Here is a 56,212-nt window from a genome sequence, read left to right on the forward strand (position 1 = left end):
AAGACTTGTGAGAGAACGCTTATATCTGCCCTTCACAACTTATAAAAGCACTACAGAATCTGCGACACTACGCCAATTAAACTCCGGTTTAATCATCCACTTCTTTGTAGTCTACGTCAAGCGCATCCGCCTCCTGCTTCATAGCCTTTGCAGCTTTTGCGGTTCTTGAAACGATCCACAGATCAGAGATTCCATCATAAATCAATGCGACTCCGATAAATTTCATTGCAAGGCTCACAACCCCAAATGCATTTACGATGCAGATAATGCCGAGTGCAAGGCTGATAATTCCAAGGATCATTGGACTCCACCACTTCTCATAACCGTTTGCCTTTGTCTCAAAAGCCATTTTGATATCGCTGATCCCATGGACTGCCAGCATAACACCGATAACGATCGGAATGATCATAGCGATGTACTCCGGTCTTGCAAACAGCCAGATACCTACTAAAACCAGGATCAGACCAAGCATTCCGTTAAAAGATGTCAGTCTGTGATTTGTAAAATATCCCACAAGATTTACAATACCCATAACAATTAAGCCAAATGCAAGCAGCATACAGATTGCACTAATTGTCTCATCTGACCAGATGATCAAAACTACTCCAAGTGCTACACACAATAACGCTGATAAAATGACATCCGCTTTTATTCTTTTTAATGTCTCTTTCATTTTTCTATCCTCTCTCTTTAACAAAAATTTTTGTCATTGCTGTTTCTTTTATAACGAATATCATACCATTCTTTTGGGTTCCGGTAAATATACAGCTCATAAAAGAAGTATAAAAAACTAAAAAAATTGTTAATTTCTTGACATACGAACATGTCTTGATTAGACTACAGTGGAAAGAAATTTCATAATTTGCAAATCAATTTGAAAGGAAATACATTACCATGGGAAAAGAAGTAAAGACGAATGCCATGCGCATTCTTGACAAAAATAAAATACCTTATGAAATTATTAATTATGAATGTGACGAATTTATCGACGGACTTCACACCGCCGAAGCCACCGGAGCCCCTGTAGAACAGTCTTTTAAAACACTTGTCATGCAGGGAAAAAGTAAACAATATTATGTTTTTGTACTGCCGATCGCAGAGGAAGTTGATCTGAAAGTTGCCGCAAAAACAGTCGGCGAAAAATCCGTAGAAATGATCCACGTAAAAGATATCACCGCCATTACCGGTTATGTACGTGGTGGATGCACTCCCCTTGGCATGAAAAAACAGTTTCCTACCGTTCTCCATGACAGCGCCAGAAATTTTGACAAAATCTATATCAGCGGTGGACGTATCGGAACCTCCATTACCGTCAATCCGGATGCACTGCTCTCCGTAGTACGCGGACAATATGCGGATATCATCATGCATTAACCAGCGTTTCACTTAAAAACTGCCGCTTGCAGGCTGTAAAAATCCGTAACATAACCTGCAAGTGGCAGTTTAAATCCAAACTTCAAATTAACTTGTCAGTTCCCCGGGATTTTTTGCGAGATTCATGATCTCCTGAAGTTCTGCGCCTTCCACCGGTGCATTTCCATAGCTGACGTGTTTTGCATCCTCTGTCACGCCGCCGAGAAGTCTTACATCCTTCTCTTTTGTCATCTCGATCGTATAATAATGCGCCTCATCTTTTAATGGATTGTATGTAATATAGATTCTGTAGCAAAGTGGCGGCACTAATCCTTTATCCGGAAGATCCACGCGGATAAGTGTCAGATCCTCTGAAATATCCAATGCCATAACGGAATAATCATCCTCTGTATATGGATAAAGTTTTGGCTCTTTGAATGCTGCCGCAAAAAGCTCATTGACGAATGCCTCTTTCTCATCGCAGAGTTTTTGCACGAATTCCGCTTTTTCTGTATACAAGCGCTTTGGAATCACAGAAAATTCTGTCTGATTTTTCACAAATGCCTGAAACTGCTGTGGTGTCATTTTGATCTGCTTTGGCTGTTTTGCCATTTTCTCATCTGCCTCATGCAATTTCTGGATCAGTTCAATCTTCAATACCAGATTATCGGTAAATGGATTGATGACCATTCCGCTTAAATTCAATTCCGGTTTTACGGCAACGCTGTTGCATGCCGGAAATGGCATACTTAAGAGTGCCTGGCTTTTTGGTGCATTTGCCATCTGCTCTTTGGAGGTGTACACTACAAAATACTGTTCGCCGGCACCGCTCTTTAAAAAACAGGGAGTTGGCTGATCCGGTGCTTTTAACATTGCCGGAACTAACAGTTTTGTCGGACGAAGCAGATTTAAGACTGCTGTAAGCTTTTCTTTTGTCCTGTCTGCTGCGTAATCTTTGATTGCCTCCTCTAATCTATCGTTTGTGATTTCCATTGTTGTCTTTTCTTCCATAATAAAACTATCCTTTCCTGCTGCCCAATGTCAAAAATATGGTTCGTAATGATTTTCTATTTTGTGATTGCTGACATTCCATATTTTCAATTCGAACCAAGATTTCTCTTATTTTAGCACATTACTGCAATTTATTCCATTTATTTCTGTTGCTGCATTTTGTATTTATGACAATCTACACATTCAGTATACATACCTTATAACTCTTTGCAATTCATGCAGCTTTATGTGCTATTTTAATTTTTTTAATAAATCCGGCAATTCGCTCAATTCAAAAATGCGGTAATCTGGATGGATTGCTCCATGATCTGTTATATTTCTGTCTCTCTGATACCAGATTGTAGTCAGACCTACATTTTTTCCACCAAGAATATCTGAGGATAAGCTGTCGCCCACAATGACACTCTCTTCCAGCTTAAAATCAGGAATATGTGCAAAACAATAGTCGAAAAATTTTTTGTCCGGTTTATGATACCCGATTTTTTTTGAAATAAAAAAGTCCTCAAAATACGGTTTGATCCCGGATTCCTCAATACGTCTGCTCTGCACTTCATAAGTTCCATTGGATGCAGCATACAATCTGTACTTGCCGTGCAATTTCTGTAAAAGTTCGAGCGCGCCATCCACTTTTTCGTGTTCATATGCAAGATTCTGCTCATAACATTTTGCTGTTTCTTCCGGCGATGCTGTTATCCCATATTTTTCAAAAAAATATGGTAACGGCTTATTTTCACTTCCTCCTGCGTCAATTCACCGAGTTCTAACTTTTTCCATTGTGCCAGATTGATCTCACTGTATCCCGCCAGCAATTTTTCTGTTGGCTCCACTCCAACTTTTTGCAGTGCTTTTTTCAACGCTTCCTTTTCTGCCTTGTGGAAATCAAGAATGGTATCATCTAAATCTAATAAAACTGTTGTTATCATGTGGATTCCTCTTTTTTCTATGTATAATCGACAATTCTCTGATTGATCCGTTCCTCTGCCATCACATCAATAAATTTTGCTTAAAACATATTATTATTTTAATCATAACAGACCTTTTACTAAAAAGCAAAATAAAGCAGGGATATTCCAAGATTGCAGGACACACATTGTGTACCCCTGTTTTCTGGAATGATATCCCTGCTTATTAAGATTCCTTTTACAAAACAACCCCATCCTTAAAAATGGAAATGCTTCTGTATCCACGCTTCTCAGTCTGTGTTTCTTTTCCATTGGCAACTTCGATCACCAACTGTAACAGACGTTTTGCTGCGTCGTCAATGGATTCTCCTTCAACGATCGGACCTGCATCAAAATCGATCCATCCTTTTTTATTTTCCGCAAGCCGGCTGTTCGTGGACAGCTTCAAAGTCGGAGCCGGCGCTCCGAATGGTGTACCGCGCCCTGTTGTGAACAGGATCAGGTGCGCTCCTGCTGCTGTCATCGCCGTTGCTGATACAAGATCGTTTCCAGGTCCATAAAGCATATTTAATCCCTTTGTCACAACAGCGTCCCCATATCCGATCACATCCATGATCGGGGCTGTACCGCCTTTCTGTACGCAGCCGCAGGACTTGTCTTCGAGCGTTGTAATACCACCCTGGCGGTTTCCCGGGCTTGGGTTGTCGTATACGACCTCGTTGTGGCTTATAAAATAATTTTTGAATCCGTTGATCATACTGACAGCTTTTTCAAACACCTCTTGATTAATACAGCGGTTCATTAAAAATCCCTCTGCACCAAACATTTCCGGTACTTCTGTCAGAACTGTGGAACCGCCTCTTGCCACAAGCATGTCGCTGAAACGACCTACTGCCGGGTTTGCCGTGATACCGGAAAGTCCGTCAGAACCGCCGCATTTCATCCCGACTACAAGCTCGCTCACCGGGATCGGTTCCCTGTGGAACTGTCCGGCATAGGCTGCACATTCTTCCAATAATTTTCTTCCGGCTTCAAATTCATCCTCCACTTCCTGGCAGGTTAAGAATTTGACTCTGTCCGCATCATAATCGCCCAGTTCCTCCACGAACTGTTCATGTGTCAGATTCTCACATCCAAGTCCCAATACAAGTACTGCTGCTGCATTGGGATGGCGCACAAGCGCCGCCAGAAGCTTTCTGGTCTGTGCATGGTCATGTCCCGTCTGGCTGCATCCAAATGGATGATCAAATGTATACAGACCGTCTATTGTTCCGGTCACGAGATCCTGATTGAGTGCTGTCATTCTCTTAGCAACGTCATTGACACACCCTACGGTCGGAATGATCCAGATCTCATTCCGGATCGCTGCACGTCCGTCTTTCCTGCGGAATCCGTTAAAACACTCCGGTTTTTCTGATGCCGGCTGCTTAAGTTCCGGATGATAGGAATATTCAATTTCTCCGGACAGATTCGTCGCCATGTTATGCGTATGTACCCAGCTTCCTGCCGGAATGTCTGTCGTTGCATGTCCAATCACAAAGCCATATTTGATAATATTCTCTTCTTTTGCAATATTTTTCAAAGCGATCTTGTGTCCCTGCGGGATTGCCTCTGTCACCACGACCTGACTCAGATCGCCGGACTGTACGGTCTCTCCTGCATTGATCGGGCAGAGTGCAACTGCCACATTATCCGCCGGTGCTATCTGTATCGTCTTCATAAGCATTTACAGGCAGCCTGCATAAGCAGCCTTTGCTCCTTCCCTGCGTATTTTCTCAAGATCCTCTATGACCGCTTTCTCTAATCCTTCGATTCCGGTCAGATCCTGATCCCACATTTTTTTATTTGTAAGCACTTCATGCACCAGTTCCGCCGCAGATGCATCCCGGTGTTCATAATAAAATTCCAGCACCCATCTGTCATCACTTACGGTATATTCGTTTCCTGCCGGACGTCTGCAGATGAGTCCCGCATCTGTCAATTCCTGAATGTCATTGCTGTAAAAGGCGATATAGGCAGCCAGAGACATTGTCAGGCACACAGGAAGTTTTCCCTGTTCTTTCACATATTCCAAAAAAGAAGGCATGTTGCGCGCTTTCCATTTTGATGTTGAATTTAAAGAGATACTCATCAATTCATGATTTACAAATGGATTGTTAAATCTGTCTGAAACTGCTGCTGCAAATTTCAGCAGATCGTCTTTATCTAATGGAAGTGTCGGAATCACCTCCTCATAAAGCATTTTGTTCATAAAACCTTTGATGACGTCGTCATGCATGCAGTCACGCACAATATTTTCTCCTGCGAGATATGCGCCAAGCACGAATCCGGTGTGCGCTCCGTTCAAAATGCGCACCTTTCTCTTTTTATATGGACTCATATCCGGCACAACAAATACTTTATCGGAAAGTCCTGCCTTTTTGAAAGGAAGGACATCATTTAACTTTTCATCACCTTCGATGACCCATACGCCAAATACTTCTCCGACATCCAATAACGGATCTGTGTAACCATGTTTTTGTTCTAACTCCGCTACCTCTTTCTCATCACGGATGCGTCCCGGTACGATACGGTCAACAAGAGAGCCGCAGAAGGTACAGTCCTCATTGACATATTTTTTAAATCCGTCCTCAAGCCCCCACTGTTCAATGTACTGGTTGACACATTTTAACAGCTCTTTTCCATTGTTGTCGATCAGCTCGCAGGCTAACATGATGATTCCTTTTTTTCCTGCCTGATAACGATGGTACAGCACCTGTGTCAGTTTTGCCGGGAAACTTGACGGTGGGCAGTCATCTTTTTTGCAGGAAGGGTCATACTGGATTCCCGCTTCTGTTGTATTGGAAACGATGATTTCAAGTTCATCGCTGGCTGCTAATTCCATCATTGCCTCGTAGCCTGCTTTTTCATATGGGTTTAAGCAGCGGCTCACGCTGGAGATCACACGCTTGTCATCCACTTTCTGACCGTTTTCACTTCCACGCAGATATAACGTGTAGAGTCCTTCCTGCTCATTGATCATGTCGCTCAGCCCCTGTGCGATCGGCTGGACGAGGCAGCATTTTCCATTCCAGTCCGCTTTTTCATTTGCAAGGTCGAACCAGTAATCAACAAACGCACGCAGGAAATTTCCCTCTCCGAACTGCATCACTTTTTCCGGTGCTTCTTTCAGAAGATATCCGTCATAGCCGACTTTTTTTATTACATCATAATTTAATTTTTCCATTATTTATTCCCTTTCTTTTTTTATCACTGATATGGAAAATGGACTGCACATGTTTATGTGGCAGCCGCATTTTCTATTTAAACTAATAAACTAAATTTACAAGAAATGTTGTAAATGGCTCAAACCATGTGAGGAGCAACAGGTTTACGATCAGCAGAATGTAGAATGGAACTGCTTCCTTAATAAACGCTGCCGTCTTACATTTTGTGATGGAACAGGTTACGAACATCAATGTTCCCATAGGTGGCGAAAGTGCTCCGATCGCATTGTTAAAGATGTAGATCATTGCAAACTGGATCTCGTTAATGCCATATGCTTTTGCGATCGGTGCAAGCAATGGAACAAGAATGATCATGGAAGCATTTCCCTCGATAAACATTCCGACGATCAGAAGAAAAATATTCACAACGATCAGGAATACAAATTTACTGTGAATGTTTGCAAGCATCCATGCAGTCAGAGCCTGTGGAATCTGCTCTTTTGTCAGGATCCACGAGAATACAGATGCTGCAGAAACGATCAGCATAATGGACGTTGTTGTGCAGGCAGTCTCTTTTAACCCCTGAATCATGTCTTTGATATGCATCTCTTTATAAAGTAATCCAAGAAAAGCTGCGTAAATGATAGCAACTGCTCCTGCCTCTGTTGCAGTGAACACACCAATTCTGATACCTCCAATGATAATGATCGGAAGTAAAAGCGGTAAAATTGCAGGTTTAAATGCCTTCCAGAAGCGTGACCATGTCATTTTTTCTGTGGAAATGTTACCATATCCACGTTTTTTTGAAATAACCCCGACTAATATCATCATGGTAATGCAGAGCAATGCCCCAACCCCAAGACCTGACATAAACAGTTTTCCGATGGATACGTTCGCAATACATCCGTAGAGGATCATTGCGATTCCTGGCGGGATCAATGGTGTGATCATTGAGGATGCTGCTGTCACAACACTGGAAAATTCAAGGGAAAATCCTTTTTTTGTCATTTCCGGAACCATCATTTTGGATTCCATTGCGGCATCCGCAATATTAGAACCTGACAGACCTCCCATGACTGTTGAGAGAAGGACATTGACTTGTGCAAGTCCACCCGGAAGTCTGCCTGTCACAACCTCACAGAAATCCATGATCCTTTTCGTGACTCCGGTGTAATTCATAAAAATTCCGGCGCAGACAAAAAATGGAATTGCCAGCAGTGAAATTTTTTCAGTTCCGATAATCGTCTGCTGTGCAAACACTGCTGCACTCACATGCGGGTTCAGTGCAAAATACACCATAGAGCCGCCCAATACTGCCAAATATACAGGCACCTTCAAAAATAAAAGTACCAACATTACGATTGCTGCCAATAAAAGAATATCACTCATCGCTGCCTGCTGCCTCCTTTGCCTCTGATTTTATGCCATGAAGTATGCTGTAAATAAAACTGATCACCATATCCACATAGGAAAAAAGTGAAATGCCATACACTACAATGTAAGGAATATGTAACATACTGGTGGAACGTCCACTTTCCAGAAATATCTTCAAATACGGAATGGTCTGTACAAATAGGAAACCTAATATCACAACCACAATAACTGCAATCATGATCTCCATTACCTTTTGTACTTTTTCCGGCATGAGATCCACGATCATCTCGATTGCAACATGGTTACCATTCCGGAATGCCGCACCTGCTGCCGCAAATGTGATCCACACCATACAGGATGTCTGAACTTCCTCTAACCATGTAAATGGTGCATGAAACACATAACGCCAGATAACCCCGGCAAATGTTAATATGATCAGGATCGCCAGAATAACAGATGCTACGATAACATCTAAATTCGCTAAAAAACTCCATTTGCTCTTTTTCTTATTTTCCATGCTCATCCTCTCCTATTCCTCTGCTCCCATTGCCTTGCGCACTGTATCGTACAGTCCGTCTGACCATCCGAAACGGTCTCCCATCTCATAAAATGAAGCTGCTTTTTCCCGGAAACCTTCCAGCACTTCCTCAGATGGATCGACAACGGTCACTCCCTCGTCGACCATCAGCTGTAAATACTCCTGCTCCGCCTCCTGCAATACCTGATTGTTGTATTCTCCGGCTTCCTGTGCCGTCTCAACAAGCCAGTTCTGCTGTTCCTCTGTGAGGCTGTTAAACCAGTCAGCTGACACCACCCATGTTGTGAAGTTTTTAACATGTCCGTCCAGGATCAGATATGGAGCCACTTCATGCAGCTTTCTTCCATACAGGGTAGCGATTGGATTCTCCGCACCATCAATTGTCTTTGTCTGCAATGCCTGATAAACATCTCCTAATGCCATACCGGTAGAGGTTGCTCCGAGGACATCAAATCCATATGACTGTATCTCATTGGATGGTACGCGGATTTTTAATCCTTTCAGATCATCTACACTGTTTACCGGAACATTGGTAAGTGTATGGCGTTCTCCATACATCCAGTTGGAAGCAATAATTTTTAATCCTTTTTCTTCCAGCTTTTTGCACTGATCCTCATACCAGTCTGATTCGATCAATGTCCAGCACTGATCCCAGTCATCAAAGAGAAATGGTCCAAATAATATTCCCATGTCCTTGATCCCATAATCTGCATAAAACGCTCCGTCTGCAAGCGTGCATACCGGCTCTCCTAAAAGCATGGAATCAATCAAAGATGATTTATCTCCCAGCTGTGAATCCGGGTACACTTCAATCGCCATTTTTCCACCGGACTTTTCTTTTATGATCTCCTGTGCTCTCTCCCACCCTGCGCCGATCGGTTCACTGCTGTTATTCTCAAATGCCACATCCAATACAATCTCCGGTTCTACGGACGATGCTGCATCCGATCCTGTCTGGCTGGTGCTTCCACAGGCAGTTAAAGGCAATAACATCAGGCCTGACAGTATCACTGCTGTCATCTTTTTTAATCTCATAGTGTAAAACCTCCTTTTTCTCCAACCGTTTCTGACTTTTTATTTGTTAATATCGGAAAAATCAAAAACTACTTTTAACATGTCTCCCGGATTGTTTGCAAAGTCTGCAAAAGCCTTTGCTGCATCCTCAAACGGATAGACATTTGTGATGATCTTTTCCAGTGGAGCTTTGCCCTCATGAACAAGATCGATCAACTCTAAGAAGTCTTTTTTCAATGCATTTCTCGAACCAAATACATTCAGTTCTTTTTTCTGGATCAGTGTGAAGTTGAAATCCAGATTCTTTTTTCCGACTCCGATCAATACCATGCGTCCACCGAAACAGCATGCATCAATACAATTCTGGAAAGTAGATGGAAGTCCTACAGCCTCGATCGTCACATCAAATCCATTTCCCTCTGTAAGCTCTGCCACTCCTTTGTCAAAATGCTCCGGTGAATCATTCAGCAATGTTCCGTCTACGCCGAACTCTTTTGCCATTTCAAGCTTACCTTCGGATACGTCTGAAATATAAACTGTTGCGCCTTTTGCTTTTGCTGCGATGGCTGCAAGTACACCGATCGTTCCGGCTCCGACTACAAGCACTTTATCTCCCTCTTTGACATTTGCACGGCTGACACCATGATAACTGATACAGAACGGTTCGATTGCTGCTAAGGTTTTCGGATCCAGACCTTTTCCGTCATACACTCTTTCTACCGGCATTGTGATGTACTCGCGGAAAGCTCCATCCCGCTGGCATCCCATGGTCTGATTATCCATACATGCATTTACGATCCCATGTGTGCAGGAATAACAATGTCCGCAGTTAAAATATGGATTACAGGTAACGATCATTCCCGGTTTGATCCCATATTCATTGTTCTCATCTGCCTCAATGACTTCGGCTGAAAATTCGTGTCCCGGAATTCTCGGATAATCAAAATATGCAAATGTTCCACGGTATGATCCAAGATCACTTCCACAAATTCCTCCATATAAAAGTTTTAATAATACTTCTCCTTCTTTTCTCACCGGCATATCGATCTCCTTGATTTCCACTTCGCCTGGTGCGTTGATATACATTGCTTTCATGTGTCATCCTCCTCTTATCCTTTGGTATGCTTTTTATGTTTCTGTCTTTGTACTTATCGTTACATACTATGTTGTATACATCAGATTATAATATCATGTTATTTACATGTCAATTGTACATGTTGCAAATAATTCTTTATCACATTTTGTCAATAATGCACAATTCACTTTCGTTACCCCTCATCAGGCAGGCTTCGCATTTATTTTGGCAGCTCATTTGTGAAGCTGTTGTGTTTATTTTGTCCGTATGCTAGAATGAAAAAAATATTTAATATTATTTTCTTGTTATGGGAGTATCTGTTATGTCAAAAATGAATTTAAAAACACAGGCTTACAATACGATCCGCCAAAAAATCGTAACCTGTGAATATGCACCGGGAACTTTTTTAAATGAAGAACTTCTCACTACTGAATTAGGTCTGAGCCGCACACCGGTCCGTGATGCGCTAAGCCGTTTAGAGCAGGAGGGATTAATTGAAATAAAACCCAAAAAAGGCATTATCGTAATGCCTCTTTCCATTAATACGATCAATATGATTTTTGAAGTACGGCAATTATATGAGCCGTATATTCTTTTAAATTATGGTAATGCCCTCTCTGTGGAGCGATTAAAAGATTTTTATAATATTTTCAGTTCCAATAAAACGAATCATAACTGCTATAATAATAATGATTATTTTTACGAATTAGATACGGAATTTCACAACTTCGTTGTCGATGCGTGTCCAAACACTTATATCCATCAAAACTACAATATGATACAAACACAGGCAGAACGTTTCCGCTATATGACCGGGAATATTTCCGAGAAACGATTAGACGACACTTTTCAGGAACATCTTGACATTATCCGGGCATGCCTGCGCAACGACTGGCAAGAAGCTGCCAAACAGATGTCAGCACATCTTGAGGAATCAAAAAAGGCAACCTTCCAGCTTATTTTTAGCAGTACTTCTGCGCAATCACTCACGGTATAGGCAACGTTCTGCATTTTTCATAACAACATTGCCTTTTTTATCTATCCATATCAGGTGTCGCATTCACATGATATTTCGCTTCATGGAGTTTGGACAAAAGGCACACACACTCCACATGTTTCGTAAATGGAAACATGTCGCAAGGCTGGCACTCGACAGCCTGATACCCATGTCTTGTGAGATATTTTAAATCTCTCGCAAGTGTCTCCGGGTTGCATGACACGTAGACCACTTTTTTCGGTGCAAGTTTTACTACTGAGGATAAAAATGCCTCATCGCTTCCCGCTCTCGGTGGATCCATGAATACGACATCCACTTTTTTGTTCTGTTCTGCGAGCTCTACCATAAATTTTCCGGCATCTGCATTGTAAAACTGTTCATTTTTGATATTGTTTCTCTTTGCGTTAATGACCGCATCCTTCACAGCATCACGGTTTAACTCCACGCCGATCACTTCTTTTGCCTTGGACGCAGCGATCAGACCGATCGTTCCGGTTCCACAATATGCATCGATCACTTTCTCTTTTCCGGTCAGTCCCGCATATGTGATCGCTTTGTTATAAAGAATCTCTGTCTGTACCGGATTCACCTGATAAAATGATTTTGGCGAAATACGGAAGGTACAGCCACAGAGCGTATCCTCAATATAACCTTTTCCATAAATAACAGTTTCCTTTTCTCCGAGAACCATGCTGGTCTGTTTATCATTTATGTTAACCACAACTGTAGTTATTTCAGGATGAAGCTTCCGCAATGCTTTCACAAAATTGTTTTTGGATGGAAGAATCGGGGAACCGAGCACCAGCACTACCATCACCTCGCCGCTGTGAAAACCACGGCGCACGAGAACGTGCCGGAGCAGACCGTATCCGGTGTCCTCATCATAAGTTTTTATTTTAAACGAATGTAAAAGTCCTCTGATATCGCGGATGATAGTGCTTGAAAGTTCATCCTCGATCTCACAGGAATCAATGTTGATGACCTCATGGGTTCCGGCCTTGTATACACCGGAGATCACGCCGCCCGGTGCCGCCTTTGCATGTCCGTTTCCTGCGGTACGTCTGCCTCCGTTTGCATGTTTTCCCCTGCGCTCCACATCAAACACTGCGTGTACTTTATTTCTGTAATGATACGGATTTTCCATTCCGATGATCGGCAGGACTTTACAGTAATCCCCAATGTTTTTGCGCACATAGGTCTGTTTTTCCTGCAGCTGTTGTTCGTAAGACATTCCCTGATAATCACAGCCGCCACATTTTTTTGCATACGGACAGACTGCTGCCGGTTTCTTTGTATCCTGCGGCGCTTTCTTTGTATCCTGCGTTTTCTCTGATTTCCATGCGTATTTTTTCTGCAATGCTCCCGCATTATCTATGATTTTTTTCTTTCCTTTTGTCTGCATGACTGCTCCTTTTATTTTGGCTTGTTACTTTTCATCTCTATGTGTTTATGCTATCATAGGAACCCGTAAGAATCAAAATATTTTTAGTGAGGTTATGAATATGAATTTTATTAAGAAAAATTGGAAAGGTGTGCTGTTATGCCTGATGATTGCGATTCCAAGCTGGATTTTAGGAAAAATTTTCCCAATTGTAGGTGGTCCTGTCTTTGCGATCCTCCTGGGAATGGTCATTACATTATTGGTCAGCGATAAATCTGCTCTGCAGAGCGGCATCACATTTGTGTCCAAAAAGATCCTGCAATATGCTGTTATTTTACTTGGTTTTGGAATGAATCTCTCTGTCATCCTGCAGACAGGAAAACAATCGCTTCCAATCATTCTTGCAACGATCACAACATCCCTTGTTGTTGCCTGGGTATTACATAAAATCCTTCATGTTCCCGGAAAAATCTCAACACTCATCGGTGTAGGTTCCTCGATCTGCGGAGGCTCCGCAATTGCAGCTACTGCTCCTGTCATTGACGCTGATGACGAGGAAGTTGCACAATCAATTTCTGTCATTTTCTTTTTCAATATGCTTGCCGCTTTATTTTTTCCTATGCTTGGCACCGTTCTCGGTTTTTCCCAGACAAGCGGAGAAGCTTTCGGTATTTTTGCTGGAACTGCTGTGAATGACACCTCTTCCGTTACCGCTGCTGCCTCCACATGGGATTCCATGTACAACCTTGGTTCGGCGACTTTGGATAAAGCTGTCACCGTAAAACTTACAAGAACACTGGCAATTATCCCAATCACGCTTGTCCTTGCTTTTCTTCGAACCAGAAGGGAACAAACGGATCATAATAAAGTGGATTTTAAAAAGATTTTTCCAATGTTCATTCTCTATTTTATAATTGCATCCATTATTACAACAATAGCAGTGAACTTCGGTGTTCCAGCAGCTGTTTTCAATCCGCTAAAAACTTTGAGCAAGTTTTTCATCGTTCTTGCCATGAGTGCAATTGGTCTGAATACCAATATTGTGAAATTAGTGAAAACAGGAGCCAAACCTTTGCTTCTTGGATTCAGCTGCTGGATCGGTATTACCTGTATGAGTTTGCTGATGCAACACGTATTAGGTCTGTGGTAAAATTACGGATCATTTTGATAAGAGGAAGCGGTTTTCGCTCCTTCTATTTTTGTATTCTGGCAAATAGAAGCGCTATCGCCATCAGAAAGCATCCCACAAACACAAAGCACCACTGGATTCCGATTTTCGTCAAAAATGCTGAGGCTGACAGCGTCAGAATCTCCACCAGATTCACGCCCATATTAAGCACAGACAGCGTTGCCGCACGCTGGCTGCCACACTCCGCTTCGTCCACAAACTGATTTTCCAGATTCATCAGCAGATATTCCGGAAGATTTAAAAGCAACGGTAATATCAGCATTAGAAGCAGTACGGCTGCCCTGAATTTTACCACTCCAAAAAGAAGAAATGCCACCCCTGCTGTGGCAGCTGTAACTGCGGGCAGTTTTTCCCTACTGGACTTTCCGTTTTTTCCGTCAGACAATTTTCCTAAAATGGGTTCTGCCAGCATCTGTACGGCTGAATAGCTCAAAATGATCAATGACATCCATTCTACTGGCAACCCGCAGTTTTCAAGTTTTTCCACGTAAAAAAAGTTGATCAGAAGCCACGCGATACTGAAAATCGCCAGCGAAATCACAAATAAGAATGCTTTTTTGTTTTTAAATATCGCTAAAATCTGTACTTCCTTCCTGTCTGCAATTATGGTTTTACTGCTTTCACTTCTCAGGAAGAACGAGCATACAACCGCTATAATATCCATGACTACAGTTGTAATCAGCAAACCTTCCATACCGCTTATTTTATAAATCCCGGCATACGCAACTGTACTGATGATAAAACCTGCTGTTCCGAAATTTCCTGCGTGTGCCGTTTTTGCAAGATATCCGTTTTCTCCATACAGAGCGTACAAATACGCGCTTCCTGTCCCGGAGGTAAAGCACGCCGCAATCCCCTCCACAACTGCCTCCACGACGAACAGTGCAAGTGACCGGCTCACAAAGGCTGCAAGCAATAAACTTCTCGCGCCAAACAGTAACACCTGCGCCAAAATCAGTGATTTCCGGTATCCAATTTTATCTGTTATAAATCCTGTTGGAATTTCCCCCAGAAAAATCACGCCTGACAATAATGCCTGAAGGATGAAAAATACGTGTTCCGACACACCAGCCTGCGTTCTTACCAGCAACGCAACCGGTGCAAAAAAGACAAGTCCATTCAAAAAACAGACTCCATCATAACTATCAAATTTTAATTTTTTCATGAGATATCTCCTTTTTTTCTAATTCGTAATCAGTTGACCGATCTTCTTTTTTGTAACAAAAAAAGATTACACCTATCTGTAACCTGATCTAAAAACTGTGCCGTCTTTGATCTCAGCCAGTTTTTCCATCATTGAATTAGAAAAAAATCAATGTCTCATGTATCTGATAACCTCCGAAGTCTTACTTTTAAAATATACTGTTATTTAAAAACTGTATCAGTGAGAAATGTTCACTGACGTAATTTATACTAACATAACGTATTTCAAATTACAAGTTTCAGTGCCCCTCCTTTTCATCAAACTATCTTTATTTTTCTTCATAGAACTCTTTTCTATTTTACATTTATCTAATTTTTGCTTTCAAAAAAGACTTCCAAAATTTACTCAGAAGTCTTTTTTGAAACATCTTATCTTCTATAAAATAAGCTTAGTTTATTTGCTTAATGCATCCTGTACTGCAAGTATTAACATTCCTGCACAGTCTGTGCAGCCCTCCGGAATTACATCGAGATTGAAACCTTCTATTTTGGTTGGAATACCATTATCATCTGCAGTTATTTTAATTTCTGCAATTTTATCCGGTCCCATATTCTGAAGTTCCTGAAGAACCATAGTCTGCTTTGTTGGCCACATCATCTGGAATGCATCCGGATCAGTCAGGGAATACTCAGAATCCATGTCATTTACAACGATGGTTGTGATCTTATCACCCTCAAGGTTAATATCTACGTCTGTACCTCTCTTGTATCCATTGGCTTCCGTGTGATAGCTTCCGGATACATTTCGCTTCTCATTGCTCTTACCGCAGCCAGCAAATGCAAGAAGCATTATGCATCCTAGCAAAAGTGTAATAACCGCCTTATGAATTAACTGTTTCCTCATTTTTCTTCTCCCCTTTTTTCCTCTGAATCCAGGAATCACAAGGAATATAATACTTAATGCCATTCCAAGGATTAAGATTGCATTAGCACCACCAACAACAAGTTTCCATGTATTGCCCTCCTGCATCTCAAGACCTACACCTGATGTATTGGCAAATACATATAACTGTCTGTGTGCTGATTCCTGTAACATGCGGATACCGTAATCTGTTCCGTATAAATTTTTTGTCGTTACAGCTGTCTGTGGAGCAAGCCACATGTCAAGACCTGCAAGTACACCTGTATCAGGAACATAGATTGTAAAATCCATAGCCGCATCTGTGATCATACGTCCATGTGATCCCCACTCACCTCTCACAAGATCTGTCATTAATGGTTTGCTTGCACCTGTCCAGCCTGTTCCGATATAGTTATAACTTGTCATATATCCATTGCAGTCTGCTTCTTTTGTAACAATCTCAAATGGTCGGCAATAGATTTCTCTTAATGCCTGCTCATCTACCCAGGTATGTACCCCACCACGGTTTGTCTCCTGCTCATTGGCTACAAAATGTTTTAAGTATACCGCAATCTTTTTATCCTGTAACCCTCTGATCTCCTCTGCTGCTATTTTTCCGGAAAGTGTCGGATCTTCTGAATAGCCCTCGAAGCATCTTCCACCAAATGGAGATCTGTGGATATTAACAGTCATACCATACATACCGGAAATTCCGTTTGCAAGGCATTCATCTCCATAAATAGTTCCCATTCTGTAAGCAAGCTCTTTATTCCATGTTGCTGCACGCACAGTTGAGCCTACATACTGATTAGCTGTTTTATCGGATGTCAGATTGTGGAGTCCTTCTGCACCGTCCATATCAATTGCAGCTGCCTTGTTGATGGAAAGGATTGCCGGGTTGCTCCAGCCACAGGTTCCATATAATCTTCTAAGTTCATCCACTGACATTTCTTCTACTAACTGCTGCCACTTCGGATCATCAAATTCAAGACCTGTCATGTCTGAGATTTCCAGTCCACTGTCTACTCCGGTAACAGCCGGTTCTGCGTCCGGCAGATTATCAAGATCATACTCCCATCCAGAAGTATTATTCGTCATAAGTGCAACTGTTTCATCGGAAGCTGCCACATTCATATTTGTCTCTCTGGATGTCGGCATCGTTCCTGCCCAGTCAGAACGGGATACATATCCGACTGTTCCGTCTGCTCCAAAGTATCCGTCACCAGCTGTGACTGCATCAAACAGGTTCTCTGCTGCCACTTCATCTGTGGAACGTTTGCCCTGGTTTGCGTCATTGTATACAACTTTACTGTCTACTGTGTAGGCAATTGGCTCTACAGCCGTTCCATCACTGTTAACCTTCATGTTATGAGAATCTGTCTGAAGCCTGAATTCATAATCACCGGCACTTAATACATAGCATTTGTTATTCTTATAGTCATAAGATGCCATGTCATCTACATTCATAGTAAGTGTCACCGTCTCAGATTCACCTGGTTTTAGTGTATTTGTTTTTTCAAATGCTCCAAGTACTACAGATGATTTTTCAATCTCCTCTGCCGGGTCATATGGTGCTGCATAGTAGAGCTCTACGACATCTTTTCCTGCAACATCGCCGGTATTGGTAACTTTTACATCGATATTGATTGTTCCACCAATATCTCCTAACTCTGTTTTCTCAACTTCCCAGTCGAAGTTTGTGTAAGACAAACCATAACCAAATGGGAACTGAACAGTTGTGTCATAATCAATATAACCATCAGCTGCTGCTGTCTCATAATAGCGATATCCAACATAAATACCTTCCTGATAGTAAACATATTTGTTGTTTCCATCAAAGTTAGAATATGTGTAATCGCCAAAATTGTAATAAGAAGGAGCTGTTGTAAGGTCATATGCATAAATATCAGCAAGATGTCCGGATGGATTTACTTCACCGGCAAGGATATTTCCGAGAGATCCACATCCTCTGGAACCCGGCATTCCGATCCAGAGTGCTGCATCAATTGCCTCATCATCCAGAAATCCTGTTTCCATTACCATAGCTGTATTCAATACAACGATGACTTTGTCATAATGCTCTTCTACATAGCTTAAAAGTTCCTGTTCTACGCTCTGGAGCTCCAGATAATGCTTGCCGGCATCTCCTCCGACATAGCCGTCCATCTCCATCGTTGCATCCGATCCTTCTCCACCTGCACGTCCGATCACTACCATTGCCACATCCGAATAGTTCTCTGAATATGTCAGAACATTTTCACCTTCGTAATCGTATGCTTCATACTCATCTAAGGACTGCTCTAAGATACTGTGATCTGCTCCTGACATATCTGTCATTCCACCTTCCTGATCACTTCTCTCTTTGTAATTGTCCTCATAGAACTGCCACAGTCCAGGGTTTACTTCGAATCCGGCATCTTCCAGACCTTTTTTCATATTTGTGTTCAGATCCTGCTTGAACCAGCTCGATGCAGAACCGGAACCCTGATATAATGTCTGATAAGATGCAATACCAAACAGATTAATCTTCGTTCCTGCTGCCAGTGGCAGAGAAGCATTGTCCTTGTTCTTTAGCAATACGATACCTTCATTTCCAAGTTCCTCTGTGAGATCCGCGGCCTGCGACAATGCTTCGTCTGCTGACATCTCATAAACAGAATTACTGTCATCCATGAAATAAAGCTTGATCATTGTGATGTATCTTGATGCAAGCAGATCGGCAACTACTGTGATGATCAGCAGGATTGCAGTTAATGCAATACCAATATACCCCTTTTTCCTTCCTTTACTTTTCATGTTGTTCCTCCTTTTCTTTTGTTATCGGAATCGTAGCACAAAAAAAAGAGGCAAAATGCCTCTTTTCACAACTGGTCATTTTCAATTCGTAATTTTAAGTTCTGGATTCTGTGTATGAAAACCAGAACTGACCGGTTATATTTATGCCATTTGTAGTTTTATCTTATGGGATTGGTATTGAAATCCGCTTGATCACAAGCGCATGCTCCTTATGTATCGTCATGCAGCCATCATATTTTTTCACAATCTCTTTCACACTCTTAATGGAATAATCAATTCCCTCTTCTCTCACTTCCTGTGCTTCCTTTGAGTCTTCGAAATAATTCTCAAGCTGTATCATAAGCAGTCCGTTCTTCTCCCAGACCGATAGTGCAATCTGCTTCTTGTCCGGCTCTTCCAGCATTTTGATGGAATAAAAGGTATCCTCGAAAAGTCCTGTAAAAAGTGCGTAGACATCCATTGTCTCCATAAAATCCATCTTCGCACCATCCACAATGCACGCCATTGTGATATGATTCGCCTGACAGTAAAAGTTCTTCTCCGTCAATACAACATCTAATACTTCGTTTCCAGTCTTCACAACCGCATCATAAATCTGAATGGAATCCTTAAGGTCCTCTAGCGAATCCTTAAGCTGTTCTGAAACCTGCATCTCCTGGATTCCTGTAATCTGCTGTTTTAACTCATGACACTTTAAGTTGATCGCGTTCATGTTTTCTTTCGCTACGGCATACTGCTCCTGCCGCTTCAGCCATAAATATTTTACCAGAGACAGTTCATTCTCATCCTGAATCCTACGGAAAATACCATCATCTAAGATCAGGATGAAAAGACAGCAGATCAGGGAATAAAAATGGCACACCAGTTCCAGACCATAGTATTCATTATTCGCATAGCTTTGTACCATTCTGCTCAAAACAAGCACGACAAAGAATACGCCTACTGAAAATCCAATAGTCTGTCTGACACTGATGTCAAACTCTCCTTTTCCTCTTTTTTTTCTCACAAAAAACAAATAACATGTTCCATATACCAGTGCGACTGTCAGAAACATCTTCAAGTTGATATCCGGTTCTGAATCTGTCGGTGCATGTGGAACATGAAACAGGATTCCACGGATACATTTTTCTATCATGCCAACGGTATAAGCCAAATGCTGTACGGCATAAGCACAGACAGCCGTGTAAGTAGCCTTTCTCCATGAGATCACATACACACGGTAGGCAATAAATCCGATCATCGCTGTTTCCAGAATAAATTTGATATTCGAATTTGTGTCCATTGCAGCGATCACACTTCCTGCAAGCACAAGCAGGACTCCCTGCTGCCAGAAATGCTCTCTCTTTTTCATCGGAATCATAAGAATCCACGTTATCACCAACATCTCGATAAAAAAAGATGCCTGTATCCATTCAATACGCAGCCCGTTCATTGCACTCCTCCGTAGTAATCTGTCAGTATCTCCATAAATTCCTGCCTTTTCAGCCGGCTGAGCAGAAGCTCGTCTTTATTGTCCATGATCACATGCTCTTTCTCTATGCGGAGAACATGCATCAGATTCAACAGATAACTGGAGCTGCATCTTGCAAAAGGAAGGCCTTCGAGATCTTTTTCTACTTTTTTCAAACTTCCTGTACACATATAATTTCCCTGCATCGTATGAAATGTCAGTGAATGGTTCTGCACCTCAATATAAATAAGCTCTGTCGTGTGTACCTTATAAATGCACTCTTTGCCCTTGATAATAATACTTCGTTCTTCCCGCATGGAAATTCTGTCATAAGCCTTGTGCATCTTTTCCACAAACATATAATAACTGACCGGCTTAACCAGAAAATCAAGCGCACTGACTTCATAGCCTTTCATCACAAACTGTGCCATATTCGTGATAAAAATCAGAATCACTTCCTCATCCAGATTCCGAATCCATTCAGCCGCTTTCATCCCATCCATATGCTCCATCTCAATATCTAAAAGTATAACATCATATTTCTTTCCTGTATTATACTTTTCTACGATCTCAGTACCATCCGTTAAGGTTTCCACCTGAATGGGAATCCCCGATTCTTTTTCAAACATTTCAAGGTAGGATAAAATTTTTTTCCTGCTCAAAAGTTCATCTTCAACAACTGCTACTCTCACTTGTATACCACCTCTGGAGCTATTATAACAACTCTGCCATATATAATGCAAATAAATCCATACCGACAGAGAACACTTTGGTCTTGGACTCTGCATTGCAAAGGAGCTCACTGAAAAACAAAATGGGAACATCCAGGTTGTGGATGCTCCCATTTCCGGCAGCTGCTTTATGGTACAATTGCCATGTGCACTTTAATTTTTATGTGATCTCTACGCTCTCCTGTCAGGTTATATTTTTCCTGTTATTCCACATTTTTCAGTGCCTGATCCATCGGAATACGCTTGATCCTTCTGAAATCCAATACCATGACAAGCAGATATCCGATCAGTATAAACAGGAACATTTTCACATAGCCCATCGTGCTTATGCGAAAAGCGTACCATCCACTGTAGGAAAAGAGCATGATCCTCCAGACAGCCTTCATGATGACGACACCTAAAATCACGCTGACAACATCGATCACCACAAGAACAATGGTTGTAGACAACAGATATAAGCTTGCAATCTCCCGGTTCTCATAGCCCAGGATTTTTGTCATGGAAATTGCATTTTCGTTCTTCTCGATGATCAGCTTCGTGAGCAGGTAAATCAATACTGCGGATAACAGGATGCACAGATACTGGAAGTAGGTCATATAAGAGCCCATGGAATGATCCAGCTGGTCACACATTTTCGTAATGTCGTGTTCTGTGATGACGGTTGCAATCTCATCATCATCAATATCCGTGATCTCTGAATCCGAGAGATAGCCTGTAAATGCATCACTGTCCATGTTAAAGATTTCACAATATTGTTCATTCGACAGAAATACTGCCAGCGTCTGGCTGTGATCATAGATTCCTGCAACCTCAAACTCATACTGTTTGTTCTCATATTTTTCGTCAAGAACCACTGTTTCGCCCACGCTCAGGCTATATTTATCTGCATAGGAAGCAGAAATATATGCCTCGTTTCCTTTCAGGGCAGACAGGTCACTGATTTTCACATACCGGCTGTCATCCTCGATTCCGTAGACCGAAATCTCCTCATCTAACGTATCACTCTTGTGCTGCAGAGATGTCATATTGAATTTCTCTGCATCTTTATTATCCGTTGTGATAATGTCTCCATCCTCATTCTCATAAGACTTTAACACATACTGGTAGTTCGTAAACATCATATCTGAAACATTGGACTTGTAATAGTCGAGCGTCTCCGGCATACCGACCGCCATTGCAAGCATAATGCCGATAAACCAGATCCCCACAAATAAAATCAGGTAATTCGTCACGTTCTGGAACATGATACGCATGCGGAAACGGCTTAAAAAGCTCCATTTTGGCAGGCGCATCGCTTTTTACGTTTTGTTTTTTTCAGATCATGGCGTAAAAACTGTAATGGTGTATGCCGCATCATTTTTATAATGACGATGAGATTGACCACAAGCATTAAAACAACCGGAATGATCGTTGTCTTGAAAAAGGCATCCGGGTTCCAGACTGTCTGATAAGTTGGAAGACTGTAGCTGTTATAGTACATGCCGACAACTACATTTTTAAATACGGTATAGCCGAGGATATTTCCAATGCACGCTGCGAGAAGTGTCACGATCACCGGCATGGAAATATAATGTCTGACCAGTTCACCTCTCGTATAACCGGAAGCTCTCAGTGTTCCGATCGTAGAAGCCTCCTTCACGATCGTGTTGCTGATGGTCACTGCAAAAATAAATGCAATGATCACGATCAAAATATCCAGTAAAACACCACCCATAGCTTTGTCTGAACCCATATCATCCGTTGCAAAATTAATAGCCGGATTTGCATAGCGCGGCATATAGTCCTCTAACTCTTTGTCATCGCACACAACCTGTGTGAGCAGTGCTTTCATGAAATCATCGGATTTTGCTTTCTGCTCCACTTCATCTGCAGGAATATCCACATAATTCCATGTGTAAGAATAATGAACAGTTTTATGTAAACTATCAAATCCTTCCTGTGTGACCATAGCCACATCGAATTTGATCGCATCAAACATCATATCTGTTGACTTCTCATGCAGTGTCGCATAATTGACATAGGCGATCAGTCCGACAACTTTGAACCTCTGCCCGCTGACAGAAATCTCATCTCCCACTTTGACTCCGACATTGTCTGCATGCATACGGTCAATTGCGATCTCATCCGCTTTTTCCGGAAATGCTCCGTCAAGCAGACAGGCAAGATCCACGTTATCATTTTTTGCATAGACACGGATATTTCCTTCTGCCTCGCCGTCATTGTTGTAGTCTTCCTCCTCATTTCGGAAGAAGTTCTCATATACTTTTACCGGAACTTCTGTAAAATCAGGATCGTTTAACTCATATTTTTCTTCTGCGTCAGCATATTTATCATCGATTTCCTCTACGATTTTATCCCATGCCTCGTCGTAGGCTTCCGGATAAGCCTTTTCATCCAACTTTTCGTCCAGCTCTTTTTTCGCTTTGTCAAGATAATACTGTTTGACGTCCGCTTTTGTTCCTGTCTCGATAGCAGAAAGTAACGTCTCATCTGCCTTTTTGTCCAGCTCAAAATGTCCATCCTCTAACTTATATTTTGTCACGCCTTCATTTGCTGCAACGAGCATACTCTCATTTGCAACATACATACCGGAAACAAAGCCGATCGTGAGGATCAGGAATAATGCCACCACAAGATATTTTTTCCAGTCACCGAGCAATTCACGCGGAATACGTCTGATGAGCGGATTTTTAATTTTTTCTTTTTCATAACTGCCACACTCCTTACCACTCAAGATCTGCTGCTGAAATCTTGTGTTCATTTCTCTCGTTGTGGCGCACGGCTCCATCACGAAGTTTGATGACATGATCTGCCATGTTTCTGATCGCTTCGTTATGCGTTACCATGATGATCGTATTTCCATATTTTTTGTTTACATCTTCGATCAGTTTTAAAATCTCTTTAGAGGTGTTATAATCCAAAGCGCCGGTTGGTTCATCGCAGAGCAGGATATCCGGGTTTTTCACGATTGCACGACCGATGGAAACACGCTGCTGCTGTCCGCCGGACAACTGATTCGGCAGCTTGTACCGGTGTTCGTAAAGTCCAAGTGTATGTAACAGGTCGTCGATATCCAACGCATTGTCAGAAAGGTACGCTCCGACCTCAATGTTTTCCTTCACGTTCAGATTAGCAATCAGATTGTACATCTGAAATACATAGCCGAGATGTTTTCTGCGGTATTGGGTTAGTTTCTTCTCACTCATATCTTCGAGCTTATCGCCGTTGATCGAGATGTAACCGGAATCGGCACTGTCGATTCCTCCGATGATATTTAATAAAGTTGATTTTCCCGAACCGGACGGTCCAAGCAGAACACAGAATTCTCCTTTTGCCACGGAAAAGCTCATTCCGCGCAATACTTCCTGACGTGTTTCTCCACTTCCAAAACCTTTTTTCAGGTCAACGATCTCCAAAAATTTTTTCTCTTCCTCTGACATAGTCTCCCCTTTTCAAAAAAACGTATTTGGCAACTTCCATTTTTGATATTCTAGTTAGTTTTAACTAATCTCAAGAGGATTATAGCACATGATATTGGGGATACAAGGAAGAGATATTGTTGTTGAGAAATTTTGTCAGTTAAATTAACTATTTGATTACATATTGACCTTTGATACTATTCGATATAATATATGTATATACAGTTAATACTATATAACAAAGACCGTCGCATGAAGTGCGTGTAGATATCGATTATGAAACTAAGCTTCATGATCAACAATATCTTTTTTAAAGGAGTGAACATTTATGAGCGATCAGGTTGCCATCAAAACATGGGGAAATAGTCAGGGAATACGTATTCCAAAGAATATTCTTGAAAAACTTGGACTCCATGTCTCAGATACTTTACAAATTGAAGTAATTGATGATTCGATTGTTTTGAAAAAAGCATTTAAACACAAAACATTTGAGGAACGCGTTGCTGAATACAATGGGGAAATTTCAATTTGTGATTATGATTGGGGAGAACCTGTCGGAAAGGAAATTTTATGATGAATTTTTCGCAGGGAGATATTATCAAAATTTCTAATTTAAAAGATGCAATGCTTGTTGTAAGTAAAAATGAATTTATTAAAAAAACAGGTGTTTTTCACGTCTGCCCACTTTTAGAGAATTATGCAGAAGGTCCTCTTCACATAAAAGTACGCGGTGTCAAAGACACCTCAGGAACTGCTATATGTGAGCAATTGAAGCTAATTGACCCTTCCGCCAGAAGCTGCAAACGTATCGACCGCGTCCCTTATCATATGATTATGAATGTTTCAGACGCAATACAGGGTATTTTTGAATATGACTAATATAAGAAACAAGGAGACTTCCATGACCGAAACCCTATCGAAAGCCTGGTCATTATTTGACGCAGGCAATTACACTGATGCAGAAACGCTTTATAAAGAATGTTATGCAAAGATTCCTTCCACCGACCATGACAATTACTGGCAGGTTCTCATGGGATTGATTTATGCAGAAAGCTTTCTAGAACATTTTGCAGAGGCTCGTACCTACGCTTCGCAGTTGATTTCGTGTGCAATTGATCACGAAGAAAAACACATTGCAATCCATCAGGCAGGCATGATCGAACGGATGGCTGGTGCGTATGACAAGGCTATGAACTTATTTTTACAGGAAGAAGCACTCATTGAAAAAAATTTCCCGGATGATGCACTTGCCCGCTCCGCAAATCTCTATGAGCAGGGCTATGTTTCCATGAAGCTTCATGATCTTCCTCTCGCAGAAAAAAACATGCTTTCAGCCTTAGATTTTGCTGAAAAGTCGAACGATCTTATCTCCATCGGCTGTGCTTACCGCGGTCTTGGGGAAATCCTGAAAGCGTCAGAAAAAGCAGAGGATGCGGCTGTCTATTTTGAAAAAGCTATCACCGCTTTCCAGAAAGCCGGAGATACCTACGGTGTGGAAGAAGTAAAAGAACTCATGTCAAAATAACATCTTACATAAACATACTTATGTTCACCACATCCGTTTTTAAATGAAACATGTTTTTCAAAAAATATGCATGTTTAGTTTGACTCTCTGTTCACTTGTACCTTGTTCCAGTAGCGCCTCTCTCTTCGCATCCTGCAATATTCAGATGCGTCTGTCCCCACTGCTGCATCGCTTCAATGATCGGTGCCAGCGTCCTGCCAAAATCAGTCATACTGTACTCCGTCTTTGGCGGCACAACCGGATAAACTGTTCTCCGGATCAGCCCGTCTTTCTCTAATTCCCGAAGCTGCTGCGTCAACATCTTATCCGTTGCCTTCGGCATTCTTTTATGTAACTCACTATAACGTAACGTCTCCTTCATCAAATGATATAAAATAATTGACTTATATTTTCCGCCGATCATCGACAGTGTTCCCGCAACCGGACATGTAAACTCTTTCTCTGCCATTTTTCTCTCCCTGCAAAATCTTTACTTACTTTTTAGATAGTATATTCCAAAAAAGTGCATACTTGCTAAAAAGTCTAAATAAAATATAATTATAGCATGGATATCCAATAACGCAAGAAAACGATGAAAGGAATAGAATGTTTATGGAATTATTAGATATTATGAACGAACGCTTCTCTGTCAGAAAATACGTTGACAAACCAGTAGAACCTGAAAAACTGGATAAAATTTTAAACGCTGCACACGCAGCACCTACTGCTGCCAATCAGCAGCCTGTAAAACTGCTTGTCGTACTGAGTCCGGAAAGTCTTGAAAAACTTGGAAAAGCAGCTAATATTTATGGCGCACCTGTCGCTGTCATTGTCTGTGCCGACAAAACAAAAGCATGGAAACGTCCTTTTGACGGAATGCAGACAACCGATATTGACGCATCCATTTTAACAGACCACATGATGTTAGAAGCTGTCGAACAGGGACTTGGAACTGTCTGGATCTGTTATTTCAAACCGGATGTGCTAAAAGAGGAATTCAAACTTCCTGACTCCTTAGAACCGATCAATATTCTCGCCATCGGTTATGCAGATGCCAGTGTGGTAAAACCAGCCAAAGACCGTATTCCTGTAAAAGAATTAGTGGAATACCTGTAAAATTGTCAAAAACAAAAAGTAAGCCGGGGGCATATCACTCAATCCTGCCTCCGGCTTCTTTTATGCAATTTCTTTGCATTCCTCTCCATCTCATAGCACATACACATTACTCTGTCATAGTGTAAGTGCAATGCACAAATTATAACATATTGTTTCCGAGTATGCGAAAAAATTGAGTAAAAACCGCTTATTTTATGGTCTTTACTCAATTTCTACAACGACTTATGCATTTTTCATAATTTTAACCAGACGGCTCGTACCAAGCCGGTCTGCGCCAAGTTCAATAAATTTTTCTGCATCCGCAAAAGAAGAAATTCCTCCGGCTGCCTTTACTTTCACGTTTGTGCCAACGTATTGTCTCATCAGTTCCACATCCGAAAAAGTAGCTCCTACGGTGGAAAATCCTGTGGAGGTCTTAATGAACTCTGCGCCTGCATTCGTCACGATCTCACACATCTTGATCTTCTCCTCATCTGTCAGAAGGCATGTCTCAATGATCACTTTTAAGGTTTTTCCGCTGCATGCCTCATGGATTTTTCGGATTTCCTGCTCGATTTCATCATACCGTTTGTCTTTCAAAAATCCGATATTAATGACCATATCGATCTCGTCAGCTCCGTTTGCGACCGCATCTCTGGTCTCGAAAATTTTCGTCGCCGTTGTGTGGTATCCGTTGGGGAATCCGATCACTGTACAGATCGGCAGTTTCCCATCGACATACTCTGCCGCCTGTTTCACATAACAAGCCGGGATACAGGCAGAAGCGCATCCATATTTTATTCCATCGTCTAAAATCCGCCGGATTTCTTCCCATGTTGCAGTCTGTGAAAGCAGTGTGTGATCTACTCTGCTTAAAATATCTTTTTTATCCATGTTTTTTCCTTTCTCCTGCCAGCACATCAGTATTTTCCACTCTTCTCTCACTTCAGTATTTCACGTTCTTATGTCACTTCAACTCTGCAAGCAAAGACGTACCAATCGTGCCTTCCGGCATCTGCACACCAAAATTATCTGCAATTGTTGCCCCGATCACTGCAAATGTATCCTGATCTTCAAGCTTTCCTGATCCCTTCATGGAAGGCGAATATGCAACAAACATCACCTGTTCCCTGGTGTGGTCTGTTCCCTTATAGGTTGGATCATTTCCGTGATCTGCCGTAATGATAAGAAGATCATCTTCCCGAAGTACCTTAAGAAGTTCGCCGAGTTTCACGTCAAAGCGTTCCAGTTCCTCTGCGTATCCTTTTACGTTTCTTCTGTGTCCCCAAAGTGCATCAAAATCTACCAGATTCACAAAACAAAGTCCGGTAAAATCGCGCTCTGCGATCTCGATCGTCTGCTCCATTCCATGTACCGAGCTTTTGGACTTATTGGATTCCGTGATTCCTTCCCCGTCAAAAATATCCCGGATTTTTCCGACAGAGATCACATCATATCCGGCGTCTTTTAACGCATTTAATGCGGTTCTTCCATATGGCTTTAAGGCATAATCATGACGGTTGCTGGTGCGGACAAACTCACCTTTTTTCTTTCCAACATAAGGTCTTGCAATGACACGCCCAACTTTCCATTCATCTTTCATGGTAATCTCTCTGGCGATCTCACAGCAGCGGTAAAGTTCCTTTAGCCCAAACGTTTCCTCGTTTCCACAGATCTGAAGAACCGAATCCGCAGATGTATACACGATCATATGCCCGGTTGCAATCTCTTCCTCGCCCAGTTCCTCTAAGATTTCGGTTCCACTCGCACTCTTGTTTCCAATCACTTTGTGACCGGTACGTTTTTCCAGTTCATCGATCAGTTCCTTTGGAAAACCGTGCTCGGTAAACGTCAAAAATGGCTTGGTAATATGAAGTCCCATCATTTCCCAGTGTCCGGTCATGGTATCTTTTCCGTTGCTCGCCTCAGAGAGCCTTGTAAAATATCCCATTGGTTTTTCCACCGGTGCGATATTCTTCAGCTCTTTTAAATTGGCAATTCCAAGTTTCTGCATATTCGGAATTGAAAGATTACCCACCGTCTCCGCAATATGTCCTAACGTGTCAGTTCCCGCATCGCCGAAACGTTCTGCATCTTTTGCTCCACCGATTCCACAGGAATCAACTACAATCGTAAAAATTCTACGGTACTTTTTTGCTTCCATGATTCTCACACCCCATTTTCTGTTCTCCATTGAAATCTGCTTTTCAGGTAAAACTTTTCCCACTCACGCATTATTTTTCACGGTCTGCCCTGATCAGTCTGCGGATTGCCTCCACGCCGACCATCACTGCTGCCTCCGTGTCATGAACGATCGGATTATCCATGCCGAGGGCATTGCGCTCCTGATTTCCCATAACAAGAAAATCAGAACCACAGCGGACTTTCAGATGCGCAGCCACAATAAACAATGCCGCCGATTCCATCTCAGACGCCTTGCAGCCCAGACGTTTCCATGCCTCCCACTTATTCAAAAGTTCATAGCTTACCGGCATGCGCTCCGGCTCATGCTGTCCGTAAAATGCATCTTTGCACTGGACTACTCCGGTATGATAAGTAAACCCAAGTTCCTTTGCTGCCGCAACAAGTGCATTTGCCACCTCAAGATCTGCCACTGCCGGATACTCGATCGGTGCGTATTCCCTGCTGGTTCCTTCCATGCGGACTGCTCCGGTAGCGATCACAATATCACCGCCCTTGACATCCAGATCAATTCCGCCACATGTTCCAACACGCACAAATGTATCTGCACCGCACTGCACCAGTTCCTCCATCGCAATTGATGCGGACGGTCCGCCAATCCCGGTGGATGTCACGCTGACCTTCTCACCTTCCAGATAACCTGTGTAGGTGACAAACTCCCTGTTGTCCGCCACAAGTTTTGCATCCTCAAAATGTTTTGCGATCTTCTCACACCGCTTCGGATCTCCCGGCAGAATCACATAACGCCCCACATCCCCCGTTCTGATCTGTAAATGATACTGTAACCCAGCTTCTCCTGAATAGTTCTGCATACCCCCACACCTTTCTTTTTATCTGTCGTTTTCCATTCTCCAGCTGATACATCTCTGAAGATATTCCACATATTCCGGATTTTTGCACATGCCTTTTCCCGGAGTATCCGAAATCTTGGCAACATCCATTCCATTACACTTGGTTGTCTTCATGACAATATTCAACGCCGGAACATCCGTGTCATTTGAAATATAAGTTCCGATTCCAAATGCAATTTTTACTCTTCCTGCAAAATAAGATGCGATCTTATCTGCCCGCTCAAAATCGAGACTGTCGCTAAATAACAGTGTTTTCGTTTTTGGATCGATTCCAAGGCTCTCGTAGTGGCAGATCATTTTCTCTCCCCACTCAAACGGATCGCCGCTGTCATGACGCACACCGGAAAACAGTGTTGCGTAAGTCAACTGGAAATCTCTTAAGAAGCAGTCTGTTGTAATAGCATCGGTCAATGCCGTTCCATTTAAAATACCGTATTCTTTTACCCACCAATCCAGCGCATACCAATTTGAATATGCCGGATTGTGCTTATGATTTCCCTGTCCGACACACATGATCCATTCATGCGCCATCGTTCCTACCGGAGTGATTCCATATTTTTTTGCAAGGAAAACATTGGATGTTCCTACAAACGTAGAACCAGGATATTTATTCTCGTTTAATTTTTTCACTGCCAGTTCCTGTGCCCCGGCAGAGAGTCTTCTTCTGAGTCCAAATTCGCTGAACAGTCCAAGGTTATAGGTACTGTTTTTCAATAAAGTAATTTTTTCATCCAGCTTTTTCTCAAAACTTGCAAGCAGCTCGTCATAATGATATGCCATGTGGAAATAAACTTCATTTACAATGGCAAGTGTCGGAATCTCATACAAGGAAGTGTTCAGCCATGTTCCGAATGTTTCGATCGTCAGTCCACAGTCTGCGTCCTCTGTAATCTCATAATCTTCATATCGAGGCTGCCACAGTCTTAAGAAATCCACATAGCTTCCCTTCATCCATTTGATCTTATGCAGATATTCCAGCTCCTCTTCTGTGAAACGCAATCCACAGTATGCCTTGATCTGCTCCTTGATCTCCTCCACCATCTCATGGGTAAAGTGAACGTCGGTGTTTCTGCATTTAAAAGACCAGGTTGTCTTATAATCTGAAAACTGATGGTAAATACACTGTCCCATCGAAAACTTGTACATGTCTGTCTCTAATAAACTTGTGATAATTGGTTCTAATAACATCTTTTTCTCCTCTATTTTCCGTAACGATCACTTCTATGCATCAACCAGACCTGCCTGTTACTTTTCTTTTCACGGACTGCTTTGCGCACGTCTTTTTACTATATTATAACTCTGTGGCGGTTTTGACAACAATTTTGTGGAAGAATGGGGCTTGTGGTATGAAATACGCTTTTTGCTATAAAGAAAAGAGACTCCGTTTTTTGAAGTCTCTTCTTGCGTAATACTTTATTATTTTTGCAACTGCTGGGTGATAAGTGTTCTTTCCTTCCCCTTAATTCCAAGTGCGTCAAGTGCCTGGTCTAGCGTCCATTTCATGTTGTTCATGAGATTTTGAACCGAAATTGTCTTTTCTTTTTCTACACGTTCTTTCACACGTTCTTCGACACATTCCTTCACGCGTTCTTCGACACATTCCTTCACACGTTCTTCGACACGTTCTTCGACGCGTTCATTAATATATCTCTCTACAATCTCACTCATTTCTTCACGCCCTCCTTCTTTCTCTTTAAAATGTTTCACACTTTCTGCCAGCTCCGTGTAGTGCATGCACTCCGGATTTTCACTGCAGTGCCCTGATTTTCTCCTCCAATGCATCTACCTCAGCACCGTATTTTAAGCCCCAGTCCTCACGTAAAAGTTCCAGTTCTTTCTTATAATATTCTACTGCACTCTCGTGATCGCCCATTCTGACACAACACTGTGCCATCGCTTCAAATGAATCTGTATATCGTGGTTTTGGCATGCAGTCGAATGTCTTTTGCCACATCTGGATTGCCTCTTTAAAGTATTCATTGTATGAAAATACATTTGCAATGGAAAATAAAATTCTCCAGCTATTTTCATTTGCTTTCGCCAGCGCCTCATACTCTGCCTTCACAGTTTCGAATCCCACCTGTTTTTCTTTGATAAAAACCTCATAAAAAGCATTCAGTTCATCTGGATTTTTCTGATAGGATTCTTTTAAAACAGTTTTTGCCTCCTCAATCCGTCCATCATCGATCAGGTTATCCAGCAGATAAAAATATACCCTTGTATTTTCCGGTGCAGTCTTTAATAATTTGTACCAATATCTGATCAACTCCTGATGATTAGCTGTATCCCAGTCAAACCGTTTTCCATGATTTCCGTTATTGATGTTGTTGATATCGCCCTTCTGGTTTGGGTGTAAGTCAATTGCCCGCTTTGCGTAATACACTGACTTTTGGTACATACATTCTGCCCGGTGTCCGTAAAAGTCTCCAAGCAGAGAAATTGCATGATAATTCGTCGGGTCTGCCTCTACCTCGCGGATCAGGAATGCTTCTTCATTCTCAAATTCCATATTTGTCATGACTCTTCCATATTGCAATTTCTTTTCAATACTCTCGTAACGTTTTTCGGTAGAGTATTCAAACAGATCATCAATCTGAATCCCGAATAAGGACGCAATATCCGGCAGCATTGTCATTTCCGGCAGCGAGCCGTCATTCTCCCATTTGCTTACCGCCTGACTGGTAACTCCTAATTTATCTGCAATATCTTTCTGGGACATGCCTTTGGAACGACGTAATTCTTTTATTTTATTGCCAATTGTTTTCATAAAATCTCAGCCTCTTTTCATTTTTTGTTTTTCCAAGATCTTGTGATTTTATTATAGCAATCCTATATGCAACGAACAATTTCAAATTAGTTGCGTTTGTGAAACCGTTGGTTGTTTTATATTGTTTTTCCATTAAATTTTCACTATTTTTACACTATTTTTCATTATTTTCAAGTGTTATTGCCGTAGTCCTATAGCCCAATCTCTAATCTTTTACGATATTCTCTTGGCGTTATCTTGTACCTCTCTTTAAAAACCCGGTTAAATGTCCTTTGACTTTCAAAACCACATTCAAGACATATGTTTGTTATCGTATCCTGCGTATTTTCTAATGCGCCAACTGCATAATTTAACCGCACGCCATTCAAATATTTGCTGAAGTTACAATGAAAAGTTTTAGCAAACATTCTCGACAACACGTATTTACTTATCCCCAGATCGAATGCCATCTTTTCAAGACTGATTTCATCTCTAAAATTTTTTGCTATATACTCCACAGAATTGTAAATCAAATCATTACTTCCTAATGATTTTTTATCGATCATCGGTATTTCAGTGAATACATATGCAAGAATTATTTGTGCATATGCCTGTGCCAATATCGGAGTACACTCTGGATTTTGCATCAAAAATTTTATTGCATGAACCACATCCGGATGTACATTTTCTTTTTTTAACACCGGATTTTTGGGACTGTATATTTGTAATTCTTTCAAAAATCCTGAAAGAACTGCCGGATCTATATAAAGGAAAATAGCTTTATTTTCTTTTTCGTCAAAAACCTGATAATGGTGTATTACATTCGGAAACACTATCGCAAAATCACCTTCGTCCATGTTATACAGCTCCATTCCGACTCCAAGTGCAATATTTCCATTTGTGACATACACAACCTCTATTGCTTCATGTAAATGGGGTGGCATATGTACTGTTTTTTTCCACTCTGCTGATATTCCCTTATCTTTGTTTTCGTATACTAACAGCATTTAGAGCCACCCTCTTTTTCTTAGATCTGCTTTCCGATACCGTTCTACACTTCAATTGCGACTAACAGATGGTGAATGAATATCTGATATCCTCTTCTGCACTGACATGATATTCGTCTGCCACATCAGTTCCCCAGCTGTCGATACCTCCGACTCCTCTGACTGCTCCGTATACACATAAAACCGTTCTTCTTGCTGGTGGTAATTCCTCATGATGCAGAGCATTTTCAATTTCAGATGCTGTATAAGGAAGGCATGAAAAAGCAAATTCCCGATCCATCTTCTCAATGCGGAGTGTCTGTGGCGAATGATCTGTTCTACTATTGTCAAGACTTGTATGTCTGCTAATTTCGAGCCACTCTGTATCCATTCTCATTCCACATTCCTGTGGAACAAGGTAAGGTGTTAAGCTCAGATCTGTGACTTCGTAAATACCCTTTTCGGCACCTGCTTTTCTATCCGGATATGTCTCACCGGACAAACCCTTATAGATATATTTATCTGCAAGTGTCGGCATGATAAAACGCATTCCAAACACCGGAAGCTCAGGCAGTCCTTTTGCTCCATTATAATGTACATCCACACGGATTTTTCCGGATGCATCAACCATATATGTCACAAGTACCGTTGTTGACGGATTAGATATCGTCTCATAAGTATATTTTACTATGATCTCATCAGCAAAAATATCCCCACCAAAGCTGTTATTGTCCGGTGCATAAGGTTTCTGCTCTTCTCCGTCCATAATGACTTGTGTTCCCCTGCAGTCAATGAACATATCTGCTGAAAGCCAGCTTCCGCTTTTAATATGGAACTTACTTCCTCTGTCGTTATCCGTCAGTGCCCGCCAGAAAGCAGGCTTTGGACAACGGTACAGCCACTCATATCCATTTTTCACGATAGATTCGAGTCCGCCTTGTGCATAAGAAAAAATATAATCAAATCCTTCACCATGTACACCAAGTGTATAGTCACCATAGACCACTCTTAATTTATCTGTATAAGCCATAGTAATACCTCACTTCCTGCATTGCCGGTTTCTCTTTCCTGTCAGCAAATACGATTCCATTTGCCGAGAATTCATAGTCTGCCGGTTTATCATCAAAGTCACCACCATAACGTAAAACTTCTTTTCCTGTCACCTGATCTTTTACAAGAATTGCCTGATCGATAAAATCCCATATAAATCCACCATGATACATGTCATATTTATCAATCAGCTTCATATATGCTCCCAGACCTCCCATGGAATTTCCCATATCATGCATGAATTCGCATAAAATATACGGTTTCTTTGGACTGTTATCTAAGTATTCCTCTACATCCTCCGGCTTTGCATACATTCTGGTCTCCAAATCAGAAATCGTATCCTCATATGCCCTGTTGTAATAAGCACTTTCATAATGAACTAATCTTCCATCTTTCTTTTCGGCATAATAAATGTTCATTGCTTCAATGTCATCACCTGCATAGGATTCATTTCCCAATGACCAGAATAGAATGGATGTATGGTTTTTAAATGTTTCAAAATTATTTCTTGCACGATCAAGTACCGCCTCTTTCCACTGTGGAAGAGATCCCGGCACATTGCAGGATGGTTCGATCGCTCCTAATTTCTGGAAGGAACCATGACTTTCCAGATTTGTTTCTGCCATCACATAAATTCCTGCATTGTCGCACATATAATACCATGGTATCTGATCCGGATAGTGACAGGTACGCACAGAATTAATATTATTTCTGAGCATACATGCGATATCTGCTTTCATATCTTCCAAGCCAATGCATCTTCCTGTTTTTGGATTCCACTCATGACGGTTTACTCCTGTGATAATCAGGCGTTTTCCATTTAAATAAATGATCTTATCAATTATCTCAATTCTTCTGAAGCCAATATCATAAGGAATTACTTCTGCTAAACTTCCATCTTCCGCCTTAAGCTCTACATACGCATGATATAAATAAGGATCATGATTATCCCACAGTTCCACAGTTTCTAAATCAGCACAGATCGTACCTTCTAAATACTCATTTTCTTTCTTTAACTGTACGGATTTTTCTGCCAACAAATTTTCTTCCCTGTCTTTTAAAATAAAGCTGGCAGTTATATTCTGAGCATCCGGTGCAGATACTTTCATGCTGACAGTTACGCTTCCACTCACATTATCCTGATTCAGCACAGGTTTGAACCATACATCATCCATATGTACATCCGGTATCGCTTTCAGAGTAACATTTCTAAAGATTCCAAAAAAACGGAAAAAGTCCTGATCCTCTAAAAATGCTGCTGTGCTCATCTTATGAACCTGAACTGCCAGCACATTTCCCTTTTCTTTTATATAAGGTGTCAGGTCAAACTCAGAAGGCGTAAAACTATCTTCTGCATAGCCTACAAACTGTCCATTCAGCCACAGATACATCGCTTCTTCTACACCTTCAAAGCAAATATGGATTCTTTTTCCACACATACTCTTATTCAGGTCAAAGTATTTGATATAAGAACCTACCGGATTGTACTCTGCTTCTGAAAACATTCCTTTTTCTGCTCCGGTCGCCTCCATGCTGTAAGCTCCTCTATGGTACTCTTTTCCTTCCCACGGATACATGGTGTTGATATAACGGATTTTATCATATCCAGCCAGTTCAATATGTCCCGGAACCATAATTTTATCGAATCCTGATGCATCAAATGTTTCCTCATAAAAATTAACCGGTCTGCTTTTTACATTTTTACTATAAGAAAACTCCCACTGTCCGTTTAATGACTGAAATAATGGGTTTTTCTCTTTTTTCATGTCCGAATAATCCAAATAATAACAATGATCACTGTGTGCTTCCAACTGATTCACACGAAATACTTCCGGATTATCCAACCATTTCATATCAGCATTCATATTTTTCCTTCCTTTCCAACTGTTTTCTAAGTTTTTCATTAGCATCTTCTACATTCATTCTTGACATGATAAATGTAATAACCAATGACAATACCATCGGAATCCACAAATACATAACATGCAACATGTTCAGGCAGGATTCTGGCTGGATTGTTGCTTCTTTCACAAATCCACTTGCATCAAGTAACCATCCGCAAAGAGCAACTCCGATTCCTCCACCGATCTTTGTTCCGAAAGAAGTACAGGAATACATTGTTCCGTCAATGTGTTTATGTTTTGTAAGGTATGTATATTCTGAACAGCTTGCAATTACAGCTCCCATATCCCCCTGCCATGGTGCCATTCCAAGTGCTGCAATCGCTGTAAACGCAAGCATAAGCGGAACACTACCCATATAGCCGGCAAAAATCACTCCGACACGTCCTGCTGTCCCAAGAATATAGCCTGCAAGGTTCATTCTATATAAACCTTTCATCTTCTCTACCAGCATTGGTGTAATACACATCGCAATGATGACAGGGATATTGATCGCCCATGAGAATACAGAATATAAATCTTCATTTTTCAGTATGTAGATCATGTAATAAATTCCCATATTTAACATAGCTGAATAAATCTGCTGACAAATATAAGTAGCACAGATCATAAGATAATACTTATTGGAAAATAAAAGCTTTGCAGCCTCTACCAGACCATACTTTTCTTCTGTGTGATCTTTACCTGCTTTCAGTTCTTCTTCCGGAAGCTCCTTGATTGAAAATACGGAAATCGTATTTACGATCAGACCAATAACTGCATATACTACCGCAACTGTTCTCCATGCAGCTGCTCCACCGCCTGCTGTTCTTACAAACTGGACTGTAACAGACTGAATCAGTAAGCTTGTCGAAAATGCAAAGATAAAACGCCATGACCCCATCTCAACACGTTCTCTGCTGTTTTTTGTACAGAAAGTAACCAATGATGCATACGCAATATTGTTCGCAGTAAAGAATACTGCATTTAACAGTGTATATGCAACAAAGAACCATGCATACTGTGCCGTTGTTCCAAGAGTGTCCGGTATTGCAAAGTTTGCTACAAGTGTTACCGCACAACCAATATACGCATAAAGCATCCAAGGTCTTGCTTTTCCAAGTTTACTTTTTGTTTTGTCGATCATCGTTCCAAAGAACATATCACTGATTCCGTCAAATAGCTTTGATACCATGATCAGTGTTCCGATAATACCGGGATTCAAACCTACCGTATTTGTCAAATAAAGCATTACGAATGACGAAAGAAACGCATATACTACATTTCCTGCCAGATCCCCCGAACCATAACCTACCTTGTTATACCATTTCAGGTATTTTTTTTCTTCCATGTGAAACTTCTCCTTTCAATGTACCCTCATTTTTTTCCACAACTTTGTTATATCTATGATATAACAAGATACATTAAAAGAGCCATGTCACAAATCGCATAAAATATGCACAAAATGATATTATTATATGAAAATCACAATAACCTAGTGCGTTATATCACCAAAAGCATGCACAAAATAGTATTATTTATGGTATACTAATTAGCAATACAGATAGTTTTCATCTATCATTGTACTTGCATTAGTAGCAATATTTTTAATGGGGGATTAAAATGTATACAAATAATGCCTATCTGAATAATTCTACTGTTGACCGAAAAGACAAATCAAAACCCTTGGTGATAACCATGTGCGGTACATACAAATTATATACCAAACCAAAACTTCCTACATGGCGTCCCCGTGGCAGGCTTGACTTTCAGCTATTATACATTGCTGCTGGAAAAGCACATTTTCATTTTGGCAGCGATACGGAAGAAACCATTGTTCCGGCTGGCCATATGGTATTGTATCGACCTAAAGAACCTCAAAAATATGAATATTACGCCAACGACCAGACAGAAGTTTTCTGGGTTCACTTTACCGGTAACAATGTTACTAATTTACTACGTTCCTATGGATTAACCAATGATAAAAAAGTGTTTTATTGTGGTTTTGATTCCGAATATAAAACTCTTTTTCAATCAATGATAAAAGAATTACAGATGTGTCAGGATGGATACCCTGAAATGCTGGAAATGTATTTACGCCAGATTTTTATAAAACTACAACGCCATTTTCATTCTTCTATAACTATCACAAGCTCTCGTACTGCTGCTGAAATAGACCGTGCTGTTTCCTACTTTAGTGAACACTATAATGAACAGATCAACATCGATGATTATGCCAAACAGAATTTTGTCAGCACAAGCTGGTTGATCCTCAATTTCAGATTATATACTGGAATTACACCAAAACAATTTATTATGAAAAAAAGAATATATAATGCAGAAATGCTTCTGCAAAATCAGCATTATAGCATTAATGAGATTGCTCGTATTGTAGGCTATGACAATCCTTTGTACTTCAGCCGTATTTTTCAAAAAACGAAAGGTATCTCTCCTTCTGAGTATAGAAAAAATGTATAAACCAAAAAGCAGAGATGTGCTATTCTCTGCTTTTTGCAACTTTTGTCTATTTATTTTTTCATTTTGGCACGAAATACGCTCTTTCTCATTTTATAATGGCATCGTAAACAGAAAGGAGATGAACTTCCATGAGAAACAAATTCCACAACTATATTGAAAATATACTCAGCTTTTATTCAACCTTCTTCACAAAGGGATATTACCGTTTTTAAGTACCATTCTATACATAACAATTGCAATGCCACAAAGCGTAATGCCAAAACTATTAAATCCATTTCTGAAAGAAATAATATTAGTCTTAATTATGTTAGAGACGAGGTTGAAGGAATGCTTTATTCAGCATATTCGGTTATTTTAGGTGGAGATTGCAAGCTTTCTGATAAGGGTTTTACAGATATAGATATTTTACTAAACGAAAATGACGAACAATTCTTCTAGATACCCAAATAATCAATTTATTAAATGAGTATGTAGAATTTATTATAAACGATGTCGATATAATGTCTGATTACATAAGATCATCACTAATCGATAACTCATGGTTGAGAAACAAAACTAAGCAACGTTATAGAAAAATAATTTGCAGATGCCTGTTTTGCTTCGTCTAAATTCATCTGAAAACATGAAGTGTTATAAATTATGATCCTCTTTACACTTTTCCTTGCATCAGCTCATAAGATATGTTATATTATGCGTAGAAAGAGGGAAAGCCAGAGAAGCGGCTTACCCGAATGAATTAAGTAACTGTTTTATCAACAGCCGTCATTATTCGCAGTAATGGCGGCTATTTTCGTTTTCCCTTGAAAATCGTGTAGCACAATCCAACAAGGGCGCAAATGAATATTCCAATCTGAATTAAGTCAGAGTATGTAACATACATTGGCAACGCCCTCCTTTCTTTCGTCTGGAGGGTTGGTCTACGCTTTGCTCCGGTCGTTGCTAAACAAGCCCCACCGGGGCTTAGCAACCCTCCGAAAAAGAGGGTAAGCCGCCCGGCTCTCTGGTTTCCCATGTGCGAAGTATATCATAACTTATTAAATCAGACAACGATAAATCGAGTAGGAGGCGGTGCCTAACCGCCGTCCTCTCACACCACCGTGCGTACCGTTCGGTACACGGCGGTTTCAATAGTTGACGTGCACAGACTGATAGGCTGCGGCTAAATCATAAAAGCCACTGTTTATCAGTCTTTCTTTTGTCATTGCCATGTTTACTGCAACTGTATGCGTTGCGAACCAATGTCCATGTCGGGTATTACCCGCTTGCATTGCCAAGTCTTCGGGTACTCCCATCTTGATAAGGTTACGTACCTTCGTCCTTGGTTTCTTCCACTGTTTCCATATACACATACGTATTCTGTGATAGAGCCATCCGTTGATGTCATCTATGTTGTTCTTCATACTTGCAATTCCGTAGTAGTTAAGCCATCCCCTCGCATACACCTTGATTTTCTCAAGGTTTGGCTTGATTGACTGACATCGCTTACGGGAAGACAGCTCCTTCAGTCTGGACTTGAACTTTTTCCATGACTTCGGATGAACTCGGACATAAATTCCTTTTCCGTTCCTTCCCAATGCAAAGCCAAGGAATTTAAAATTTCGGATTGCAAACACGCTGACAGTACGGCTCTTTTCTCGGTTGACTGTAAGTTTCAGCCTCTCCTCAAGATATTTTGTACTGCTTTCCAAGAGTCTCTCTGATGCCCGCCTGCTCTTTGCAAGAAGCACGATGTCATCTGCATATCTTATGCATGGAACACCTCTTTTCAGAAATTCCTGGTCGAACTCATTGAGGTAGACATTTGCCAGCAATGGCGATAGATTTCCACCTTGCGGTGAGCCTTCCTCTGTGTCAATGACCACTCCGTTTTCCATTACACCGCTTTTCAGATAGCGCTTTATCAACTGTACCACACGTTCATCTTTTACATTCTTCCGGAGAAGATTGATGAGAATTTCATGATTAAGAGTATCGAAGTACTTTGACAAGTCAAGGACTACAGCAAATGTATAGCCTTGTTCTGCATACTCCTTAACCTTAAGTATTGCATCTTTTGCACTTCTGTTCGGACGATAGCCATAGCTACCCTCTGCAAACAGCGGTTCATAGATTGGCACTAACTGTTGGATTATTGCCTGTTGTAGTGTACGGTCTATCACTGTTGGTATGCCAAGCTTTCGCACACCACCATCTGATTTTGGAATCTCAACTCGTCTTACTGGGGACGGAGTATACTTTCCACGATAAATGCGGTCGGTTAACTCTTGTTGATGTTCCTTTAGATATGGAAGAGCCTCTTCAATGGTCATGCTATCAATTCCCGGCGCTCCCCTGTTTGCCTTAACTCTCTTATACGCTCTGTTAAAGTTGTCCTTGTACAGTATCGCTTCCAAAAGTCTCGGCTGTGCACTGTCTCTTTCTTTCCATATCCGATTGAATGACCTAGACGCTTTCACATACCCTTCATGTTCCGCATTATCTCTCTGCGAACAGCCATTATTTTCAATGTTTTCTGCCATAGACGGTCATTCCTCCTTTCTCGGTCATACTCAAGACTCCTACTGATTCATTCCTTCACCTCGAACGGAACTTGTTCCGTTTGGCTACTATGACCTCTGCTGACTTCTATGCGTTCAGCATTGCTTTATGCAATGGTTACCTCTTTCAAGGCATATCGCACAGACCTCCCTAGGTACCACACGTTTCTTCCTCTCCATCCATCTGCCTCATTTATCATACATGATTCCGTGTAGTTATTTGGTTTCAGCTTGTGGTGCAGTCTTACCCTCATGCATGACCTCATATGAGATTTCTGTTCGTCAGACCAGAGATTTGCCCGTGAGTTAGTATGTTCCTCACATCCAGCTTCCTTCAGATTCCATCTCACGATGAACACCCTTGCCTTCGGCTATATCCTTCCCACTACCGGGTGGATTCGGGACTTTAACCCGTTAGAAACGTGCGCCGCTAGGCGCACATCGACAAAATCCCCTTAGATTACTCTAAGAGGATTTGCTTATTTCGAGATATTTTTCTATAAAAGTGCGTCAAAAGGTGTGTCAGTCTTTTATTTCATATCAGAGAATTGTTTCGGAACCCCTATAAAATAAGCATTCTTTGGATTATTTCTCATCCACCACCTGAAAAATAAAGAACTTCATATGTGAGGGCTGAAAAGCCTGTATTTAAAGGATTTTCAAGTCCACTCTATAACTTACTACACCATTTTTACACCATTTCTGCTATGATAGACATCTCCTCTTTGAGTGTTTCATCCAGTACATGACAGTACAAGTCCATTGTCATTTGTAACGAATTATGACCGAGTAATTTCTGCAAAGTCTTTGGACGCATACCCTTTGCAATACAATTTGTTGCAAAAGTATGTCTTAAACAATGTGGTGTAAATCTCTCAAATTTTTCTGTCGGGTTTTGAGCATTGATACGGTCAACTATATAGTCAATTGAACTTCGGATATTGCTTTCATGGATAGGGCGGTTTGTCTTACTTGTAAACACCAAATCCTCAAATCCCTGTTGTGGTTGAAATCTTGTTGTCATATCCTCATGCCATATTCTTTGCTCCTGCAATACTTCCTTTACCTGCTTTGACATAGGGATATTTCTTTTCCCTGCTTTGCTTTTTGGTGGATGAAATTCGTATATCGCTTTTCCGTTGTTTGGCAAATAGCAAAGTGTTTTCTCTACATGAATAATTCCATTTTCAAAATCTACGCAATCCCATGTAAGCCCCAGTATTTCCCCCATTCTCATACCTGTATTCAAAGCAAGTATAAAGAATGGATATAAACTACTGTCTTTTGCGGACTGGTAAAGCAATTGTATTTCCTCTGTTGTCAAAACTCTCTTTTCAGTCTGTTCTTTGCCCTCGATTTTTGTGTTTACGGATAACGCAACATTTTTGTTAATCAAGTCAGTTTCCATTGCCCTGTTAAGTATATCTACCAAAACTGCCTTACAATCTCCTCTGGAACTATCGCTTTTTAATTGATTAAAAGCATTCTGAATAATCACCAGATTAAGATTTGATATTTTTCGCCACCCTAGTTCTTCACGCAATCGGTTATACTGAATTGCATATGTCCGCTTCGTGGTATCCCTGCAATTCTTTTTACAGGTTGTCAGCCACACCTCGTACCACTCATTCAGCGTCATGTTGCTATTCACAACATTTATCTGCTTTTCATCCTCATATTGTTCGTCTCGCAGTTTTTTTGTTATTTCACTGTATGTTCTCGCATAGATGGTTTGTCTTTTTCCGAAACGATTTATGAAACGTGCTTGATACAAACCGTCTTTGCGTTGGGAGATACCTCTCCCTAATTCTTTACCCTTTAATGATTTACCCATTTTACGCTCCTTTTCTCTGGTAAATCAAAAGGGGACTGTAGTTGTTGTCTTAATTAGTATAACATTACAGTCCCCTTGTTTTCAATTTAAACAGCCATTTTATCAAGCCATTTATCAAGTTTATTTTTATCTGCATACCACCGGTTTCCGATGCGTACTCCAAAGCCGTTTTGACCTCTAACTAACTCTCTGGCTTTGGTTTCCCCAATCCCAAGATAATCGCATAATTCTTTAAGCGTCAGCAATTTTCTTTCCATAGGCTAACCCTCCTTGAAAGGACAGAAGGTCATCTGCTCTGCTGTCAGCATCTGAAACTCATTCAGATAATCAAACAGGCTATATGTCTCTACCTTGCCGTTTTTAAATACCTGCACCTTATGTATGCGTCTTAAAAAAGCTTTCCACGTTTCCGGGCTGTATGTCTGTATGTCTGGATACTGCTCCTTTAGGTCTATATTAGATAAAATATAGGCTTTTGTATAACAGGCAACCTTATCAGAATATCTACACGGAAGTGTCACAGGATAGCCGTCCAGATATATCAACATCTGATTGATATGAATAGAACTCTGAAACTCCTCAAACATGATAACATCCTGCCCTTTATACTGATCAAAAGGATGCTTATAATTCGTTACCCGAAACACGTTTGCATATCCGAATTTTTCCATAATACTTCTGGTTTTCCCACTTCCTGTATCTCCATACAAATAATCTACTTCCAGATTGCGAAAAATATCTTTATAACTTTCCTCCTGTATAATTTGCCTTACCTTATCCATTCTCTCAATCTGGGTTATAAATTCCGGCTGTTCTTCCAAAATATCATAGTTACTTTTTCCCTCAGATATCAATTCATATAAAGCAGTTAAATCATTCCTTTCCCCCTGCCGCTCTGTAGGCATTTCTCCCCATTCCTCATGCGTATCCGGGAGATTAGTTTCTCTCTTTTTATCCTTAGACCATTTCTCTCCCTCTTTAAAAATGTAATCTCTATTCTGGATAGAAGAACCATAGGCTTTTTCTATGTGTGCCTCTGGGAACAATCTTTTTATTGTACTGAACCTAACCGGGGATTGGAAAAGAATATATACATGCGTGTGGTGCGTCTTTCCTACTTCATCACTCATACAAAAGTAGCGAAGTGATTTCAGAGTGCAGACATTCTTTTTTATTGCATCATGTGTATATCCCTTTTCCAATGGATTATTTATTGTTAATTGCCATTTTCGGCTCTGTATCTGCCGTACTTCTGTATCCATTAATTTCCTCCTCTTTTTCTTTCTGCTCAAATAGTTTTTTCAAATAAAAGGAAATTTCTTCCATTTTTTCTAGCTGTTCCTTTCTATATTTTTTGCGTTCTGCAAGTTCCTCTCTTATTTCCATGATCAATTCATGTATTTCTCTTGTTTCGAGCATTTCATCTATTATATTCATATTCTTATTCTCCTTTGCTACAAGCGACAGAAGTGTCTAGGTAATACTTGCCTAGACATCTTCCCCGGTCTTTGCCCCTTGCCTTTGGCAGGGGCAAGCCGGGGAGTATGCTATCTGTCACTATGTTTCATTATTATTTCTTTAATATGTTTCTTCCAATCAACTATGTTGCGTATACGAGGATAAGCAACCTCATAAAGTGGGTGTCCGTCTGCTAATAGGCATCCTTCCCCTTGATGATAAATTTTGTCGGGTAATTCTTCCCCTGCAAAAATCATCCCCTTTTGCTCCTTACTCATTCTGCCAAGCCCCAGCATTATCATAAAATTATCTCTTGCTCCGTTTGAAAAAAGACTGGCATCTGCTCTCTGGGTTACTATCCATGTCCCATAGCCAATACCTCTGCCAAGCATCAAAATTTCCGCAATTGCTCCTAAAATATCTCCTGCTCTCTTTGTCTTATCTCTTTTGTCACAGAATGTCAGATAATTTATCATAGCAGGGTATTCGTCACACACTAGAAGATGCCGTGCTGTGCCTTGTCCTTGTTCTCTGGCATTGCAAAAACTTTCATAATATGCCATTACGCCCTCATAGCAATCATTACCACTGTAGTAATGTGGATAACCCTTCAAAAAAGCAAAATCTTCTGAGTTTTTAAAATCACAGAAATATACCTTAATATCTGGTTCATCCTGCAACAGGCATCCGAGAAGGTAAAGAAGTGCATAGGACTTCCCCGAACCACTTGAACCTGTTATTAATGCGTGGCAATGACTGCTTAACGGTAAGGCGAGGAGCACCGGCGGTTTTCCACCGGCTCCTGTTATATACCCCCATATCATACTGGATTGCTCCAGTTTGCATCCGGTACAGCGTTATTGTTATCTGCACCTTGCTGATTTAGTTGTATCTGATGCAGATATTCTGCATATGTCGGAGATGCAAACACAGCTTGAATAATAAAGGTATTTCCCACATCCTCTATTACATCAATACAAACTGCATCATACCAGTTTCCATATGCATCCATGTAGTTTTGCATTTGCAGGGTAGGAAAATTGCCTGCACCAATCAGCCTTGCACATACAGATTGAAACAGTGCTTTAAATTCCAACAGGTCTGCTGTCTGATACTGCATCCTTATATCTGCCTTATCCAGTTTATACTGGTAAAAACAAATATTATGCGCCAGTATGTAATGACCTCCCGGTATTTCTATTTCCTGTAAAATCCGTGGTACAACCGCACCAATATCCGGGGCTACGGTTTTTGCCGTCTGATACATGATGTTACGCATAATCGGGTATCCCCTTTCTGCCTGTACCTGCAGTTCTGCAAGAACCGGGTCAACTGTCGGTACATCCTGCACGGCACTTTCCGCTTTTTTCTTATCCATTTTTGATTTAACATAAGCATAAAGCCATAGGATAACACCACCAATCACGACCCATTCAATGTGATAGTTGATTAGGTAAGCTATTAACCATGCAAGGGAGCCCCCGAGCAGTACAAGCCCGCTAAGTGAACCCACAAAGAGCAGGATTATTTTCCATATGCTCTTTGTTTCTTTGTTTTTTCAAAACTTTCCCAGAACCAACTTATAGGAAATGTTAAGAGTGAAATTAGTTTTTCAAACAGCCATGTCATGCCATCACCTCCACTCCGTCAGCACTACAGGAGAGAGCATACTCTCCGCTGTTGGTGCGATAGAACTTTCCAGAAAGGTTTTTAAACTTAATCTTGACTTTTCCTTTCTGTAGATCAAGTTCTTCCGGTGTCATAACAGGCTTTGTACCGGGTACTTTTACAATAACTTTTTCAAAGTTATTTTCCGGAAATACCACTTCATATTTTATGTGTGTCTGTGTATCCATACGTTTACCATTTTGGTATTCATACCCAGGCAGTATCCTAAGCAAAATTCCTGCCGCATCATTACTTCCTGTAATTTGTAATGCAATTAAAGTTAAATCTGTAATATTCATTTTATTTACCTCCAATTTTTTTTCTGGTATACTTAATCTAAAACATGTTATGCAAAAAAGTTATTATACCTGCTGTTATCACCCCCCTTTAGGCGCCCTTTGTTTTTGTACACCCTCAGCGTACACCAAAAATAGACTATAAAAAGTCCTATTTCATCAATAACTTTTTTGGCTTTTTTCATTGCAAAACATGATATCTTGATATTTTGTTATACCAAAATGCATTATTAAAAGGAGTTTTTTAAGAATGAACAATCAGACTGTAAATGAATTGCAAAAATGTGCTAAACTGAATAAATATTTTTGGAATGGTTTATTCGCTGTAATTTATGAAGAAAGAAGATATGAAATACCAATAGGTGCATTAACCGCCGGAGAAGATGAAAATTATTGGATACATGAAACAATCTCAACAATAAAAAACTACTTATCATGTAAACATGTGTTAGATTTTTCACGATTTAAAGAATTTTGCAGTGGTATTCATTGTAATATTTTGGATAGACATTTTATAGAACTGCTTCCCCTTGTCAATAAAGCATATGCTTATTTGGAAGAACAAGATTTCACTAATGGAAAGGTATCCAAAAGCAAAAAGTACCGTCAAAAAATATTAGAGCAGGCGGACATGATAAATGACGATACTTATATGTTGGAGCAACAAATTGCACAAGACGAATGGGAACACGCAAAAATTTTAGAGATATTCAATGACCTAACCGAAAAAGAATTATCCTTGCTATATCTAGTTGCAGATGGTTACAAATATACACATGGATGCGATGATTTCTTTATGGAACATTTTTTCCAGTTGAACGAAAATGGACAGGCTTTATTCAAAGAGGCTCTTGAGGTTGAGTATAGCCAACAGAACAATTCCATCGACGATGAAATGTGCATGTTTTGCCGAATAATGGCAGTAGAAAAAAACACTAATATAAAAGCTATAACCCCGAATATGCTTTATGAAAAATTAGAGAAAATAGGATTTTCTTCACCCGAAGATGCCCAAAAACTAAAAAACTATAGATATGCTGAAACTGATACGTGGGTAGTATTAGAACTCTTCCACAAAGTTATGCTTGCATATGCAGACGAAAATATTGAAGATTTACCTTTTGGAGAAAAAGACTGCTTGCTGATACTGTTAAATTGGTTGGTAGATATTCCTTCATTGAGAAAACAATCAGCTATGTAAGAACTACAATAATATATTATTGAAAAGGATGCGCAATCACGCATCCTTTTTTGTACTCTGATTTTTCACATATTCTTTTAATGCCAAATTGATATACTGGGAAAAGGAGCGATCATCCTGTTCTGCCAATTCTTTAAGAACCTCAATCAAATCTGTATCCAATGTAATGCTCACTTTTGTTTTTAATGACTTCATAAGCACATCTCCTTTTTTCCTACAATATAGCAGTATTCACTATAATATATTGACTAATCGCTTAAAGTAGGATAAAGTAGGATTACAAAATTAAACAGGAGGTAATCAATATGAATATTGATCATGCGAGAAATTCCCCAGATTATGGAATTTTAGAAAGCTACATTGAGGACGACAAACGAGGACACAATCTAACAGAAGATGCTTTTAGGGTAAATCATGTAAATGAAATTATTAAACAGTCTCCCGAAGTTTGGAAGGCTGCCAAGGAAGACTTTGAAATATATCAGAATTGGTAACATACTACAGAATACTAATATACCCTCATAAAATAGGAGAATACCAAAATTAAAAGAATACTATCAATATTTATTTTAACAATGTTAGATTGTATATAAAACTATAACCACAAAGGAGAAGGTGGAATATGAAAAAAATTTTATTTTAGTAACAACAATGTTGACAGTATGTCTATCATTAACAGGTTGCCATATGAAGCACGAATGGCAGGAAGCCACCTGTACACAACCACGGACCTGCACTATAGGTGGTGAAACAGAGGGTGAACCTCTGGGACACACATGGGCGGACGCTACCTGTACCGAGCCAAAAACTTGTAGTGTATGCGGAGAAACGGAGGGACAACCTCTGGGACATACATGGATAGATGCTACCTGTACCGAGTCAAAGACCTGTAGTGTATGCGGAGAAACGGAGGGACAACCTCTGGGGCACACATGGATAGATGCTACATGCACCGAACCAAAGACCTGTAGTGTATGCGGAGAAACGAACGGAGAACCGATTGAACACGATGTCATTTATACAACGGGAAAATGCCGGGTTTGTAACCAACAGATAATCGAAGTGGAAGATATTAAAGCAGGAGATATTGAAAATTATTTCGATATTGCATACACGAGCACCGCTGAATCTCCTTGCACAATATCTGTAGAGCCTAAAGATGGAGGTTATAAGTATAGTAGTGGGTATATCTCTTTGAAGATATATCAAGGCGAAAAAAAGACGTACGGAAGTCCAGCAAAATATGCCAATACATTGCGAGAAACTACATCTATTAACCTTGATGAAAACGGATATGGCTCAACTGAAGTAACATTCCCCGATTATGGATATCATATTCGCTTTGAAATAGATAATGTCGCTATTCGTCGCTATAAAGAATAATCATCAATCATTACACACAAGAATTTTTACAAAATCGAATTACATTTGCCGTCTTGTTTTTTCACTTATGAAAAGGCTGAAGGAGGTCGGATAATGCAACCCACGATAGAGATGGAATTTGAATACGCCTACAATGTGTGGAAAAAAACAAAAGAGTTGGCTGATGAAACAGTTAAATCGCTAAAGTCATGTTATCAGCGCACTTCTGGAAAGGAAATTGATAAAGCATCACAAGCCTACCCTATTGAATTTCTAAATTATATTGATACTAGATTAAGAGACTTTTAATATCCTAGCAATAAAAGCTATTCAATCCAATACGTCAAACAAAACAAGGAGTGTTTCAAAGTACAATGAAACACTCCTTCTCCTTGTTCTTCTATCAGCACAACTACTTTCCCTTTTGATTTTACACCATTTACTACACCATCTTGTTAATAAATTACACCATTTTGCAGTAAGTTACGATACTTCTCGATTTTCTGAAAATTGCTGTATTCTGCATAAAATCAAGGTTTTCAGGAATTATGAAGCACTACTTCTCATCCACTACTTGAAAAATAAAGAACTTCAGATAATAGCTTTCATCCGCCGCCCACAAAATCGGATGATCCGGTGCCTGTGTACGGAATTCCACCTGACGGAGTCTCTTGTGTGTTGCCTTGGCAGCCTCTTTCACAGTCTTTGCGAGAAGATCCTGCGTCATAAAATGAGAGCACGAACAGGTGGCAAGATAACCGCCATCTTTCACTAACTTTAAGCCCTTCATGTTAATTTCACGATAACCTTTGATCGCATTTTTTGTCGCCTCGCGGGATTTTGTGAACGCCGGCGGATCTAAGATGACTACATCATATTTTTCTCCTGCCTGTGCGAGTTTTGGAAGTTCATCCAAAACATTTGCCTGACGGAAATGCACGGTGTTTTCCAGATGGTTCAATCTCGCATTCGCCTCTGCCTGGCTCACTGCATATTCGGAAATGTCAAGTCCGGTGACATCTGCAGCCCCGACGATTCCTGCATTCAGTGCAAACGTTCCCATATGTGTAAAACAGTCTAAAACTTTCTTGCCTTTGCAGATACGCTGCATGGCAAGACGATTGTATTTCTGGTCGAGGAAAAATCCTGTTTTCTGGCCATTCGCGACATCGACCATATAATGAACGCCGTTTTCCACGATCTCCACATTCGTGTCAAACGCATCCCCGATGAAGCCTTTTACTTTGGAAAGCCCCTCTTTCGTTCGCTCATTTGCATCGCTCCGCTCGTACACGCCGCGGATTTTGATACCGTCCTCTGCCAGAATTTCTTTTAAAAAGTTCACGATCGTTTCCTTGAACTGCTCCATGCCAAGTGCCAGACACTCGACCACGAGCACATCCTCATATTTATCGATCACTAAGCCCGGCAAAAAATCAGCCTCACCGAAAATAATACGGCAGGAAGAAGTATCTACGGTTGTCTTGCGGTACTCCCATGCATTTTTCACACGCATTTTCAAAAATGATTCGTCGATCTCCTGATCCGGTTTTCTCGTCATCATGCGGATACGGATTTTCGAGTTCTGGTTGATAAATCCTTTTCCCATCGGATATCCGTCAAAATCATGTACAGTCACGACTTCTCCGTTTTTGAACCGTCCTGTAATGGTGTCTATCTCATTGTCAAAAATCCACGCACCGCCCGCTTTGATGGTACGTCCTTCCCCTTTTTTCAATGTCACAATTGCACTCATGTCAGCTCTCCTTATTTAAAATCTTTCTCTCACTGTTTTTTCTGTCATTTCCACTCTATCGGCATATTTTAGCATGGTTTTCTGCGGTTCACAAGATTTATGATGACTCCACCTGATTTTCTTTATAATCCACGTTTGTAGTTTTATAAAAAAGTATTTCTCTTCTTGCAAAATATCTCCTGACTTACGATAATAAAGACAGGGAATGCTTTTTCGTGCTGTTTCACGAATTTGCTGATCTTCCATGATAAAACACTGGATCATTCTGATTTTGAAAGGTAAGACTCTTATGATAAAAATAAGTTTATGCATGATCGTAAAAAATGAAGCTGCCATCCTGTCCAGATGTCTCGACTCTGTCTGTGACCTAATGGATGAGATTATTATTGTGGATACCGGCTCCACCGACGATACAAAGGCTGTCGCAGCAAAATACACTGACCGGATTTACGATTTCGCATGGAACAATGATTTTTCTGCTGCAAGAAATTTTTCTTTTTCCCTCGCAAATATGGATTATATTTACGCACCGGATGCAGATGAGATACTGGACGAGGAAAATCGCAAAAGATTTCTTTTGTTAAAGGAAGCCCTTCTGCCGGAAATTGAAATCGTACAGATGAAATACCGCACCGTCTCTGAATTTAACACCGTTTTGAATGCAAGAACCGAGTACCGTCCAAAATTGTTTAAACGTGTCCGGGAATTTGAGTGGATCGATCCGATCCACGAGACGATCCGCCTCACACCGGTTGTATTTGACAGCGACATTGAGATTTTGCACATGCCACAGTCCATGCACCACAAACGGGATTTTTCCATTTTTGTGGACGCCTTCAACAGAGAGGGGACATTTTCTGCCAAGCTTCGCAGCATGTATGCAAAAGAATTATTGAAAACAGGGGATGAAAAAGATTTTGCGGAGGCACTTCCGATTTTCCGCCTGATATATGATTCCGGCACAGACACCGACGCACAGAAAGAAGCCGCCTGTGTGCTCGCACACGCCTACCGGATTGCCGGGGACACCAACCGCTTTTTCCAGATGACACTGCGTGATATGCTGTCAACACCATGCGCCGAAATCTGTCTTGAACTTGGAGCTTATTTTGAGGAAGCCGAAGATTATGAGGAAGCTTCCCTCTGGTATTATAATGCTGCGCATGAGACTTCCAGCATTTTAGATGTACACACGGGCGGCGATCTGCCGCTTCAGGGATTGATCCGCTGTTATGAGATAATGCTTGCAGCTTTGCCGGAGGATGATCCGTTTGCCGCACTTACCGCAAATCAATATGAAGAGGCTCTCGCCGATGCCAGGGAAGCACTCGCCAACTGGAATGTGCCGGAAGAATTATAATTCCTTGCGGAGTGTTTTACTCCAGTCTGCCACAGCGTCCGTTTGTGGCAAGAACAGAACACTTCTGCCCCAGAGTGACTGCGCCGCCCTCGACCGTTGTGACAACGCCGCCTGCTTCTTCCACGATCAGCGCTCCCGCCGCAAAGTCCCACGGACTCAGGCGCAGCTCAAAGTATAATTCTGCACGCCCTGCTGCTATGCTGCACAGATCGATCGCTGCGGAGCCGCTTCTCCGCACATCCAGCGCTTTCTTAAAGTATGCGTAAGCCATCTGAAATGATTTTTTGCTCAGTTCTTCGTAATACGGTGCTGTGCCAAATAATACAATGCCCTCAGAGAGCGGATTTCTGGAAACATGAATCGGTCTTCCGTTTAAAAATGCACCCTTTCCACGTTCTGCCGTGAACATTTCATCCAAATACGGATTGTATACAACACCTATATATTTTTCACCGTCTTTTGCCAGTCCTACTGAAATCGCACTCACATGATAGTCTTTGATAAAATTTGTCGTTCCGTCAATCGGATCCACAATAAATGCAAATCCTTTTTTGATCGATACGTGCACGTCATCTTCTTCCCCGACAAACACTGCCTCCGGAAGTATTTCAAGCAGCTTTTTCCGAAGGGTTTCCTGTACCTTTTTGTCATAGACTGTCACAAAATTAGCGTGTCCTTCCTTCGTCTCCACCATATCGGCAGTCCGCACTGCGTCCAGCATGATTTTTCCACATTCACACACTGCATCCGCAATTTTTTCCGCAAGTGTACGGTTCAATTTGTATAAAACCTGTGTTTCACGTTCCAGCCACGGAATTTCCGGTGCAAATGTGACCTGCTCTTTTATTTTCTGATCCATCTGTGCGATATATGCTTTCTGTAAAAAGTCATGCATCTTCTTCTGCTCTCTTTTTAATAGGGAAAGATTGCTCTGATATGCCTCCTCCACAGTCACAAAAGTTCCATGGAATCCCAGTTTTTCCTCGTAATCGTCCTGCACTCCCGGCGCTCTTTTATCGCTCATCAGCCAGCACTCGTAATAACAGGATTTCATCTGAAAATAACTTTCCGGATCCTCAGTATCAATGTTCTGCTCAAATGTTTCCCCGATTTTCACCCCGATATGGATATCTGTGTATCCTGTCTCCTCCGTGATCTCCCGAAGCAATGTTTCTTTTTCCGTCTCACCCTCTTCCATGCCGCCACCCGGGAATTTGTAATCACCGCGGTTGGTCTGTACCATAAGGATTTTATTTTGATAATGGATCACGCCGCGGACTGCGGTTCTTTGATTGATATGTACCGGTGTTTGCGGCAGTTCGTCCGTGATAAACTGTAATTGAAACTGCATATTGCTGTCCCCCTTCTGTAAACGCATATGTTTTGATGTTAAAAGCTTAAATGTATTTGCATAAAAAATCAAGATGCCTCGTCTTAAGCCCTTGTAAAACATCTCATAAAGTGTTAAAATATTAATTGATAATTTTTTAACAAACATTGCCTGTGTTTTTTATTTACCGAAAATGAAACACAGCATACATTTCATTCCAAATTTAGGGGAGGTATTTACAATGGATTACTCACAGGAATACAAACAGAAACTTGTTTCCGCAGATGAAGCTGTAAAATTAATCAAATCCGGTGACTGGGTTGATTATGGATGGTGCAATGGTACGGTTGACGTTTTGGATCAGGCACTGGCAAAACGTACCGATGAACTTAAAAATGTAAATTTACGCGGTGGTATTTTATTAAAACCGCTTGCTGTTTTTGCCCGCGAGGACGCCGGTGAACATTTCACATGGAACTCCTGGCATATGTCCGGTATCGAACGAAAACTGATCGCCCGCGGATGTGCTTACTATTCTCCGATCCGCTACTCCGAACTGCCTCGTTATTACCGTGAATCCTCATGTCCGGATGATGTTGCAATGATCATGGTTGCGCCGATGGATAAACACGGTTACTTCAACTTCGGGCCAAACGCATCCCATCTCGGTGCAATGTGTGAGACTGCCAAACATGTCATCGTGGAAGTCAACGAAAATATGCCACGCTGCCTCGGCGGTACAGAATGCGGCATCCATATTTCCGATGTCACATATATTGTGGAAGGAAACAATGCTCCGATCGGCGAACTTGGTGCAGGCGGTCCTGCCACTGATGTTGATAAAAAAGTTGCCCAGCTTATCGTAGACCAGATTCCAAACGGTGCATGTTTACAGCTCGGTATCGGCGGCATGCCAAATGCAGTCGGTTCCCTGATCGCAGAATCTGACTTAAAAGATCTTGGTGTCCACACTGAAATGTATGTAGACGCTTTTGTTGATATTGCAAGAGCCGGAAAGATCAACGGTTCCAAGAAAAACATCGACCGTTTCCGCCAGGTTTACGGTTTTGGTGCCGGCACAAAGAAAATGTATGATTACCTTGATGAAAACCCAGAACTTATGAGTGCTCCGGTAAGCTACACCAACGATATCCGTTCCATCGCAGCTCTGGATAATTTTATTTCCATTAACAACTGCGTGGATATCGACCTTTTCGGACAGATCAGTTCTGAATCCTCCGGTATCAAACAGATCAGTGGTGCCGGCGGACAGCTTGACTTTGTTTTAGGTGCTTATCTGTCAAACGGTGGTAAGAGCTTTATCTGCTGCTCCTCTACATTTACTGATAAACAGGGCGTTATGCATTCCCGTATCCGCCCGACTTTAGCAGAAGGTTCTATCGTAACCGATACACGTGCCAACACACATTATGTTGTAACCGAGTATGGTATGGTAAATCTGAAAGGACTTTCCTCCTGGCAGAAAGCTGAGGCATTGATCTCTGTTGCTCATCCTGATTTCCGTGATGAACTGATCGCTGAGGCTGAGAAAATGCATATCTGGAGACGGTCGAATAAATAGTTGACAGGAGTTTCCCTTAGGAACTGCCGCTTGCAGGTGGTGTTACGGATTTTTAGATTGAATTTTATAATTTAGGTTATGTACAAAATATTGCAGTCTGACATGTTTATGAAAACATGAATGTGAAATGGACGAATATTGTGTTTCGTTGCGTTAAACATTGCGATGAACCTCTCTGATCATTTGTGTTCAGCAGAAGCTTCCACAAATGGAGAGTTTCATCTCCATAACGCAAAACGAAAACAATATTCGTCCATTTTACATTCATTACTCCATAAGTTATGAAGCTGCAATATTTTGAATATACCCTCCATAGAAATTCAATTTAAAAATCCGTCAATCCAAGCTACGAGCGGCAGAAATCAAAGGTTAAACTTTGAGAGATATGCCCCTTACAATCGACGAATCACAAGACATTGAAAATACCTACATCTTGCCGTTACCTTCATAGGCATTCATCCCATAACCGAGAGTTCCATAACGTAAATTGCAGATTTTGTGGTGCATTCACAGCGTAAATTGGGCATGTATAAGCGCCCTTTCACAAGTCATTTGT

55 protein-coding genes are annotated in these 56,212 nt (G+C 41.0%); 14 read left to right on the plus strand and 41 right to left on the minus strand.

The genetic code is table 11. The features are described from left to right. Positions 1-88: 88 nt before the first annotated feature. Positions 89-673 carry an HdeD family acid-resistance protein gene (locus ROSEINA2194_RS15575; protein ID WP_007889625.1) on the minus strand — a complete coding sequence of 195 codons (585 nt, stop codon included), beginning with the start codon at positions 671-673 and terminating at the stop codon, positions 89-91. 221 nt (positions 674-894) lie between these two features. Here ROSEINA2194_RS15575 and ybaK point away from each other — a divergent pair, with 221 nt between their 5' ends. Further along, positions 895-1,374 (plus strand): Cys-tRNA(Pro) deacylase, encoded by a 480-nt coding sequence (gene ybaK, locus ROSEINA2194_RS15580; protein ID WP_007889630.1) that lies wholly within the window; start codon positions 895-897, stop codon positions 1,372-1,374. A gap of 87 nt (positions 1,375-1,461) precedes the next feature. Here the strand turns inward: ybaK and ROSEINA2194_RS15585 are convergent, their stop codons facing one another. The 9 genes from ROSEINA2194_RS15585 to ROSEINA2194_RS15620 all read right to left on the minus strand — a co-directional run bounded on the left by ROSEINA2194_RS15585 (position 1,462) and on the right by ROSEINA2194_RS15620 (position 10,493). Further along, positions 1,462-2,364: an SseB family protein gene (locus tag ROSEINA2194_RS15585; RefSeq protein ID WP_007889633.1), complete on the minus strand. Its 903-nt coding sequence runs from the start codon at positions 2,362-2,364 to the stop codon at positions 1,462-1,464. Positions 2,365-2,595: 231 nt separating this feature from the next. Then, positions 2,596-3,114, minus strand: a complete 519-nt coding sequence (locus tag ROSEINA2194_RS19890; protein ID WP_081453933.1) for an HAD-IA family hydrolase — start codon at positions 3,112-3,114, stop codon at positions 2,596-2,598. Beyond that, positions 3,054-3,287, minus strand: a complete 234-nt coding sequence (locus ROSEINA2194_RS19895; protein ID WP_007889640.1) for a YjjG family noncanonical pyrimidine nucleotidase — start codon at positions 3,285-3,287, stop codon at positions 3,054-3,056. Before ROSEINA2194_RS19895 ends, ROSEINA2194_RS19890 begins: the two co-directional genes overlap by 61 nt. A gap of 217 nt (positions 3,288-3,504) precedes the next feature. Then, positions 3,505-4,992: a UxaA family hydrolase gene (locus ROSEINA2194_RS15595; protein WP_007889642.1), complete on the minus strand. Its 1,488-nt coding sequence runs from the start codon at positions 4,990-4,992 to the stop codon at positions 3,505-3,507. Further along, entirely contained in the window at positions 4,993-6,492 is a 1,500-nt protein-coding gene (locus ROSEINA2194_RS15600; RefSeq protein ID WP_007889644.1) for a tagaturonate reductase, read from the minus strand. 82 nt (positions 6,493-6,574) lie between these two features. Next, positions 6,575-7,861: a TRAP transporter large permease gene (locus ROSEINA2194_RS15605; protein ID WP_007889645.1), complete on the minus strand. Its 1,287-nt coding sequence runs from the start codon at positions 7,859-7,861 to the stop codon at positions 6,575-6,577. Next, positions 7,854-8,363, minus strand: a complete 510-nt coding sequence (locus ROSEINA2194_RS15610; RefSeq protein ID WP_044928487.1) for a TRAP transporter small permease — start codon at positions 8,361-8,363, stop codon at positions 7,854-7,856. The genes ROSEINA2194_RS15605 and ROSEINA2194_RS15610 overlap by 8 nt, the downstream gene beginning before the upstream one ends. A 12-nt stretch (positions 8,364-8,375) precedes the next feature. Then, complete coding sequence (locus ROSEINA2194_RS15615; protein ID WP_007889665.1) at positions 8,376-9,419, minus strand: C4-dicarboxylate TRAP transporter substrate-binding protein; 1,044 nt, start codon at positions 9,417-9,419, stop codon at positions 8,376-8,378. Positions 9,420-9,458: 39 nt separating this feature from the next. Continuing rightward, a complete protein-coding gene (locus ROSEINA2194_RS15620; protein WP_007889673.1) occupies positions 9,459-10,493 on the minus strand; it encodes a zinc-binding alcohol dehydrogenase family protein in 1,035 nt (344 codons plus the stop codon). 302 nt (positions 10,494-10,795) lie between these two features. On the opposite strand from ROSEINA2194_RS15620, the gene ROSEINA2194_RS15625 reads away from it, so the two are divergent. After that, the gene (locus tag ROSEINA2194_RS15625) at positions 10,796-11,470 is read left to right on the plus strand and encodes a GntR family transcriptional regulator (protein ID WP_044928490.1); all 675 of its coding nucleotides are present in this window, start codon (positions 10,796-10,798) and stop codon (positions 11,468-11,470) included. A 37-nt stretch (positions 11,471-11,507) separates the two neighbouring features. Here ROSEINA2194_RS15625 and rlmD read toward each other — a convergent pair whose 3' ends face one another. After that, positions 11,508-12,872: a 23S rRNA (uracil(1939)-C(5))-methyltransferase RlmD gene (gene rlmD / locus ROSEINA2194_RS15630; RefSeq protein ID WP_007889685.1), complete on the minus strand. Its 1,365-nt coding sequence runs from the start codon at positions 12,870-12,872 to the stop codon at positions 11,508-11,510. A 100-nt stretch (positions 12,873-12,972) separates the two neighbouring features. Here rlmD and ROSEINA2194_RS15635 point away from each other — a divergent pair, with 100 nt between their 5' ends. Next, complete coding sequence (locus ROSEINA2194_RS15635) at positions 12,973-14,001, plus strand: YeiH family protein (protein WP_044928491.1); 1,029 nt, start codon at positions 12,973-12,975, stop codon at positions 13,999-14,001. A gap of 43 nt (positions 14,002-14,044) precedes the next feature. Here the strand turns inward: ROSEINA2194_RS15635 and ROSEINA2194_RS15640 are convergent, their stop codons facing one another. From ROSEINA2194_RS15640 to ROSEINA2194_RS15665, 7 genes are all read right to left on the minus strand, one after another. Continuing rightward, on the minus strand, positions 14,045-15,205 hold the full coding sequence (locus ROSEINA2194_RS15640; RefSeq protein ID WP_007889688.1) for an MFS transporter: 1,161 nt from the start codon (positions 15,203-15,205) through the stop codon (positions 14,045-14,047). 432 nt (positions 15,206-15,637) lie between these two features. Then, on the minus strand, positions 15,638-18,880 hold the full coding sequence (locus tag ROSEINA2194_RS15645) for a glycoside hydrolase family 3 C-terminal domain-containing protein (RefSeq protein ID WP_007889691.1): 3,243 nt from the start codon (positions 18,878-18,880) through the stop codon (positions 15,638-15,640). A gap of 163 nt (positions 18,881-19,043) precedes the next feature. Then, on the minus strand, positions 19,044-20,312 hold the full coding sequence (locus ROSEINA2194_RS15650; RefSeq protein WP_007889694.1) for a GHKL domain-containing protein: 1,269 nt from the start codon (positions 20,310-20,312) through the stop codon (positions 19,044-19,046). After that, positions 20,309-21,022: a LytR/AlgR family response regulator transcription factor gene (locus ROSEINA2194_RS15655; protein ID WP_007889695.1), complete on the minus strand. Its 714-nt coding sequence runs from the start codon at positions 21,020-21,022 to the stop codon at positions 20,309-20,311. The genes ROSEINA2194_RS15650 and ROSEINA2194_RS15655 overlap by 4 nt, the downstream gene beginning before the upstream one ends. A gap of 242 nt (positions 21,023-21,264) precedes the next feature. Next, the gene (locus tag ROSEINA2194_RS23165) at positions 21,265-22,353 is read right to left on the minus strand and encodes an FtsX-like permease family protein (protein WP_330370566.1); all 1,089 of its coding nucleotides are present in this window, start codon (positions 22,351-22,353) and stop codon (positions 21,265-21,267) included. Further along, a complete protein-coding gene (locus ROSEINA2194_RS23170; RefSeq protein ID WP_007889702.1) occupies positions 22,326-23,822 on the minus strand; it encodes an ABC transporter permease in 1,497 nt (498 codons plus the stop codon). The genes ROSEINA2194_RS23165 and ROSEINA2194_RS23170 overlap by 28 nt, the downstream gene beginning before the upstream one ends. Next, entirely contained in the window at positions 23,785-24,501 is a 717-nt protein-coding gene (locus ROSEINA2194_RS15665) for an ABC transporter ATP-binding protein (RefSeq protein ID WP_007889704.1), read from the minus strand. Before ROSEINA2194_RS15665 ends, ROSEINA2194_RS23170 begins: the two co-directional genes overlap by 38 nt. Positions 24,502-24,808: 307 nt before the next feature. Here ROSEINA2194_RS15665 and ROSEINA2194_RS15670 point away from each other — a divergent pair, with 307 nt between their 5' ends. Genes ROSEINA2194_RS15670 through ROSEINA2194_RS15680 form a run of 3 tightly spaced genes read left to right on the plus strand, consistent with a single transcriptional unit; the run spans position 24,809 to position 26,005 of the window. After that, positions 24,809-25,054, plus strand: a complete 246-nt coding sequence (locus tag ROSEINA2194_RS15670; RefSeq protein WP_007889706.1) for an AbrB/MazE/SpoVT family DNA-binding domain-containing protein — start codon at positions 24,809-24,811, stop codon at positions 25,052-25,054. After that, entirely contained in the window at positions 25,051-25,359 is a 309-nt protein-coding gene (locus ROSEINA2194_RS15675; RefSeq protein WP_007889708.1) for a type II toxin-antitoxin system PemK/MazF family toxin, read from the plus strand. The genes ROSEINA2194_RS15670 and ROSEINA2194_RS15675 overlap by 4 nt, the downstream gene beginning before the upstream one ends. A 22-nt stretch (positions 25,360-25,381) precedes the next feature. Next, a complete protein-coding gene (locus tag ROSEINA2194_RS15680; protein WP_044928496.1) occupies positions 25,382-26,005 on the plus strand; it encodes a tetratricopeptide repeat protein in 624 nt (207 codons plus the stop codon). 91 nt (positions 26,006-26,096) lie between these two features. Here the strand turns inward: ROSEINA2194_RS15680 and ROSEINA2194_RS15685 are convergent, their stop codons facing one another. After that, entirely contained in the window at positions 26,097-26,453 is a 357-nt protein-coding gene (locus ROSEINA2194_RS15685; protein WP_007889712.1) for a winged helix-turn-helix transcriptional regulator, read from the minus strand. 143 nt (positions 26,454-26,596) lie between these two features. Here ROSEINA2194_RS15685 and ROSEINA2194_RS15690 point away from each other — a divergent pair, with 143 nt between their 5' ends. Next, the gene (locus ROSEINA2194_RS15690; protein ID WP_044928498.1) at positions 26,597-27,100 is read left to right on the plus strand and encodes a nitroreductase family protein; all 504 of its coding nucleotides are present in this window, start codon (positions 26,597-26,599) and stop codon (positions 27,098-27,100) included. Positions 27,101-27,322: 222 nt separating this feature from the next. Here the strand turns inward: ROSEINA2194_RS15690 and deoC are convergent, their stop codons facing one another. From deoC to ROSEINA2194_RS15740, 10 genes are all read right to left on the minus strand, one after another. Beyond that, positions 27,323-27,973 (minus strand): deoxyribose-phosphate aldolase, encoded by a 651-nt coding sequence (gene deoC / locus ROSEINA2194_RS15695; RefSeq protein WP_044928521.1) that lies wholly within the window; start codon positions 27,971-27,973, stop codon positions 27,323-27,325. A 73-nt stretch (positions 27,974-28,046) separates the two neighbouring features. Beyond that, positions 28,047-29,273 carry a phosphopentomutase gene (locus tag ROSEINA2194_RS15700; RefSeq protein WP_330370569.1) on the minus strand — a complete coding sequence of 409 codons (1,227 nt, stop codon included), beginning with the start codon at positions 29,271-29,273 and terminating at the stop codon, positions 28,047-28,049. 40 nt (positions 29,274-29,313) lie between these two features. Next, positions 29,314-30,093 carry a uridine phosphorylase gene (gene udp / locus ROSEINA2194_RS15705; RefSeq protein ID WP_007889718.1) on the minus strand — a complete coding sequence of 260 codons (780 nt, stop codon included), beginning with the start codon at positions 30,091-30,093 and terminating at the stop codon, positions 29,314-29,316. A gap of 18 nt (positions 30,094-30,111) precedes the next feature. After that, positions 30,112-31,320 carry a nicotinate phosphoribosyltransferase gene (pncB, locus tag ROSEINA2194_RS15710; RefSeq protein WP_007889719.1) on the minus strand — a complete coding sequence of 403 codons (1,209 nt, stop codon included), beginning with the start codon at positions 31,318-31,320 and terminating at the stop codon, positions 30,112-30,114. A 228-nt stretch (positions 31,321-31,548) separates the two neighbouring features. After that, positions 31,549-31,800, minus strand: a complete 252-nt coding sequence (locus tag ROSEINA2194_RS23955; RefSeq protein WP_147402661.1) for a hypothetical protein — start codon at positions 31,798-31,800, stop codon at positions 31,549-31,551. Between the two features lie 79 nt (positions 31,801-31,879). Next, positions 31,880-32,899, minus strand: coding sequence for a helix-turn-helix transcriptional regulator (locus tag ROSEINA2194_RS15720; RefSeq protein ID WP_007889723.1), 1,020 nt, complete (start codon positions 32,897-32,899; stop codon positions 31,880-31,882). 191 nt (positions 32,900-33,090) lie between these two features. Next, the gene (locus ROSEINA2194_RS15725) at positions 33,091-33,885 is read right to left on the minus strand and encodes an AraC family transcriptional regulator (protein WP_007889727.1); all 795 of its coding nucleotides are present in this window, start codon (positions 33,883-33,885) and stop codon (positions 33,091-33,093) included. A gap of 61 nt (positions 33,886-33,946) precedes the next feature. Further along, entirely contained in the window at positions 33,947-34,894 is a 948-nt protein-coding gene (locus tag ROSEINA2194_RS15730) for a beta-galactosidase small subunit (protein WP_007889729.1), read from the minus strand. Then, positions 34,878-36,779, minus strand: a complete 1,902-nt coding sequence (locus ROSEINA2194_RS15735) for a glycoside hydrolase family 2 TIM barrel-domain containing protein (RefSeq protein ID WP_044928501.1) — start codon at positions 36,777-36,779, stop codon at positions 34,878-34,880. The genes ROSEINA2194_RS15730 and ROSEINA2194_RS15735 overlap by 17 nt, the downstream gene beginning before the upstream one ends. Further along, positions 36,769-38,145 (minus strand): MFS transporter, encoded by a 1,377-nt coding sequence (locus ROSEINA2194_RS15740; RefSeq protein WP_007889733.1) that lies wholly within the window; start codon positions 38,143-38,145, stop codon positions 36,769-36,771. The genes ROSEINA2194_RS15735 and ROSEINA2194_RS15740 overlap by 11 nt, the downstream gene beginning before the upstream one ends. A gap of 272 nt (positions 38,146-38,417) precedes the next feature. On the opposite strand from ROSEINA2194_RS15740, the gene ROSEINA2194_RS15745 reads away from it, so the two are divergent. Continuing rightward, entirely contained in the window at positions 38,418-39,272 is an 855-nt protein-coding gene (locus ROSEINA2194_RS15745) for an AraC family transcriptional regulator (protein WP_007889735.1), read from the plus strand. Between the two features lie 1,124 nt (positions 39,273-40,396). On the opposite strand, the gene ltrA is transcribed toward ROSEINA2194_RS15745, so the two are convergent. The 8 genes from ltrA to ROSEINA2194_RS15790 form a co-directional block, all read right to left on the minus strand. Continuing rightward, a complete protein-coding gene (ltrA, locus tag ROSEINA2194_RS15755; RefSeq protein WP_007889741.1) occupies positions 40,397-41,791 on the minus strand; it encodes a group II intron reverse transcriptase/maturase in 1,395 nt (464 codons plus the stop codon). A gap of 709 nt (positions 41,792-42,500) precedes the next feature. After that, a complete protein-coding gene (locus tag ROSEINA2194_RS15760; protein WP_007889743.1) occupies positions 42,501-43,643 on the minus strand; it encodes a site-specific integrase in 1,143 nt (380 codons plus the stop codon). A gap of 86 nt (positions 43,644-43,729) precedes the next feature. Continuing rightward, complete coding sequence (locus ROSEINA2194_RS15765; protein WP_007889744.1) at positions 43,730-43,900, minus strand: helix-turn-helix domain-containing protein; 171 nt, start codon at positions 43,898-43,900, stop codon at positions 43,730-43,732. 3 nt (positions 43,901-43,903) lie between these two features. Then, a complete protein-coding gene (locus ROSEINA2194_RS15770) occupies positions 43,904-44,905 on the minus strand; it encodes a replication protein (protein WP_044928503.1) in 1,002 nt (333 codons plus the stop codon). After that, on the minus strand, positions 44,850-45,080 hold the full coding sequence (locus tag ROSEINA2194_RS15775) for a hypothetical protein (protein ID WP_007889749.1): 231 nt from the start codon (positions 45,078-45,080) through the stop codon (positions 44,850-44,852). The genes ROSEINA2194_RS15770 and ROSEINA2194_RS15775 overlap by 56 nt, the downstream gene beginning before the upstream one ends. A 110-nt stretch (positions 45,081-45,190) precedes the next feature. Next, positions 45,191-45,781: a hypothetical protein gene (locus tag ROSEINA2194_RS15780; protein WP_172727144.1), complete on the minus strand. Its 591-nt coding sequence runs from the start codon at positions 45,779-45,781 to the stop codon at positions 45,191-45,193. A 140-nt stretch (positions 45,782-45,921) separates the two neighbouring features. Then, complete coding sequence (locus ROSEINA2194_RS15785; RefSeq protein ID WP_172727145.1) at positions 45,922-46,479, minus strand: hypothetical protein; 558 nt, start codon at positions 46,477-46,479, stop codon at positions 45,922-45,924. A gap of 247 nt (positions 46,480-46,726) precedes the next feature. Next, positions 46,727-47,068, minus strand: a complete 342-nt coding sequence (locus tag ROSEINA2194_RS15790) for a hypothetical protein (protein ID WP_007889754.1) — start codon at positions 47,066-47,068, stop codon at positions 46,727-46,729. A gap of 247 nt (positions 47,069-47,315) precedes the next feature. On the opposite strand from ROSEINA2194_RS15790, the gene ROSEINA2194_RS15795 reads away from it, so the two are divergent. Continuing rightward, a complete protein-coding gene (locus ROSEINA2194_RS15795; RefSeq protein WP_007889756.1) occupies positions 47,316-48,266 on the plus strand; it encodes a hypothetical protein in 951 nt (316 codons plus the stop codon). Between the two features lie 36 nt (positions 48,267-48,302). On the opposite strand, the gene ROSEINA2194_RS15800 is transcribed toward ROSEINA2194_RS15795, so the two are convergent. Then, a complete protein-coding gene (locus ROSEINA2194_RS15800) occupies positions 48,303-48,461 on the minus strand; it encodes a ribbon-helix-helix domain-containing protein (protein WP_007889757.1) in 159 nt (52 codons plus the stop codon). A 110-nt stretch (positions 48,462-48,571) separates the two neighbouring features. On the opposite strand from ROSEINA2194_RS15800, the gene ROSEINA2194_RS15805 reads away from it, so the two are divergent. From ROSEINA2194_RS15805 to ROSEINA2194_RS15815, 3 genes are all read left to right on the plus strand, one after another. Next, entirely contained in the window at positions 48,572-48,760 is a 189-nt protein-coding gene (locus ROSEINA2194_RS15805; protein WP_007889759.1) for a hypothetical protein, read from the plus strand. A 568-nt stretch (positions 48,761-49,328) separates the two neighbouring features. Continuing rightward, positions 49,329-49,649, plus strand: a complete 321-nt coding sequence (locus ROSEINA2194_RS21345; protein WP_172727146.1) for a hypothetical protein — start codon at positions 49,329-49,331, stop codon at positions 49,647-49,649. A 93-nt stretch (positions 49,650-49,742) separates the two neighbouring features. After that, entirely contained in the window at positions 49,743-49,937 is a 195-nt protein-coding gene (locus ROSEINA2194_RS15815) for a hypothetical protein (RefSeq protein ID WP_007889771.1), read from the plus strand. 247 nt (positions 49,938-50,184) lie between these two features. Here ROSEINA2194_RS15815 and ROSEINA2194_RS15820 read toward each other — a convergent pair whose 3' ends face one another. Both ROSEINA2194_RS15820 and ROSEINA2194_RS15825 read right to left on the minus strand, forming a co-directional pair. Beyond that, positions 50,185-51,384: a class I SAM-dependent rRNA methyltransferase gene (locus tag ROSEINA2194_RS15820; RefSeq protein ID WP_007889777.1), complete on the minus strand. Its 1,200-nt coding sequence runs from the start codon at positions 51,382-51,384 to the stop codon at positions 50,185-50,187. Between the two features lie 15 nt (positions 51,385-51,399). Further along, positions 51,400-51,630 carry a hypothetical protein gene (locus ROSEINA2194_RS15825; protein WP_007889781.1) on the minus strand — a complete coding sequence of 77 codons (231 nt, stop codon included), beginning with the start codon at positions 51,628-51,630 and terminating at the stop codon, positions 51,400-51,402. Between the two features lie 43 nt (positions 51,631-51,673). Between ROSEINA2194_RS15825 and ROSEINA2194_RS15830 the strand changes: the two genes are divergently transcribed. Next, positions 51,674-52,744 (plus strand): glycosyltransferase family 2 protein, encoded by a 1,071-nt coding sequence (locus ROSEINA2194_RS15830; RefSeq protein ID WP_044928509.1) that lies wholly within the window; start codon positions 51,674-51,676, stop codon positions 52,742-52,744. A gap of 16 nt (positions 52,745-52,760) precedes the next feature. Here ROSEINA2194_RS15830 and ROSEINA2194_RS20645 read toward each other — a convergent pair whose 3' ends face one another. Further along, positions 52,761-54,095 carry an inositol monophosphatase family protein gene (locus ROSEINA2194_RS20645; protein WP_172727147.1) on the minus strand — a complete coding sequence of 445 codons (1,335 nt, stop codon included), beginning with the start codon at positions 54,093-54,095 and terminating at the stop codon, positions 52,761-52,763. Between the two features lie 220 nt (positions 54,096-54,315). Between ROSEINA2194_RS20645 and ROSEINA2194_RS15840 the strand changes: the two genes are divergently transcribed. Then, positions 54,316-55,656, plus strand: a complete 1,341-nt coding sequence (locus ROSEINA2194_RS15840) for a butyryl-CoA:acetate CoA-transferase (RefSeq protein WP_044928512.1) — start codon at positions 54,316-54,318, stop codon at positions 55,654-55,656. The last annotated feature ends 556 nt before the right edge of the window (positions 55,657-56,212 follow it).

The sequence above is a fragment of the Roseburia inulinivorans DSM 16841 genome (assembly GCF_000174195.1).
Taxonomy (GTDB): domain Bacteria; phylum Bacillota; class Clostridia; order Lachnospirales; family Lachnospiraceae; genus Roseburia; species Roseburia inulinivorans.

Excerpts from the sequence above, each read along its gene's own strand:
- pncB (WP_007889719.1), bottom strand. The coding sequence starts at position 31,320 with ATGTTATTAGAACCAATTATCACAAGTTTATTAGAGACAGACATGTAC.
- ROSEINA2194_RS15675 (WP_007889708.1), top strand. The coding sequence starts at position 25,051 with ATGATGAATTTTTCGCAGGGAGATATTATCAAAATTTCTAATTTAAAA.
- ROSEINA2194_RS15760 (WP_007889743.1), bottom strand. The coding sequence starts at position 43,643 with ATGGGTAAATCATTAAAGGGTAAAGAATTAGGGAGAGGTATCTCCCAA.
- ROSEINA2194_RS15685 (WP_007889712.1), bottom strand. The coding sequence starts at position 26,453 with ATGGCAGAGAAAGAGTTTACATGTCCGGTTGCGGGAACACTGTCGATG.
- ROSEINA2194_RS15680 (WP_044928496.1), top strand. The coding sequence starts at position 25,382 with ATGACCGAAACCCTATCGAAAGCCTGGTCATTATTTGACGCAGGCAAT.
- deoC (WP_044928521.1), bottom strand. The coding sequence starts at position 27,973 with ATGGATAAAAAAGATATTTTAAGCAGAGTAGATCACACACTGCTTTCA.
- ROSEINA2194_RS15605 (WP_007889645.1), bottom strand. The coding sequence starts at position 7,861 with ATGAGTGATATTCTTTTATTGGCAGCAATCGTAATGTTGGTACTTTTA.
- ROSEINA2194_RS15775 (WP_007889749.1), bottom strand. The coding sequence starts at position 45,080 with ATGAATATAATAGATGAAATGCTCGAAACAAGAGAAATACATGAATTG.
- ROSEINA2194_RS15650 (WP_007889694.1), bottom strand. The coding sequence starts at position 20,312 with ATGAACGGGCTGCGTATTGAATGGATACAGGCATCTTTTTTTATCGAG.
- ROSEINA2194_RS15805 (WP_007889759.1), top strand. The coding sequence starts at position 48,572 with ATGAATATTGATCATGCGAGAAATTCCCCAGATTATGGAATTTTAGAA.
- ROSEINA2194_RS15665 (WP_007889704.1), bottom strand. The coding sequence starts at position 24,501 with ATGTCAGAGGAAGAGAAAAAATTTTTGGAGATCGTTGACCTGAAAAAA.
- ROSEINA2194_RS15575 (WP_007889625.1), bottom strand. The coding sequence starts at position 673 with ATGAAAGAGACATTAAAAAGAATAAAAGCGGATGTCATTTTATCAGCG.
- ROSEINA2194_RS15735 (WP_044928501.1), bottom strand. The coding sequence starts at position 36,779 with ATGAATGCTGATATGAAATGGTTGGATAATCCGGAAGTATTTCGTGTG.
- ROSEINA2194_RS15730 (WP_007889729.1), bottom strand. The coding sequence starts at position 34,894 with ATGGCTTATACAGATAAATTAAGAGTGGTCTATGGTGACTATACACTT.
- ROSEINA2194_RS15690 (WP_044928498.1), top strand. The coding sequence starts at position 26,597 with ATGGAATTATTAGATATTATGAACGAACGCTTCTCTGTCAGAAAATAC.
- ybaK (WP_007889630.1), top strand. The coding sequence starts at position 895 with ATGGGAAAAGAAGTAAAGACGAATGCCATGCGCATTCTTGACAAAAAT.
- ROSEINA2194_RS15585 (WP_007889633.1), bottom strand. The coding sequence starts at position 2,364 with ATGGAAGAAAAGACAACAATGGAAATCACAAACGATAGATTAGAGGAG.
- ROSEINA2194_RS15765 (WP_007889744.1), bottom strand. The coding sequence starts at position 43,900 with ATGGAAAGAAAATTGCTGACGCTTAAAGAATTATGCGATTATCTTGGG.
- ROSEINA2194_RS23165 (WP_330370566.1), bottom strand. The coding sequence starts at position 22,353 with ATGCGCCTGCCAAAATGGAGCTTTTTAAGCCGTTTCCGCATGCGTATC.
- ROSEINA2194_RS19895 (WP_007889640.1), bottom strand. The coding sequence starts at position 3,287 with ATGATAACAACAGTTTTATTAGATTTAGATGATACCATTCTTGATTTC.
- ROSEINA2194_RS15795 (WP_007889756.1), top strand. The coding sequence starts at position 47,316 with ATGAACAATCAGACTGTAAATGAATTGCAAAAATGTGCTAAACTGAAT.
- ROSEINA2194_RS15720 (WP_007889723.1), bottom strand. The coding sequence starts at position 32,899 with ATGAAAACAATTGGCAATAAAATAAAAGAATTACGTCGTTCCAAAGGC.
- ROSEINA2194_RS15610 (WP_044928487.1), bottom strand. The coding sequence starts at position 8,363 with ATGGAAAATAAGAAAAAGAGCAAATGGAGTTTTTTAGCGAATTTAGAT.
- ROSEINA2194_RS15595 (WP_007889642.1), bottom strand. The coding sequence starts at position 4,992 with ATGCTTATGAAGACGATACAGATAGCACCGGCGGATAATGTGGCAGTT.
- ROSEINA2194_RS23170 (WP_007889702.1), bottom strand. The coding sequence starts at position 23,822 with ATGAACACAAGATTTCAGCAGCAGATCTTGAGTGGTAAGGAGTGTGGC.
- ROSEINA2194_RS23955 (WP_147402661.1), bottom strand. The coding sequence starts at position 31,800 with ATGAGTGAGATTGTAGAGAGATATATTAATGAACGCGTCGAAGAACGT.
- ROSEINA2194_RS15820 (WP_007889777.1), bottom strand. The coding sequence starts at position 51,384 with ATGAGTGCAATTGTGACATTGAAAAAAGGGGAAGGACGTACCATCAAA.
- ROSEINA2194_RS15645 (WP_007889691.1), bottom strand. The coding sequence starts at position 18,880 with ATGAAAAGTAAAGGAAGGAAAAAGGGGTATATTGGTATTGCATTAACT.
- ROSEINA2194_RS15740 (WP_007889733.1), bottom strand. The coding sequence starts at position 38,145 with ATGGAAGAAAAAAAATACCTGAAATGGTATAACAAGGTAGGTTATGGT.
- ROSEINA2194_RS15635 (WP_044928491.1), top strand. The coding sequence starts at position 12,973 with ATGAATTTTATTAAGAAAAATTGGAAAGGTGTGCTGTTATGCCTGATG.
- ROSEINA2194_RS15815 (WP_007889771.1), top strand. The coding sequence starts at position 49,743 with ATGCAACCCACGATAGAGATGGAATTTGAATACGCCTACAATGTGTGG.
- ROSEINA2194_RS15640 (WP_007889688.1), bottom strand. The coding sequence starts at position 15,205 with ATGAAAAAATTAAAATTTGATAGTTATGATGGAGTCTGTTTTTTGAAT.
- rlmD (WP_007889685.1), bottom strand. The coding sequence starts at position 12,872 with ATGCAGACAAAAGGAAAGAAAAAAATCATAGATAATGCGGGAGCATTG.
- ROSEINA2194_RS15670 (WP_007889706.1), top strand. The coding sequence starts at position 24,809 with ATGAGCGATCAGGTTGCCATCAAAACATGGGGAAATAGTCAGGGAATA.
- ROSEINA2194_RS15600 (WP_007889644.1), bottom strand. The coding sequence starts at position 6,492 with ATGGAAAAATTAAATTATGATGTAATAAAAAAAGTCGGCTATGACGGA.
- ROSEINA2194_RS15825 (WP_007889781.1), bottom strand. The coding sequence starts at position 51,630 with ATGGAAGATCAGCAAATTCGTGAAACAGCACGAAAAAGCATTCCCTGT.
- ROSEINA2194_RS15830 (WP_044928509.1), top strand. The coding sequence starts at position 51,674 with ATGATAAAAATAAGTTTATGCATGATCGTAAAAAATGAAGCTGCCATC.
- ROSEINA2194_RS15625 (WP_044928490.1), top strand. The coding sequence starts at position 10,796 with ATGTCAAAAATGAATTTAAAAACACAGGCTTACAATACGATCCGCCAA.
- ROSEINA2194_RS15700 (WP_330370569.1), bottom strand. The coding sequence starts at position 29,273 with ATGGAGAACAGAAAATGGGGTGTGAGAATCATGGAAGCAAAAAAGTAC.
- udp (WP_007889718.1), bottom strand. The coding sequence starts at position 30,093 with ATGCAGAACTATTCAGGAGAAGCTGGGTTACAGTATCATTTACAGATC.
- ROSEINA2194_RS15745 (WP_007889735.1), top strand. The coding sequence starts at position 38,418 with ATGTATACAAATAATGCCTATCTGAATAATTCTACTGTTGACCGAAAA.
- ltrA (WP_007889741.1), bottom strand. The coding sequence starts at position 41,791 with ATGGCAGAAAACATTGAAAATAATGGCTGTTCGCAGAGAGATAATGCG.
- ROSEINA2194_RS15615 (WP_007889665.1), bottom strand. The coding sequence starts at position 9,419 with ATGAGATTAAAAAAGATGACAGCAGTGATACTGTCAGGCCTGATGTTA.
- ROSEINA2194_RS15770 (WP_044928503.1), bottom strand. The coding sequence starts at position 44,905 with ATGGATACAGAAGTACGGCAGATACAGAGCCGAAAATGGCAATTAACA.
- ROSEINA2194_RS15620 (WP_007889673.1), bottom strand. The coding sequence starts at position 10,493 with ATGAAAGCAATGTATATCAACGCACCAGGCGAAGTGGAAATCAAGGAG.
- ROSEINA2194_RS15800 (WP_007889757.1), bottom strand. The coding sequence starts at position 48,461 with ATGAAGTCATTAAAAACAAAAGTGAGCATTACATTGGATACAGATTTG.
- ROSEINA2194_RS15790 (WP_007889754.1), bottom strand. The coding sequence starts at position 47,068 with ATGAATATTACAGATTTAACTTTAATTGCATTACAAATTACAGGAAGT.
- ROSEINA2194_RS15785 (WP_172727145.1), bottom strand. The coding sequence starts at position 46,479 with ATGGATAAGAAAAAAGCGGAAAGTGCCGTGCAGGATGTACCGACAGTT.
- ROSEINA2194_RS20645 (WP_172727147.1), bottom strand. The coding sequence starts at position 54,095 with ATGCAGTTTCAATTACAGTTTATCACGGACGAACTGCCGCAAACACCG.
- ROSEINA2194_RS15840 (WP_044928512.1), top strand. The coding sequence starts at position 54,316 with ATGGATTACTCACAGGAATACAAACAGAAACTTGTTTCCGCAGATGAA.
- ROSEINA2194_RS15725 (WP_007889727.1), bottom strand. The coding sequence starts at position 33,885 with ATGCTGTTAGTATACGAAAACAAAGATAAGGGAATATCAGCAGAGTGG.